The following is a 57,671-nucleotide window of genomic DNA, read 5'->3' as shown; positions in this document are numbered from 1 at the left end:
CTCTGATGAAATGATATTTGTTTCTGAGGAATTGGGTAATGGGATCATTCATTATGACAAAGATTTGGATAAAATTAAAGTTGTATTTACTATAAATGAACATACGACATGGACAATTTCAAAATGATTTATTCGATTCCATTTCTGTTTTTTACTTTTGTATCTTGTAGTAACTCGTCAACAGAAATGGTTGCTAAAAGTAAGTATGATGCTCAAATTGCTGAGTATAAAGAGTTAAATGAACAGCAAGCTGCTGTTATAGAAGATAACTTAGAGAAAAGTAAGATCATCAATAATGTAGTGACAGAGTTGAACCAAATAGCCGGGAATACGCAATCTTTACGTGTGAATGTAGAACATGGGGTCGGAGAACTAAGCCAGGCTGAAGAGATTAACCGGAAACTCCAGATTTTGAAGAAACGATTGACCGCTGTCGAGGGGAAGCGTAGTGACAGCAGTAAGAATCTGTTGGCAACGATGGATAACCTGAAGAGTATTATAGAACAAAAAGAAATTGAAATAAATAATCTCAAACAAGAGATTGCGAATCAACAACAGACCATTGCTAATCAGAAAAACACAATAGCTAATCAGCAGGTAACGATTGATGCCCAAAGTCAGGAACTGATGGCTAAGCAACAGGAAATGTGGTACAAATTAGGTGTTGAACTGCATTCAGTTGTAGAAGAATTGCCAAAAGTGAAAGGCAGGAAGGATAAGCGAAACATTAAAAACACCAGATATTATATTCTTAACAAAGCAAAAGAGTGCTTTGAGCATGCTGCACAATTGGGACATTCGCTCGCAAGTTCGAAAGCCCGGCAGATAGAAGGTGAGATGAGCAGGTTATAATACGTGATTTTATTGTTTTTCTGTTTTTAATTAGTAGAAAACATTAATTTTGCATTCGATTTAAATCCGATTCGAATGTCACAACTTCCAACGTTAATAGCCGACCTCGCTCTGATTTTGATTTGTGCCGGTGTTATGACTTTGTTATTCAAGAAACTGAAGCAACCACTTGTGCTGGGTTATGTCGTTGCCGGTTTTCTTGCCAGTCCACACATGCCTTATACGCCTTCGGTGATGGATACAGCCAATATTAAAACCTGGGCGGATATTGGAGTCATCTTTTTGCTTTTTGCCCTTGGACTGGAATTCAGTTTTAAAAAGATAGTGAAGGTTGGAGGTACGGCTGTCATTGCTGCCTGTACCATTATCTTCTGTATGATTCTGTTGGGGGTTGCTGTCGGGATGGGCTTTGGTTGGCAGCGTATGGACAGTCTGTTTCTGGGCGGGATGATTGCTATGTCTTCTACTACCATCATCTACAAAGCGTTTGATGATTTGGGGTTGCGGAAGAAACAATTTACCGGTTTGGTGCTCAGTATTCTGATTCTTGAAGATATACTTGCCATTGTGTTGATGGTGATGCTTTCAACGATGGCTGTCAGCAATAATTTTGAAGGAACAGAGATGTTGAGTAGTATCGGTAAACTACTTTTTTTCCTTATTCTTTGGTTTGTGGTAGGTATTTATGCCATACCCGAATTTCTGAAACGTTGTCGGAAATTGATGAGTGAAGAAACATTGCTGATTGTTTCTCTGGCTCTCTGTTTCGGTATGGTGGCTATCGCTGCCAATACGGGCTTTTCTGCTGCATTCGGTGCCTTTATTATGGGGTCTATTCTTGCCGAAACAATTGAGGCCGAATCTATTGACCGATTGGTGAAACCTGTGAAGGATTTGTTTGGAGCTATCTTCTTCGTATCAGTGGGAATGATGGTAGATCCTGCAATGATTGTTGAATATGCAGTTCCAATTATAGCTATTACATTGGCAGTAATCTTGGGTCAGGCTTTTTTCGGCACAATGGGCGTTATGCTGGCGGGACAACCTTTAAAGACAGCCATGCAGTGTGGTTTTAGCTTGACACAGATAGGGGAGTTTGCTTTTATTATCGCTTCTCTCGGTTTGTCCTTGCATGTGACAAGTGATTTTTTATATCCGATCGTAGTTGCTGTTTCTGTTATCACCACATTTCTGACTCCTTATATGATCCGTGTTGCCGAGCCGGCTTCAAATTTTGTAGACCGTAAGTTGCCCGAGTCGTGGCGACGTTTCCTGATGCGGTATACTAACGGTTCCCGGACCGTCAATCATGAAAGCCTTTGGCGGAAATTACTATTTGCCTTGGCACGGATTCTGGTGGTTTACTCCATTGTCAGTATTTCTGTGATTACCCTTTCATTTCGTTTTGTGGTGCCCTTGTTTCGTGAACATCTTCCGGGTATCTGGGGACCACTGGCGGGAGCTGTTTTTACTATTTTGTGTATATCTCCTTTCCTGCGGGCCATTATGGTGAAGAAAAACCATTCGGCAGAATTCATGACTTTGTGGAATGACAACCGTGTCAACCGGGGACCTTTGGTTTCTACGATTGTGTTTCGTGTAGCTGTTTCCGTTCTGTTTGTCATGTTCGTGATTACCCGTCTCTTTAAAGCGTCTGTCGGATTGATGTTCGGAGTTGCCTTGTTGCTGGTAATCCTGATGGTTCTTTCACGGCAGCTGAAGAAACAATCTATTTTGATAGAACGTAAATTTTTTCAAAATCTCCGTTCCCGTGATATGCGTGCCGAATACTTGGGGGAGAAAAAGCCGGCTTATGCCGGGCGTTTGTTGTCGAGAGATTTACACCTGACCGATTTTGAAATTCCCGGAGAATCGGCTTGGGCCGGAAAAACATTGCTTGAGCTGAATTTGGGCAAAAAGTATGGAGTGCATGTTGTTTCTATTCTACGGGGAAAGCGTCGGATTAACATTCCGGGAGGTTCTGTCCGTTTATTCCCGATGGATAAGATACAGGTTATTGGTACTGATGATCAGTTAAATACATTTGCAGAGGAAATGTCTCATGTTTCTGTTATCGATTGGGATGTGTTTGAGAAAAGTGAAATGACATTGAAACAATTGTTGATTGATACTGATTCTGCTTTTCTGGGCAAAACGTTGCGTGAATCAGGTATCCGGGATAAGTACCATTGCCTGATAGCCGGTGTGGAGCGGGGAGGAGAGGCTTTGATGACTCCTGACGTAAATATTCCTTTTGAAGAAGGAGATGTGGTATGGGTGGTAGGTGAGAATGAAGATGTATACCGGTTAATAGGGCAAAATTGTGATAGAAAACGTTAACAGGATACTGGCATATCATAAAAAAATGCGATATTTGCGAAATGATTCAGATAGAGACTATACTTGATATACTTGTTAAAGGATTCGTGATTGGCATTGTGGTTTCTGCACCGCTGGGGCCTGTAGGTGTCCTTTGTATTCAGCGTACTTTGAATAAAGGACGCTGGTACGGATTCGTTACCGGTCTGGGTGCTTCGTTGAGTGATATTGCTTATGCCCTTCTAACGGGATATGGCATGAGTTTCGTGTTCGATTATATCAATAAGAATATTTTTTATCTACAGCTTCTCGGAAGCATTATGCTATTGGTTTTTGGTATATATACATTCCGTAGCAACCCGGTACAATCCATCCGTCCGGTATCAGCCAATAAAGGTTCTTATTTCCACAATTTCATCACTGCTTTTGCGGTTACACTTTCAAACCCTCTTATAATTTTCCTTTTCATCGGTTTGTTTGCCCGTTTTGCATTTGTGCAACCCGGTGTGTTGGTTTTTGAAGAGATAACCGGTTATCTGGCCATAGCTCTCGGAGCATTGGCATGGTGGTTCGGAATTACTTTCTTTGTCAATAAAGTGCGGACACGATTCAATTTGCGTGGCATCTGGATTCTGAACCGGGTGATCGGAAGTATTGTGATGGCTGTGTCTGTGTTTGGATTGATATTCACTCTGTTGGGGGAATCTATCTATTAATGTAGGAGAAAAGAAAGAAGATGAAAATAGCGCAACAACTGAAAGAAAAGAATATTGCCGAGTACCTTATATATATGTGGCAGGTAGAAGATCTGATCCGTGCCAATGATTGTGATATCGACCGGATTAAGGAGAACATTATATCCCGTTACAAGATTGGCGATGAAGAACGCCGTGAGTTGACGGAATGGTATTCTAATCTGGCTTCAATGATGCGGGAAGAAGGAGTCCGTGAGAAAGGACATCTCCAGATAAACCGAAATGTAATCATTAACTTGACCGAACTGCATGCAGCTTTGCTGGCGTCGTCTAAGTTTCCTTTCTATAGTTCGTCTTACTTCAAAGCACTGCCTTTCATTGTAGAGTTACGAAATAAAAACGGTCAAAAGGAAGAACCGGAACTTGAAACCTGTTTCGAGGCTTTGTATGGGATGATGTTATTGCGTTTGCAGAAGAAGCCTATCAGCCCGGAGACTACAAAGGCGATGGAGGCTATCAGCAGTTTCCTGTCTATGCTGGCTAACTATTACGACAAGGACAAAAAAGGAGAGTTAAAATTGGAATAGAAATGAATACGATTCACCACAGAGTACACGGAGGACACAGAGTTTTAATCTCTTGTTTATTAAGATGTTTAAGAAAAAGATATTCTCTGTGTTCTCTGTGTCCTCCGTGGTGAATTAAACTCAAAAAAAGATAGAAATGAATATATTAGTCACCGGAGCCAACGGGCAACTTGGCAATGAAATGCAGGTGCTTGCCAAAGAAAACCTGCAGCATACGTACTTTTTTACGGATGTGCAGGAGTTGGATATTTGTGATGAACAAGCTGTTTATGCCTATGTGAGTGAACACAAAATTGATGCCATTGTGAATTGTGCGGCTTATACAGCGGTGGATAAGGCGGAAGACGATGCTGAATTTTGCGACAAACTGAACAATGTCGCACCAGGATATTTAGCTCGGGCGGCACAAGCCAACGGAGCTGCGATGATTCAGGTTTCTACCGACTACGTGTTTGATGGCACAGCCCATATCCCTTACACAGAAGATCAACCCACTTGTCCGGCCTCAGTTTATGGCTCTACCAAATTGACCGGTGAGCAGAACGTGATGAACCATTGTGAAAAAGCTATGGTAATCCGTACGGCATGGTTGTATTCTATCTATGGCAACAATTTTGTGAAAACAATGATTCGTTTAGGACGTGAGCGTGAGTCTTTGGGGGTTATATTTGATCAGATCGGTACGCCGACTTATGCCAATGACTTGGCTCTGGCTATTTTTGCAGCCCTTAATAAAGGTATTGTCCGTGGTATCTATCACTTTAGCGATGAGGGAGTTTGTTCTTGGTACGACTTTACAATAGCCATTCATCGTTTAGCGGGAATCACTTCATGTAAGGTGAAACCATTGCATACTGCTGATTATCCGGCAAAGGCACCTCGTCCGCATTATTCCGTACTCGATAAGACGAAAATAAAAGAGACATTTGGCATTGAAATCCCGCATTGGGAAGAAAGCCTGAAACGTTGCATTAATCAATTAAGAGTGGAGAATCTGTGATTCTTCATCCTCAATTCTTGAAATATGGCAGATAATACAGAAATATTAAGAAGGCGCACTTTCGCCATTATTGCACACCCGGATGCCGGTAAGACCTCACTGACTGAGAAATTGTTGTTGTTTGGCGGACAGATACAGGTGGCAGGAGCAGTAAAAAGTAACAAGATTAAAAAGACGGCGACTTCCGACTGGATGGAGATCGAAAAACAACGTGGTATCTCAGTCACTACTTCGGTGATGGAATTCGATTACCGGGACTATAAGATTAATATTCTGGACACTCCGGGACACCAGGATTTTGCCGAGGACACATACCGTACCCTGACGGCAGTGGATAGCGTTATCATTGTGGTAGATGGCGCGAAGGGTGTGGAAACCCAGACTCGTAAGTTGATGGAGGTTTGCCGGATGCGGAATACACCGGTGATTATCTTTGTCAACAAGATGGACCGTGAAGGGAAAGATCCGTTTGACCTGCTGGATGAACTGGAAGAAGAACTGATGATTCAGGTGCGCCCATTGTCGTGGCCTATCGAACAGGGTGCCCGTTTCAAAGGAGTTTATAATATTTACGAACAGAAACTCGATCTTTATCAACCCTCTAAACAGGTGGTAACGGAAAAAGTGGAAGTGGATATTCATTCCGAGGAATTGAACAAGCAGATTGGTGATACGCTGGCTGATAAATTACGTGGTGATCTGGAGCTGATTGAAGGTGTGTATCCTGAATTTGATGTAGAAACTTATTTGCAGGGAGAGTGTGCTCCTGTATTTTTCGGTTCGGCTTTGAATAACTTTGGTGTGCAGGAATTGCTCAATTGCTTTGTTGAGATTGCTCCCGCTCCCCGTCCGGTACATGCTGAAGAACGTGAGGTGATTCCCGAAGAACCTAAATTTACCGGTTTTATTTTCAAGATAACAGCTAACATCGACCCTAACCATCGTTCATGTGTGGCATTCTGCAAGATTTGTTCTGGCAAATTTGTAAGAAATGCGCCTTATTTGCATGTGCGCCATGGCAAGACGATGCGTTTCTCTTCGCCCACCCAATTTATGGCACAGCGTAAGACAACTATCGATGAGGCTTGGGCGGGAGATATTATCGGTTTACCGGATAACGGAACGTTTAAAATTGGCGATACGCTTACCGAAGGCGAACAGCTTCATTTCCGTGGTTTACCGAGTTTTTCACCGGAGATGTTCAAGTATATTGAGAATGCCGATCCGATGAAGCAGAAACAGCTTGCCAAGGGCATCGACCAGTTGATGGACGAAGGTGTGGCCCAGTTGTTTGTCAACCAGTTCAATGGCCGCAAGATTATCGGTACAGTGGGGCAATTGCAGTTTGAGGTCATTCAGTATCGTTTGTTGAACGAATACAATGCTTCTTGTCGCTGGGAGCCATTAAGTCTGTACAAAGCATGCTGGATTGAAAGTGATGATCTGGAAGAACTGGAAGCATTCAAAAAGCGTAAATATCAGTATATGGCCAAAGACCGCGAAGGGCGTGATGTCTTTCTGGCCGATTCGAATTATGTGCTTCAGATGGCACAGATGGATTTCAAAAATATTAGGTTCCACTTTACGAGCGAGTTCTGATTCGCTTTACGAAATAAATTGGATTAAGACGGTGGGCGGGTTGCAGAACAGTGCAATTTGTCCACCGTTTGTTCTCTTTCTGACAATATAAAAACACCTTGTTAACGCATTCTTATGGTATAATTTTCCCTAAATAAGGGGCGATGTTGCCTTAAAAATTTTACCTTTGTAATCTAAACAAAAACTCGAAGTCATGAAGTATAAATTGTTAGTCCTTGATGTAGACGGGACATTGCTTAATGATGAAAAGGAGATTACTCCACGTACCCTCGCTACCTTATTGAAAGTGCAGCAGATGGGTGTACATCTTGTTTTAGCATCGGGCAGGCCTACCTATGGGATTTTGCCATTGGCTAAAAAACTGGAATTGGGTAACTATGGCGGATATATCGTGTCTTATAACGGTGCGCAGGTTATTAATGCAAAAAATGGAGAAGTATTGCTTGAGCGGCGTATTAATCCGGAAATGTTGCCCTATTTGGAGAAAAAGGCACGTAAAAACGGATTTTCTATCTTTACATACACCGAAGATCGGATGATTGCCGATTATGCTAATAATGAACATATTCTTTGGGAAGCACGTCTCAATGGGATGGAGCTGATTGAGGAACCCGAATTTTCGGCAGCTGTAGATTTTGCTCCTTCCAAATGTATGTTGGTCAGTGATGATGAAGAAGCATTGGTAGCTTTGGAAGAACATTGGAAGAAACGTTTGAACGGTGCACTCGATGTATTCCGTTCGGAACCTTATTTTCTTGAAGTGTTGCCTTGCGGTATCGATAAGTCTACCTCTTTGGGAGCACTGTTGTCCCACCTTGATATTACACCCGAAGAAACGATTGTGATAGGCGACGGTGTCTGCGATGTTTCGATGATACAGTTTGCCGGATTGGGTATTGCCATGGGGAATGCCCAGGATTCTGTGAAAGTTTGTGCCGATGTGGTGACTGCATCGAACGAAGAAGACGGAGTTGCCCTTGCCGTAGAAAAGGCGATTCTTGCAGAGATCCGTCCTGCCGAGATTCCACTTGATCAGTTAAACGAGCGTGCCCGTCACGCATTGATGGGGAATCTGGGTATTCAATATACTTATGCGTCCGAGGACCGGGTTGAGGCTACCATGCCGGTGGACGAACGAACCCGACAGCCTTTTGGCATTCTGCATGGAGGGGCTACTCTGGCATTGGCCGAAACTGTAGCCGGATTGGGGTCGATGATTCTTTGCCAGCCTGACGAGATTGTCGTTGGTATGCAAGTCAGCGGTAATCACATGTCATCTGCCCACGAAGGAGACACAGTGCGGGCTATCGGCACCATCATCCATAAAGGTCGTTCATCTCATGTCTGGAATGTGGACGTATTTACGTCGACCGACAAGTTGGTGTCTTCTATTCGGGTGGTGAATAGTATATTAAAGAAGAGATGACGTCAGAAGAAACAAATAATTGTGAAATTATAGATGAGTTGATCCGGCAGGGAAGAAGTTTTGCGATGTATCGCAATCCGGGGGAAGAAGAACCTCACTTTCTGATGCAGACTTACGGAGAAGTACGTTTGGTTCGGGAAATGGAAGAACTAAACGGACAGACAGGTTTTGTTATCGCTCCTTTCCGGGTTACTCCGCAATGTCCTATCATACTGATTCAACCGGACTGTCAAGAAATTCCTTCCTGTGCAGGCAGCCCGCGCAGGAGTGTGCAGCCTGTCTGCACAGAGGTGTGCAGCCTGTCTGCACAAAACGAACGGCCTGTGAGAGCAAAGGAAGCTTATGCAGCCTGTTTTGATATTTTTATCCGGGCTTTACGGGCACATACTTTCGATAAGCTGGTGCTGTCCCGCAAAGTGACGGTGAAGAAAGAACCGGGGTTCTCTCCTGCAAGCGCTTTCTATAAAGCTTGCAGGCGTTATATTTACTCCTATGTCTATCTTTGCTATACTCCGCAAACGGGAGTGTGGATGGGCAGTACACCGGAAATCATTTTATCGGGTGAGAAGGGAGAGTGGAATACTGTGGCATTGGCCGGAACCCAGTCTTTACAAAATGGTGAACTTCCTCAGCATTGGGATGAGAAGAACCGGGAGGAACAGGAATATGTAGCCGCATATATCCGTAATCAACTCCGATCGTTAGGTATTTCTCCGGTGGAGAAGGGACCTTATCCGGCTTTTGCCGGAGCTTTATCGCATCTGAAAACCGATTTCCGTTTCTCACTGAACGATAGTCGTAAATTGGGGGATTTGTTGAAGCTATTGCATCCTACTCCGGCTGTGTGCGGATTACCCAAGGAGGAAGCCTATCGGTTTATTCTCGATAATGAAGGCTATGACCGCAGTTATTATTCCGGATTTATCGGCTGGCTCAAACCGGAGGGGAAGACAGACCTGTATGTCAACCTACGCTGTATGAATGTGAAAGAGGATACTCTGACACTTTATGCCGGAGGTGGGTTACTGGCATCTTCCGAATTGGATGATGAATTTCAAGAGACTGAAAAGAAGATGCAGACGATGAAGAACTTGAACTCTTTATAAATAACTTAATAGAGCGATGTATTCAGATAAGGAAAACATATTGCAGTTGGTAGCGTTGCTTCGGGCACACGGAGTGACGAAAGTGGTCTTATGCCCCGGAAGCCGGAATGCTCCGATTGTACACACACTTGCCGGACATCCTGATTTCACCTGTTATTCGGTAACAGACGAGCGGAGTGCCGGTTTTTTTGCTATCGGGCTTGCCTTACATGGCGGAAAACCTGCGGCAGTCTGTTGCACATCCGGTACGGCTCTGCTGAATTTGCATCCTGCCGTGGCGGAAGCCTATTATCAGAAAGTACCTTTAGTAGTTATTTCTGCCGATCGTCCCGCAGCCTGGATTAACCAGATGGATGGGCAGACTTTACCGCAACCGGGTGTCTTTCAGTCGTTGGTGAAGATGTCTGCGAACTTGCCTGAGATACATACCGACGAAGACAAATGGTATTGTAACCGTTTGCTGAACGAAGCATTACTTGAACTGAATCACCATGGCAAAGGACCTGTGCATATTAATGTACCGGTTTCGGAGCCTTTGTTCCAGTTTACGGCAGATGTTCTTCCCGAAGAGCGTGTTATAACACGTTATCAGGGACTGAATGTTTATGATCGCGATTACGACGGTCTGATTGATCGGCTTAATAAATACAACCGGCGCATGATAATTGTCGGACAGATGAATCTGATTTACCTGTTTGAGAAGAAATATTCAAAGATGCTGTATAAGCAGTTTGCTTGGTTTACCGAACATTTGGGTAACCAGACTGTTCCCGGTATTCCGATCCGGAATTTTGATGCTGCTTTATATGCCATGTCTCCGGAAATGCAGGAAAAGATGATGCCCGAACTGGTAATCACTTATGGAGGACATATCGTCTCCAAGCGGATGAAAAAATTCCTTCGTCAACATCCGCCCAAGGAGCATTGGCATGTGTCGACGGATGGTGAAGTGATTGATCTGTTCCAAGGTTCACTCACGACGGTCATTGAAATGGACCCGTTTGAGTTCCTTGAGAAAATAGCTTTCTTGCTGGACAACCGTACACCAGAGTATCCTCGGCAATGGGAAAATTTTTGCAAAGAACTTCCCCAACCAGAGTTGCCCTATTCGGAGATGTCTGCCATAGGAGCGTTGATAAAGGCTTTGCCTGCTTCATGTGCTTTACACCTGGCCAATAGTTCGGTTGTACGCTATGCTCAACTATACCCTTTACCCGATACAATAGAGGTTTGCTGTAACCGTGGAACAAGTGGTATCGAAGGTTCCTTATCGACAGCAGTCGGTTATGCCGCTGCCTCCGGAAAGTTGAATTTTGTGGTCATTGGGGACCTGAGTTTTTTCTATGACATGAATGCGTTGTGGAATAATCATTTCGGAAGTAATCTCCGCATACTTCTCTTAAATAATGGGGGAGGAGAAATCTTTCATACTCTGCCCGGCTTGGAAATGTCCGGCACTTCGCATCGTTTTGTGACTGCCGTACACAAGACGTCTGCTAAAGGGTGGGCTGAAGAACGTGGCTTCCTTTACCAGGAAGTGCAGGATGAAAATCAGCTGGACGAAGCAATGAAGGTTTTCACCCAAGCCGAGTTATTGACTCAGCCTGTGTTAATGGAAGTTTTCACAAACAAGAATAAAGATGCACGTATTTTGAAAGACTATTATCATCAACTAAAAAAATAAGATTATGATTAAGCAAGGGGTGATGTTGATTGGTGGCTTATTGCTGTTTGTTATAAGCCCACTTGTGGAGAAGGTTGGGGCCATGTCTCCCGGGAATACCGTATTACAGGAGGTGACGGCTCATGTAGATACAATCGATTTTAGGTTGGCCTCTGCCGAAGAAGCTAAACGCCTGATAGTGGTTGAGGATCATTATACGCGTAACTGGACTCCGTTTGATATTGCAGCCCGTCTTGAGAATCCCGAAGGAAAAAGAGAAGATCTTGTCAGTCTGGCTATTGGTGAAGTTCGTGAATGGACTCCCCGGGAGGCGCAACAGATTGAACGGATCAGAAAAAGCCTGAATGACACGATTCGTAAGTATGGTTACCGGATTCCTTTCCCGAAAGAAATAGTATTGGTAAAAACAGCAATGAAAGATGAAGGAGGAGCCGGAGGGTATACTCGCAGTAACTGGATAGCACTGACTGACGTTACTTTTCAGCGGGGAAACGAGCAGTCGCATACTCGTCTGTTGGTGCATGAAATTTTTCATATCCTGACACGTTTCAATCCCGGATTCAAAAAGAAAATGTACGAGGCTATTGAATTTAATATTCTGCCAAAAGAGATTGAATTGCCCGAAGATATTCGGGAATACCGGATTTCCAATCCCGATGTCAGCCGTTGGGACAGCTATGCCACTTTTACAATCGATGGTAAACCTCAGAATTGTACCATGGTTATATATGCCAACAGGCCCTATACCGTTGGTAAGTTCTATCAGTATATCAATGTCGGTTTGATTCCTTTGGATAAAGCATTCAAACCAGTTCGGGAAAATGGCAAGACAGTTATTTATCCGTTGCAGAAAGCTGCCGACTTTTTTGATAAGGTTGGGCGGAATACCGGATACGTTATCGATCCGGAAGAGGTGATGGCAGATAATTTCGCTATCGCAATGTTGAACAACCCCAATGTAAAGACACCCGGACTCCAGAAGAAAGTACAGGAATTATTAAAGAAATAACCATTAAAATGAATAAAGATGGAAACGAAAAGAGAGTGGACTCCTATTAAAGAATATGAAGATATTCTATTTGATTACTATAATGGCATTGCTCGTATTACAATTAACCGCGAGCGTTATCGCAACGCTTTCACACCGACCACAACCGGTGAGATGAGTGATGCTTTGCGTATTTGTCGTGAAGAGCCTGACATTAATGTCGTGGTACTGACCGGTGCCGGTGACAAAGCTTTCTGCTCGGGAGGTGACCAGAATGTAAAAGGACGAGGCGGATACATCGGTAAAGACGGGGTGCCCCGTCTGAGTGTGTTGGACGTACAGAAACAAATCCGTTCGATACCTAAACCGGTTATTGCCGCTGTCAACGGATTTGCTATCGGTGGCGGACATGTACTGCACGTAGTATGTGATCTTTCCATTGCCTCCGAGAATGCAATCTTCGGCCAGACCGGACCGCGTGTAGGTAGCTTCGATGCAGGATTCGGCTCTTCTTATCTTGCCCGTGTGGTGGGACAAAAAAAAGCTCGTGAAATTTGGTTCCTTTGCCGCAAGTATAATGCTCAGGAAGCTTTGGATATGGGACTTGTCAACAAGGTAGTGCCTTTGGAAAAACTGGAAGACGAGTATGTCCAATGGGCCGAAGAGATGATGCAGCTCAGTCCATTGGCGCTCCGCATGATTAAAGCCGGCTTGAATGCCGAACTTGACGGGCAGGCAGGTATTCAAGAGTTAGCCGGTGACGCGACTCTGCTTTATTATCTTACCGATGAAGCACAGGAGGGCAAGAATGCATTCCTTGAAAAGCGCAAACCAGATTTTAAGCAATATCCTAAGTTCCCATAAGTAAAAAAGGCCTTCTTGATGGGAGGCCTTTGCTTTATAGTATTCCTATGTATACAATAAATATTATTCCCCGTATCCTCCATTTCAAGCAGCCAGCAGGAACTTCCCGCGGTACCTATACTACCCGGAAGGTTTGGTATATCTATCTTTCTACGACAGAGTATCCGGAACGTGTCGGAGTGGGAGAGTGTGCTCCGTTGCCTAAACTGAGTTGTGACGACCTGCCGGATTATGAACAAATACTCTGCAATGCTTGCCGGTGTTTGGAGCAGACAGGCAAATTGGATACGGAAGCTTTGCGTGATTATCCTTCGATTCTGTTTGGACTTGAAACAGCTCTTCGTCATTATGAAACTCAGAGTTGGGCATTATGGGATACTCCTTTTTCCCGGGGAGAAACCGGTATACCCATCAACGGACTTATCTGGATGGGCGATTTTGATAGGATGTTGCAACAGATCGAAGTAAAGATGCAGTCAGGATACCGTTGCATCAAACTGAAAATAGGTGCGATAAACTTCGAAGAAGAATTGGCACTGCTGAAGCATATCCGTGCTCATTATTCGGCGAGGGAAATAGAGTTGAGAGTGGATGCCAATGGTGCTTTTTCACCCATTGACGCTATGGAAAAACTGAATAGGTTGGCTGAATTGGAACTACACTCCATCGAACAGCCCATCCGTGCCGGGCAGTGGGAGGAAATGGCCCGCCTGACGGCAGACACTCCGCTTCCCATTGCATTGGACGAAGAACTGATTGGCTGTAATACTCCCGAAGGAAAACAAGATCTGTTGACGTCTGTCCGTCCTCAATACATTATATTGAAACCATCTTTACATGGTGGAATCAGTGGTGGTAATGAATGGATTGCAGAAGCGGAAAAGCAGCATATCGGTTGGTGGATTACTTCTGCACTGGAATCGAATATCGGACTGAATGCTATTGCACAATGGTGTGCTACTTTCCGTAGTCCGCTGCCTCAGGGATTGGGAACCGGACTGTTGTTTACAGACAATATCGAAATGCCCCTTGAGATTCGAAAAGATTGTTTATGGTTTTGTAAATAAAAGAAATACTTATGATATTTAATCGGGAAGAACAACAGCTGATGCTGGAAGGCAATTTGCTTTCCCGGGAAGATGTAAAAAGACTTGTTGCCAATTGTACAGACGCAACGCCGGTATTTCTGTGTGAACTCTACCGTTTTCTGGACGATTGGTTCAACGATTCTCCTTATCTTACTGTAAAGACGTCCGGTTCTACCGGAACACCCAAACAAATGAAGGTCCTTAAAGACCGGATGATGCAGAGTGCCCGGTTGACTTGTGAGTATCTGGGGCTTCGGCGGGGGGATAGTGCGCTATTGTGTATGCCTTTGCAATACATTGCCGGAAAGATGGTTGTGGTGCGGGCTTTGGTTGCCGGGCTGAATCTGGTTGTCCGCACTCCTTCCGGTCATCCGATGGCGGATTTGGATCAGCCGTTACGTTTCTCGGCAATGGTTCCGCTGCAGGTTTACAATACTTTGCAGATAGCCGCGGAAAGAGAAAGGCTCTGCCGGACCGATATTCTTATAATTGGCGGTGGTGCGATAGATGCCGGTCTGGAAGCTGAGATACGCCAATTACCGGGTAAGGTGTATTCTACGTACGGCATGACGGAAACCCTGTCGCATATTGCTTTAAGACGGCTGAACGGACCGGATGCGAGTACTCTTTATTATCCTTTTCCTTCGGTACGACTTTCTTTGTCACCCGAGCATACATTGATTATTGATGCTCCGCTGGTTTGCGATACGATTTTAGTGACAAATGATGTGGCGGAAATAAATTCGGACGGTAGCTTTTCTATCCTGGGCAGAAAAGACAATACCATCAACACCGGAGGTATCAAAGTGCAGGCGGAGCAGGTGGAAGATATACTGCGTCCTTGGATACATGTTCCCTTTGCCATCACTTCCGTTTCCGATGCCGCATTAGGGGAGGCCATTGTTCTTTTGATAGAAAATGGAGGGTATACGGAACGGTTGGAGGAGAAGATGAAAGAGCTTCTTACCAAGTACCAGTTGCCTAAAATGGTTTTTTCAGTGGGCACTATACCCTTGACGGAAACAGGGAAAATAAATCGTGCCGGTTGCCGGCAATTAGCTGCTACTTATCAGGTGGGGCGTTAAGTGTTTTTTCTTTTTCAGTTGTATCATATACGGAATGGCTTTAAATTTAATAACCAACACATATAAACTAATGAATAAGATTTGCTTTTTTATCGGAGCTTTTATTACCCTGCTTCTGGCGGGTTGCAGTTCCAGTCCGATTTCACATGTCCGTTTGGCTACCTTCAACATCCGTTACGATAATCCGGGCGATAGCTTGAATTCCTGGAAATACCGTAAAGACCGGGTTTGTGAGTTTATCCGTGAAAAACAACCGGATGTACTGGGTATGCAGGAGGTGTTACATCATCAGTTAGAAGACTTGTTGGCCGGACTGCCCGATTATGCCTATGTAGGCGTGGGACGTGAGGATGGAAAAACTCAAGGTGAATATGCTCCGGTTTTCTATCGGAAAGATAAATATGACTTACTGGACAGCAATACATTCTGGTTGTCCGAACATCCGGATAGTGTCGGTAAACTTGGTTGGGATGCTGCCTGTACCCGTGTTGCCACCTGGGCTAAACTGAAGGAGAAATCCACCGGAAAAGAATTCCTGATGGTAAATACTCATTTTGATCACGTAGGGACAGAAGCCCGGAGGAACAGTGCATTGCTTATTATTGATAAGATAAAAGAGATAGCCGGTACACACCCCTCTATGATGACCGGAGACTTTAATGTTTCTGAGGAATGGGAAGCTTATAAAACAATTACATCCAATGAGTTCGTATTGAAAGATGCGTGGAAGATAGCTGCGAAACAGACAGGAGAAAGCTATACTTTCCATGATTTTGGAAGGGTACCGGTGGCTGAGCGGGAGAAGATTGATTTTATTTTCGTAACTCCGCAAATAAAGGTGGCGGATGCGGAAATTATTTCTTCCGCGATTACAGACTCTACCTATTTGTCTGATCACAACGCACATTTGGCCGACCTGGAATTCTAAACCACATAAACAGATTACATGACCATGAAACAAAACTTGCATTTGTTATTTGTCGCTTTTATACTGATGAGTTTTTATAGTTGTACTCCGAAGACTGAGTTATCCTCTCCGGACGGACACATCAAGGTGGCTTTTGCAACAGAACCTGACGGAAAGATGGTTTATCGGGTGGCGGTCAATGATACTCTTTTGTTGGACAACTCATCGCTTGGTTTCGAGGCGAAAGACGGGATCGACCTTAATCAAGGATTTCGTGTCGTGAAAACTACGTTTACAGATAAAGATGAAACCTGGACCCAACCGTGGGGAGAGAATAAAACGAACAGGAATCATTATAATGAAATGGCGGTTTTCTTGAAGAACGATGCCAATATAGAGTTAACTCTTCGTTTTCGTGCATTTGATGACGGTATAGCTTTTCGTTATGAATATGAAGTGCCCGGCGTTGACTCTTTGCTCGTCACCGACGAATTGACTGCTTTCCGCTTTCACGAAGATGGAATTTCCTGGTCAATTCCGGCCAGCTTCGAAACCTATGAATTGTTGTATTCGGAACAGAAGATCAGTGAAGTGAAGAATGCCAATACTCCTTTCACTTTCAAAACTCCCGGTGGGATATATGGCAGCATTCATGAAGCTGCTCTTTATGATTTTCCGGAGATGACACTAAAGCAGGATGGAGGCCATGCTCTAAAGTCGGAACTTGCTTCCTGGCCCGATGGTATCAAGGCTCGTAAAGGGAATAATTTCATGACATCATGGCGTACCATTCAGATTGCTCCGGCAGCTGTCGGCCTGATTAATTCATCCTTGATTCTGAATTTGAATGAACCTTGTAAACTGGAAACTACCGACTGGATTAAACCGATTAAATATGTTGGCGTTTGGTGGGGAATGCATCTGGGGGTAGAAACCTGGAAGATGGATGACCGTCACGGAGCCACAACCGCTAATGCGAAAAAGCATATCGATTTTGCTCATGACAATAATATCGAAGGAGTATTATTCGAGGGGTGGAACGAAGGCTGGGAGAGCTGGGGTGGTATGCAGAATTTTGATTTTACCAAACCGTACGCTGATTTTGATATTGATGAAATAGTCCGTTATGCACGTGAGAAAAATGTTCAGATCATCGGACATCATGAAACCGGAGGAAATATTCCCAACTACGAACGCCAGATGGAAAAAGCGATCAAGTGGTATACCGAAAAAGGTATTCATATACTGAAAACCGGTTATGCGGGTGCTTTTCCCGACGGACATTCGCATCACGGACAATACGGAGTCAATCATTACCAAAAGGTAGTTGAAACGGCTGCTCGTTACCATATGACTTTGGATGCGCACGAGCCTATCAAAGATACGGGAATACGCCGTACCTGGCCCAATATGATGACTCGTGAAGGTGCCCGTGGGATGGAGTGGAATGCCTGGAGTGAGGGAAATCCTCCTTCCCATCACGAGATGTTACCGTTTACCCGTTTACTGGGTGGCCCGATGGATTATACTCCGGGTATTTTCGACATATTGTTTACACAGACGAAAGATTCTCCTAAACGCCAGAAGTGGAATGACCAGGATAAAGGCAATAGCCGTGTCAATACGACACTGGCCAAACAGTTGGCAAATTGGGTTATCTTATATTCCCCGTTACAGATGGCTTCTGATATGATTGAGCATTATGAAGGACATCCCGCTTTCCAGTTCTTTCGTGATTTCGATCCGGACTGTGATGAATCAAAAGCATTGGCCGGTGAGCCGGGAGAATTTGTAGTGATAGTGCGCAAGGCTAAACAGAATTATTTCTTGGGAGCCTCTACGAATGAGGAACCACGGACTTTACCGGTCAGCCTTGATTTTCTGGAAAAGGGGAAGACTTATAAAGCAATAGTCTATGCTGATGGCGAGCAGGCTGACTGGAAAACCAATCCGACCGAATATCAGATTACGGAACAGGAGGTGACGGCAAGAGACACAATAAATATCCGCATGGCCGCCGGTGGTGGGCAAGCCATCTCATTTATGCCCTTGCAGAAATAGAAACAGCATGATAAGAGGGAGGTAGTCCTTCAATTCCGAACGCAATATTTTCAGGGCTTGCCCTATGCGATAATTGACAGTTTGCGGAGAGACGTTTAGTTTCTCCGCAATTTCTTTATGAGTCAGTTGTTGATTTCGGTTCATTTCATATGCCTGACGAAATTCTGCCGGTAGCTTTCTTAAAGCCTCTTCATACAACCTGAAAAGTTCGTTTTCCAGATAAAAGTCAGGTGAAGAAAATTCGCTTTCATATTTTTCGGCAATTTCCAGATGTACCTTACGCTTTATTTCGAAATGGGAGATTTTATTAAGTGCCTTGTTCTTGACAATAGTAAAAAGAAGAGTTTTTAAGGTTAGTTCCGGAATGAGGGTTTTTCTGTTTTCCCATAACCACATCATGGTGTCCTGCACGATTTCTTCCGATTCACTCAGTGTGACGTACTGAGAACAAAAGACGCATAGTCCGCGAAAGTAATGGCGGTAAACATTGTCAAATACTTCTTCGCACCCTTCTCTCAAGGCTGATATAACGGCATTATTATCATTTATGTTTAGGTTAGTCAGAGTCTGTGCCATTCTTTTTTTCATTGTTATTAGCGAACAAACGTAGCTAAATTTTCGGTACTGACAAAATGATTCTTCGAAGAAAAAAAGTTTGTGTTTTTATTTAGTAACTTTGCTTTCTGAAATGTATTATACATAACAACGTATGATATAGGTATAAAAGATTTGGTTAATACAATGGATGAAACAAAACTACTGAACTACTTGAAAGGAGAATCAGATGCTGAAGAGTGTCTGGAAGTAGAGACATGGTACCATGACTCTGCGGAACATAAAAAACAACTTGAACAACTATATTATATGCTTTTTGTCGGTGAGCGCAAAGCGGTGATGGATGCGGTGGACACCGAAAGTTCACTGAGCGCTTTGAAGGATCGGATGAAGCAGAAAGAGCCGGATAGAAAATCGGTGGGTAAAATGCGTGTTTCAAAATGGAAGCGTTATGCAGTACCTTTGGCTGCCTTTTTGTGCGGTTTACTGATTTCTACCGGAGCTTTGTATTGGATGTCTTCCGGCAAGTCTGACGGATATGTTTTTGCTACGGAAGCCGGTCAACGGGCACGTGCTGTTTTGCCGGATGGCACGAAGGTGTGGTTGAATGCTTCAACGCAGCTTGTTTATAAACCTTCTTTCTGGAAGCGGGAAAGATTGGTTGATTTGAATGGTGAGGCTTATTTTGAGGTCTCTCATAATAAGCATAAACCCTTTGTTGTTAATAGTAAAGATGTCAGGACTTGTGTGCTCGGTACAAAATTCAATGTCCGGGCACGCTCGTCCGAAGCAAAGGTTGTGACGACTTTATTGAAAGGATTGGTGCAAGTGCAGCTGCCGGGACAGTCCGAAGAAGAAGGGATCTTACTGAAACCGGGACAAACGTTGAGTGTGGATACCCGTACGATGCAGTTGATGCTTACCGAAGCTGATCGTCCGGGTGATGTGTTGCTTTGGATTAACGGAAAACTGAAATTCGAACAAGCTACACTCGTGGAGATTGTGCAATGTCTGGAAAAGCATTTTGATGTACATTTCATTATTTCTGATGCACAGTTGAAAAAAGAACGTTTCACCTGTACTTTTAGTACGGATGATGATATCAGACAAATTCTTTCTATACTTGCTCTTACCAAACGTTTTGATTATAAATGTGAGGATAATAACATAATATTGACTCCCAAGGCGGGTAGATAGCGATTTATTATTATAACCTAAATCAGTAAAAGGGACTGTTTCCAATGTGGAATGGTTCCTTTTTTTTATTTCTCAATCTGTATTCTTATTCTTTTTTTATTCTTTTTTTGAAAAAAGTCGCTTCTTGATTTAGTATGCTTATAGGTTGAAATGTATTATTAGCAGAAAAGTGAATATAGTTAACCCTAAAATCTGTAACGATGAACAAGGACCCTTAATTAAAAACCAACCTTAATATGAATTAGCAGTTTTCTTTTGCTAAACCTTTCAATTTTTACCTAAAACATTTTCTAATTAAAAAAGAACAAGATGAAGAAATCAGTGAAACACAAGTTTCAGTACTTGCTATTTTTTCTATTGTCGATGCCTGCTTTTATTTTTGCTTCAGCGCAAGATATCCGGGTAAATATCGACTTCACTAAAGCCCCTTTAGGTAATGTCCTGGATGAAATCGGACATCAAACCTCATTATCTATCGTGTATAACACCAGGGATGTTAACCCCAATCAACCCGTTTCCGTTAAAGCTACTAATGAAAATATTACGTCTGTGATGAATCGTTTGCTTCGGGGGACGGGGATTTCCTATTCTATTATGAACAAACACCTCATTCTTTCAGCTAATGATAAGGATAAAGCTATTCAGCAGGAGAAAATTACGGTTACGGGAAATGTCTCGGACGCTAAAGGCGAACCATTGATCGGAGTAAGTATACTGGTGAAAGGAACATCCAACGGGACAATCACCGATATGAACGGACACTTTTCAATATCGGCTGCCAAAGGAGATGTCATCGAGATATCCTATATCGGCTATGCTTCGCAGGTCATTACAGTGACAGACTCTAAGCCACTGAAAATTGTGATGCAAGAAGACACGGAAGTGCTTGACGAGGTTGTTGTGACGGCTTTAGGTATCAAGCGGGCACAAAAGGCATTGAGCTACAATGTGCAACAAGTGGGTGGCGATGCCATCAATACAGTGAAAGATGCCAATTTCATTAACTCTTTGCAGGGCAAAGTTGCCGGAGTAACGATTAACAATTCCGCCGGTGGTGTCGGTTCGGCCTCCAGGGTAGTGATGCGAGGTACTAAGTCTATAACAAAGGATAACAATGCCCTTTATGTAATCGACGGTATTCCAATGTTCAATGTCAGTTTTGGCAAGAGCGAAGGTTCCTTTGCTACCCAGAGTGGTTCGGACGGTGTGGCCGACCTTAATCCGGATGATATTGAAAGTATTAATATGCTGACCGGTCCTTCCGCAGCTGCTTTATACGGCAATGCGGCTGCCAATGGAGTTGTATTGATTAACACGAAAAAGGGATCTGCCGAGAAGACAACTCTGACAGTCAGCAATAATACCATGTTCTCTGATGCGTATATTATGCCGGAGATGCAAAACCGGTATGGAAATAATCCGGGAGAATTTGCAAGCTGGGGCAATAAAACCAGACAGAGTTATGATCCTGCCCGTTTCTTTAATACCGGAGTGAATGTAATTAATGCCATCTCTTTCTCGACCGGAACAAAGAAAAACCAGACTTATGCATCGGCTTCAACAACGAATGCAACCGGTATCCTGCCTAATAACAGTTATAGCCGTTACAACTTCTCAATCCGGAATACGGCTACTTTCCTGAAAGATAAACTGACTCTGGACATCGGTGCCAGTTACATCATCCAGAATGATAAAAATATAACGGCACAGGGACAATATTTCAATCCGTTGCCGGCATTATATCTGTTTCCTCGTAATGATAATTTTGAGGAGATCCGTATGTTCGAACGTTATAGCGAGAGCCGTGGGGTGAATGCGCAGTTCTGGCCTTACGGGCATCAGGGGCTGAGTTTGCAAAACCCGTACTGGATTATGAAACGCATGAACCGTAAAACAGAAAAGAAACGTTACATGATCAATGCAAGCCTGACTTATAAACTTACGGATTGGCTGAACGTTGCGGGCCGTGTTAAAGTAGATAATTCGGATATTCGTTTGACTCAGGAGCGTTATGCATCTACCCTGACTACTTTTGCGGGAGCCAATGGTTTCTACTCGGACCAGAACCGTACAGACCGTAATACATATGCTGATATTATGGTAAATATCGATAAGAGGATAGGGGATTTCTCGCTGAATGCCAATATCGGTGCATCTATTAAAGATTTGGTTTACGAACAAATGGGTAATGAAGGCGATCTGGCCGGTATACCCAATTTCTTTACAGTGAGAAATATTAATTATGAAAGTAATTATAAGCCCAAACAGTTCGGATATCATGACCAGTCCCAGGGGGTATTTGCGAATATAGAATTAGGTTGGCGCAGCATGGCATATCTGACCTTGACTGGACGGAACGACTGGGAGTCGCAGCTTGCCTTTACTAAACACTCCTCTTTCTTCTATCCTTCCATCGGCGGATCTGTCGTTCTGTCGGAGATGTTCCGGTTGCCCGAGTTCATCTCTTATGCGAAACTGCGTGGTTCATACAGTTCGGTGGCTTCGTCTTTCGAACGTTATTTATCGAATCCGGGCTTTGAGTTCAATGAACAGTCCCATCAGTGGGGCTCTTCAACAACTTTGCCTGCCACTAATCTGAAGCCGGAAGACACACGTTCGTGGGAGGTGGGTTTAAATGCCAGATTATGGAACCACTTCAGTATAGATGCCACTTACTATCATTCGAATACGTATAACCAAACCTTTAACATCACCCTGGCGTCGTCGAGCGGTTATTCTTCGGCTATTGTACAGACAGGTAATATCCAGAATTATGGTTTGGAACTGGCATTGGGATATAATAATACATGGAGGGATTTCAGCTGGAACAGCAGCCTGACTTATACCATGAATCGTAATAAGGTGAAACGTCTGGCCAGTGGCGCGACGAATCCGATAACCGGTGAAATCATCGATATGCCGGAGTTGCGTATGGCTGTGTTGGGAGCCGACGGTTATGGTCCCAGAGTCATCCTGAGAGAAGGTGGAACGATGGGGGATCTGTATGTAGATAAAGGGCTTCGTACAGATGGTAACGGAAATATCTGGGTAGATCCCCAGACAGGTAAAGTCGGAGTGCAGGACTATGCCGAACCTAAAAAAATAGGTACGATGAATCCTGATTTCAATATGGGATTCAGCAATACCTTCTCTTATAAAGGCGTCAGCCTGGGCGTGGTTCTGACCGCGCGTGTCGGTGGATTATGCGTGTCGAACACTCAGGGTATACTCGATTATTACGGTGTGTCCAAAGCTACAGCCGATGCACGTGATGCCGGCGGAGTGTGGATCAATAACGGATTCGTAGATGCCAAGTCTTATTTTCAAACCATCGGAGGCTCTACCGGAGGATTGGGACAATACTACACTTATAGTGCGACGAACGTACGCCTTTCCGAGTTGAACCTGAGTTATACATTACCTCGTAAGTGGTTTAACAATAAAGTGGGCATAACGGCAGGTATCGTAGGAAAGAATCTTTGGATGATTTATTGTAAAGCACCGTTCGATCCGGAAATGACCCCTTCTACTACCAGCAATTTCTATCAGGGGGTAGATTACTTTATGCAGCCGAGCACACGTAATATTGGCTTCAATGTTAAGTTTCAATTTTAAAACAAGTCGATTATGAAAAATAAAATATTAAATATGGCTTTGGCCGCAACTATCACGCCACTCTTGTGTTGCTGTACCAGTAATTTTGAGGAATACAACACTAATCCGTACGAACCCCATTCACTTAATCCGCCCATGCTGTTTGCAACAATGATTACTACCGGAATCAATGTACAGCAGAATGACAATCAGATGATTGACCAGATGGTAGCGGGACCTTTTAGCGGCTATCTGACAATGGCTAACTCATGGGGTGGTTCTAACTTCAATACATTCAACCAGACGGAATCCTGGAATCAGATTCCTTTCAATACGCCTTTTGAGAAATTCTATTCCAACTACTTTAAATTGGAAACGGCAACCGGCGGAAAAGGTCACTATTGGGCAATGGCGAAGCTGCTTCGCGTAAATACAATGTTGCGTGTGACCGATTGTTACGGCCCCATTCCCTACAGTCAAGTGGCCAATGGCAAAACGGCTGTTGCATACGACAGTCAGGAAGATGTATATAAACACATGTTTGAAGATTTGGATTATGCAGTACAGATATTGGGCGAATTTGTAGACGAGGTCGGCGGATTGAAGCCGTTGGAGGGCTATGATCCGGTCTATAATGGAGATTATAATAAGTGGATGCGTTTTGCTAATTCGCTTAAATTGCGTCTGGCTGTCCGTATCAGTAATGTGGCGCCCGAACTTGCCCGTGCGAAAGCTGAGGAAGCGGTAAAAAGTGCCCGCGGACTGATAGATACGAATGATAATAATGCATATGTCGGTGTAGGTGCCGAACCCAATCCGCTGTGGCTGGTAGCCTCCAGTTGGGGCGAAATCCGTATCAATGCCACTATTGCCAGTTATATGAAAGGGTATTCCGATCCTCGTAGCGCAGTCTATTTCACGACATCCAAGTTGGGAGGCAATAGCCCGTATATGGGTATGCGTTCGGGATTGGAAGGAGTGAAGCCGGCCACTTATGCAGGATACTCTATGCCCAATTACGATCAGAAAGACGATATGTTGATGTTCTGTGCGGCTGAAACAGCCTTTTTGCGTGCTGAAGGTGCTCTGCGTGGTTGGGATATGGGAGGTAGTGCCCGTGACTTCTACGAACAAGGCGTTAAACTTTCATTCGACCAGCGGAAAGTGGGTGGAGCAGAAGAATATCTGGCAAATGCAGTGGCAGTGCCTGAACCTTTTGTCGACCCGATTAACCCGGTTAAATGCAATTATACACCGAAAACCAAGATAACGATTGCGTGGAATGAAGGTGCTCCTACGGAAGAAAAACTGGAGCGTATCATTACTCAGAAATGGATAGCCAATTTCCCTCTGGGCTTTGAAGGTTGGGCCGATTATCGGCGTACAGGTTATCCGGAAGTGTTTCCATCTGTCAGCAATCTGAGTAACGGAGTAATTGACACCAACCGGCAATTGCGGCGTTTGCCTTTCCCATTGTCCGAGAAGCAGGGAAATGCTGCCAATGTTTCGGTAGCCGTCTCAATGTTGGGGGGCCCGGATACTGGGGCTACCGACCTTTGGTGGGCTAAAAAGAATTGATGTTTAAGCTAAAAAGAGAAAAGAAAATGAAAAAGAGATATTTAAATATAGTGGTTTTTGCGTTGTTCGTCAGTATGCTTCTGGGTTGTAGTGACTGGACCAAACCCGAAGCAGAGGATTTTTTTGAAATGCCGGGAAATGACTACTACGAGAATCTGAGAGCTTATAAACGTTCGGAGCATTCGGTTGCGTTTGGCTGGTTTGGAGGCTGGACAGGTGTGGGAGCTTCGATGGTGGGGAGTCTGATGGGACTTCCCGATAGTGTGGACTTCGTTTCCATCTGGGGAAACTGGAAGAATCTGGATGAAGCCCGGATGCTGGATAAGAAAAAAGTGAAAGAACTGAAAGGTACGCGTGCATTGATGTGCTTTATCGTAGCTAATGTAGGCGATCAGTTGACCCCCGAAGAGTATAAAGAGAATTATAAAGAATATTGGGGTTGGAAAGATGGCGATCAGGAAGCTATCGACGGCGCGATCAGAAAATATGCAAATGCCATTTGTGACTCCATCGATAAGTATGGATATGATGGTTTCGATATCGATTATGAACCTAATTATGGATCTCCCGGAAATCTGGCCAGCTATCCCGAAAATATGCTCACTTTCGTAAAGGCGTTAGGAGAGAGAATAGGACCCAAATCGGGCACGGGGCGACTGCTTGTGATCGATGGTGAGCCACAAAGCATTCATCCGGAAACCGGACCTTATTTTGATTACTTCATCGTGCAGGCATACTCCAACCTTGCGGGTAACTCCGATACTAATCTTGACAGGCGGCTGGCCGGTACAATTGCCAATTTTAAAGAGGTACTCACTCCCGAGAAAGTGGCTAATATGTACATCGTCACAGAAAATTTCGAATCCTATGCTCCGACAGGAGGAGGCGATTATGTAGATCGTTACGGAAATAAAATGCGGGCACTTGCCGGAATGGCACGCTGGACTCCGGTCATTGATGGTAAACAAGTTCGAAAGGGCGGAGTAGGGACGTATCATATGGAATATGATTATCCGGGCGACGTTGAATACAAATATTTGCGTGAGGCAATCAGAATTATGAATCCCGCTGTAAAATGACTTAAATGAATTTGATTATGAAAAGAATAACAATAAAATCTTATTTGCTTGCTTGTGTTGTTCTGCCGATGATTCTGGCTGGATGCGAAGATGCCGATTACCGTGTGATTGACAATGCTATTTATCTGAATGAAGCATCCGAGAATGGTTCGGCAAAGGTTACGGTTGATCCTGAAAATGTTACCACAACTACTTTGACCGTACGCATGGGGCAGCCTGTTGCCGGAGATGTAACTGCTGTTTTGACGATTGACCCCTCTATTCTTAAAGAGTACAATGAAGCCAATGAAACTTCGTACGAGGTTCTTCCTGAACAATATTTTTCTTATGATAAAGAGATAAAGATTCAGGCGGGTGATGTAAGTGCGGTACCATCAGAATTTAAGGTGAAACCTTATTCGAATGAAAACGGAGAACTCTATGCCATTCCGGTATCCCTCACCGAAATTCAAGGACCGGTGTCTACGATCGGGCTTTCGTCGAAGTTTATTATTTTACTGGACAAGCCGCTGATACAGTCCGTACCGTTTATGAATACGGCCAATGCTGTAAAACCGTCCAAAGAAGGTTTGTGGGGAGTGACAACCAACGAATGGTCGCTTGAAGCCTGGGTACAAATGGATGGCTTTGACATTAATAATCAGGCTATCTTCAATTCGGGGAGCAAAGACCATGAGGTATATATCCGTTTTGGTGACGCTATGATTCCTTATAATTCATTGCAGGTGAAAACGCTGGGAAGTCAGGTTAATACGGTGACTTTGTTTGAGAAAGACAAATGGTATCATCTGGCGTTCGTCTATAATTCTTCCGGATTGTTATCGATTTATATTAACGGGGTGCTTGATGTGACTTTACAAACGAAAGGAGGCCCGGTACGGTTCGACACGATGAACATGGTTTCAAGCGGCAGCTACTTCCGGAACAATTGCCAGATGGCTCAGGTACGTCTTTGGAAGACAGCGATCAGCCAGACACAAATTCAGTCTAACATGTATTTTGCCGTGAAACCCGCTGATCCGAATCTGATAGGCTACTGGAAAATGGACGAGGGCAAAGGAAATGCTTTTGCCGATTGTACCGGACACGGATACGACCTCACGGCAGGAGGGACTCTTGTATGGAAAGAGCATGTTCGTTTTGATAAACAATAACTATGTAAAAGAAGAATAAGATATGAATAGACATTTGAATTTTGTGACCTTAATCTGTTTGATAACAGGGTTTGTATCATTGGCTTCGTGTAGTAACGATGATGATGAAATGAACAAATATCAAAAAATATATATCAGAACGGGAGTAGCACCGGGGGCTGAAATGAGTGCTGTAGTAGTGGTAGATCGCGTAAGTAATTCATCTACCGCTGACCGTTCTGATTTTGAAATACAACTGTGTGCCGTACAACCGGTTTCACGGGAGGTCATCGCTACTTTAGGTATCGATACCCTGAAAGTAAATGCTTATAATTCGGCTAAAAAGACGAAATGTGAGTTATTGCCCGGAGATAATTATGACATTGAGAAAAAAGAGTCCACTCTGAAAACCGGACAGACTGTGGCCGAGTCTTCTTTCCGTGTGGTTTTGAAGAACATAGAGAAATTGAGTAACCCTGACGGATACGTACTCCCGGTGATGCTTAAAGAAGTTACCGGTATGGACGGACAGGCTGTAAGTACATCTATGAATACGGTCTATATCCGGATTTATGCCAGCATACTCTATACCGGCTATACGAAGCCTGCAGACTGGGCGGCAGTGGACCGCAGTGCATGGGATGTAAGTTGCAGTAATGCATACGCAAACGATGATGCCAGATATGGTGCACATCTGGCTATCGATGGTGAAGCAAATACATCTTGGTTTTCGTGGGGAGTAGCCAATGCTGAAGAGTGCTGGTGGAATACAGTATTGCCCTGGCCTGTTACTTTGGCAGGATTTTCGGTTACTAAACAGAGTGCTTACGGATCGTCATACAATCTGAAAAGTGCGGAGATCAAAGTCAGGAAAGACGGAGCGACAGAATGGGTGACTTATCAGAGGACTTTGACTTTCAGGAGCTTTAAAGGAAACGAGCCGCAGTATGCAGTCATCGAACCACCTATCGGGGATGTTAAAGAGTTCAGGATTAATTGTCTGAGCCCGGATAGCTATACCGGATTTGCGGAAATAAATTTATTTGTGAAGCAATAGAGGTGTTTAGATTGTAGATAAGGGGGAGAAGCATCGGGGCCATGGGGTTTCGGTGCTTCTTTTGTGTACTTCATCCCGACAGAGCAAAAAAAAGAACCGGTAAGGATTAGTGATTTTGTGAAGTCAGTTGTATTATTATATAGTGAATGCAACTTCTTGTCGTAATTTTGGGCTATGTTTTTAATATCCCCTATCTTTGCTTACTGGAATTGTTAACCGATGGAATTATTATAAAAAACTAACTGATGAATAAAAAGCCGATAAGCCCTGTATGTTGGGTGCCTACTGTTTACTTTGCGATGGGATTGCCGTTTGTGGCCCTTTCGATGGTTTCTGTCCTTATGTTTTCCGATATGGAGGTGTCGAATGCACAGATTGCTTTCTGGACTTCTCTCATTATGCTTCCCTGGACATTGAAGCCTTTATGGAGTCCGTTTCTGGAGATGTTTAAGACGAAGAAGTACTTTGTTGTCGCTACAGAAATCATTACCGGACTGGCATTTGCGTTGGTGGCACTTTCGCTGCCGTTGCCCGATTTTTTTCGTTATGCCATCGCTCTGATGGGGATCATTGCTCTCAGTGGTGCGACTCATGACATTGCGGGTGACGGAGTATACCTGACGGAGCTGACTGCTACCCAGCAAGCCAAGTATATCGGTTGGCAGGGAGCTTTTTATAATCTGGCCAAGATACTTGCCAACGGAGGCTTGGTTTGGCTGGCAGGTATGCTGAAGGATGAATTTGGAGTGGTACATGCCTGGATGATTGTGATGTTGATGTGTGCGGGTATTATGATTTTGATCGGGCTTTACCACATTCGGATTCTGCCTTCGGGAGGAGGTGCTTCCGGTGAAGTAAATACGGTGAGAGATACATTGAACGTGCTTTGGGAAGTTATTCGTTCTTTTTTCCAAAAAAAACATATTGCTTTCTACATTGTCTTTATCATTTTGTACCGATTTGCCGAAGGATACGCCCTGAAGATTGTACCGTTGTTCCTGAAAGCACCGGTTGCAGATGGCGGATTGGGGCTTAGTACTCAGGACATCGGATTGGTATACGGTACGTTCGGAGCAGGAGCATTTATCCTCGGTTCGCTCTTGGCGGGTTATTACATTTCGGCTTACGGACTTCGGAAGACCTTGTTTTCTTTGTGTTGCGCTTTTAATATTCCGTTTTTGGTATACTTACTGTTGGCACTTTACCAACCCTCTAACCTGTTGATTATCGGTACGACCATTGTATTTGAATATTTGGGGTACGGATTTGGTTTCGTCGGATTAATGCTCTTTATGATGCAGCAAGTAGCCCCCGGCAAACACCAGATGGCACATTATGCTTTTGCCACCGGTATCATGAATTTAGGAGTAATGCTTCCGGGGATGATGAGTGGATATCTGAGCGACTGGCTGGGTTATCGTGATTTCTTTGTCTGGGTGCTGATCGCTACCATACCGGCTTTTGTCGTCACTTGGCTGGTGCCTTTTACGTATCCGGACGGAAAGAAGAAATAAAAGAGAATTTCAATATAAACGATATATATACATAATATTAATTTAATCGAATCATGGAAGAATTTAAAATTGCAGGTGCTGCTTTGCCGGCCATGCCTTGGGAAGAACGTCCGGCAGGATGCAAAGATGTAGTGTGGCGTTGTTCGGCAAATCCGATTATTCCGCGCGACTTGCTCCCTACTTCAAACAGTATATTCAACAGTGCCGTAGTCCCGTTTAAGGATGGCTATGCAGGAGTGTTCCGTTGTGATGATACCAACCGTCGCATGCGTCTGCATGTGGGGTTCAGTAAAGATGCCGTTCGTTGGGACATCAATGAAGAGCCGTTGAAGTTTCAATGTGATGATGCGGAGATCGGGAACTGGGTTTATGGATATGATCCCAGGGTTTGCTTCATTGAGGACCGCTATTATGTGACTTGGTGCAACGGTTATCATGGTCCTACTATTGGTGTTGCTTATACCTATGACTTTGTAACGTTCCATCAGCTGGAAAACGCCTTTATTCCTTTTAACCGGAATGGAGTTTTGTTTCCTCGTAAGATAAACGGCCGTTTTGCCATGTTGAGTCGTCCGAGCGACAATGGACATACTCCTTTCGGAGATATTTTTTATAGTGAATCTCCCGATATGGAATTTTGGGGACGCCATCGTCATGTAATGTCTCCGGCTCCGTTTGAAGACAGTGCCTGGCAGTGCACCAAGATCGGTGCAGGACCTATTCCGATTGAAACATCAGAAGGCTGGTTGCTGATCTATCACGGTGTATTAGCTTCATGCAATGGTTTTGTGTATAGTTTCGGTTCCGCATTGCTTGACCTTGATGAACCCTGGAAAGTGAAATTCCGTTCGGGGCCTTACTTGATTTCACCCCAGAAAGAGTACGAATGCATGGGCGATGTGCCTAATGTCTGCTTCCCGTGCGCAGCGCTTCATGATTCGGAGACCGGACGAATTGCTATCTATTACGGATGTGCAGATACGGTGACGGGACTTGCATTCGGATATATTCCGGAAATTATAGAATTTACAAAACGTACAAGTATCATCTGAATCGGATAAAAGAGAAAGGGTGTAGCTATCCCGCCGGGATGGCTACACCCTTTTGTCTGTATGGCTACACCCTTTAGATAAAAGGGCGTAACCCTGTTTGGAGTTATCCGTTGTATGCTGTCAGCATCCAAACCATTTTCTCCTGTTCCTTCAGGTAGTCGCTCATCATAGCCACTGTTACCTCATCGTTGTGTGAAGAGGCGAGAGACAGGACTTTACGCTCTTCTGCTATCAGATACCCGTAAGTTTCAAGAATATGATTCAACGCGTCATCGGCTTTGCTCACTCCGTCCACTTCCTTGATTTGTGCCATCTTCAGGTAGTCACTGTACTTATTGGCAGGAGTTCCTCCCAGCATCAATATGCGTTCGGCAATTTCGTCCACCTTTTCGGCAGCTCCGTTATAGAGGTCTTCGAATTTACCGTGCAGTACGAAGAAACCGTGTCCTTTGATATTCCAATGAAATCCTCTTAAGTTTGCATAGTGAATTTGAAAATCGGCAAGTAATTGCTGCAATGATACTACGATGTTGTTAGCTCCCTTTTCATCCAAATGTGTATAATTTAAAGTTTTCATAATGCTATTGTTTTTTTGAGTTAATACTATATATCTTCTTTTTATCTGGAACAAAGATACGGCACAAAATGATTCGTGTCAAACTGAAAATTTCTATCTTTGCATTGATAGATTCTATATCTTTAATAAATCAGAGAACGATGACTATACAACAATTGGAATATATTCTGGCCGTCGATCAGTTCCGGCACTTTGCAAAAGCTGCCGAGTATTGCCGGGTGACGCAACCTACTTTGAGTGCGATGATCCAGAAACTGGAAGACGAATTGGGAGTGAAGCTGTTCGACCGCAGTATGACTCCGGTCTGTCCCACTGCCATCGGTAAGAAGGTGCTGGAACAGGCACGCAAAATCCTTTCGGAAACTACCTGCGTCAAGGAGATTATCAATGAGGAACAGCATTCTTTGTCCGGTACGTTCCGGCTGGCCGTATTGCCTACGATTGCACCTTATCTTTTGCCCCGTTTTTTTCCGCAACTGATGGAGAAATACCCCGATCTTGATATACGGGTCATGGAAATGAAAACACCGGATATCCGCAAGGCTTTGCTGACCGGTGAAGCAGATGCCGCTATCATTGCCAGCCTGCTGGATGATGCTGCATTAACAGAGGAGACTTTGTTTTATGAGCAGTTCTTCGGTTACGTTTCGAAAAAGGAACCATTGTTCAAACACGATGTGATTCGTACGTCCGACGTGACCGGAGAGCGGCTTTGGCTTCTTGACGAAGGACATTGCTTTCGCGATCAGTTGGTCCGTTTCTGCCAGATGGAAGCGGTAAAGGTCAGCCAAATGGCCTATCGCTTGGGCAGTATGGAGACTTTTATGCATATGGTGGAGAGCGGTAAGGGCATTACATTTATTCCGGAGCTGGCAGTGATGCAACTGAGCGAAGAACAGAAGGAACTGGTCCGTCCGTTTGCCATCCCAAGGCCCACTCGCCAGATTGTCCTGGTTACACGAAAAGACTTTATCCGTACCAGCCTGCTGCAAGTATTGAAAGAAGAGATCCAGGCAGCAGTCCCCAAAGAGATGCTTACTTTACAGGCTGTTCAGTGCCTGGTATAAAAAAAACAGCGGCGATATTTTCACAAACATCGCCGCTTTATTTCTTTTATATATCAGAATTATTCTTAGTTTTGTCAAATTTGTGCAGGTGTCTTCTGTTGTTTTATTGAGAATGAAATGATTTTATTTTTAAGTTCTTATCTTCATTGATATCTATTGTGATATACTGTATGTTGTCATAAATCGTGTTTACACGGAGCTTTATTCCTTTTGCTGTCGGCAACAGATCGACTATATTGGCCAGTTTGAAGGAGACGAGGCTTGAACCCAGTTTACTGGGAGAGTCGTCAAAGGCGTTATGCCTGAATTCCAGACAGATATATCCGTCGTCTTCAACAGGACCTGTAATTTCGTTTTGTACCAGATTCAGCATGTGCTTTTTATTCTCGTCCATACTGCCCAGATACTGGTATTCGATGGTGAGATAATCCTTTGTAAGTGCATGCGCCGTGACGTTGATGCGGTCGTCTCCAATGCTGTCCGCCGTTGCTTCCGTCAGCGGGATGATATCCTTTGTCAGTATATCTTCTATCGTGAATATCTTACCGTTTTCATATCCGGGTTTTTCTTCTCCTTCCATCTTCACGTAACCCACAAAAACCCTCTGTCCTTCTGCGACGGTGTATTTCCAGTTGCGAATATCGGCCGTATCTGCGGGGAATACGTTATTTCCGTTGTCCAAGGCAATAAAAAAATCCCTCGGGGTGTCCGCATTGGGAATTTTCATTGTACCGATGGCCAGTACCCCACCCGGAGGACAAGTGACCCAATAATCATTGTCTTCATTGTCCAGACAAGACTGCAGGATGGGCAGTAGTGCCAGAATGAGGGTAAAAGTTACTAATTTAAATTTTCTCATAAGTTCCTGTTGGTTTTAGTATCCTATTTATTCATTGAGATTTATTCTTCGCTGTATTGAAGAAATGCGGGGAGCCGTGAAATATTGCATCGTAAAATGTTAAAGAAACAAAAGTGATAAAAGAGTTGTTCTCTCAGTGCAGTATTTCTATCTTTGCTGCATTTATAAGGTAAACACGTGTTTAGGAGAATGAATGAATTAGAGCTGTCGGAACGTTGCAGGCAGGGAGATAATCGTGCCCGCAAAGAACTTTATGAGCAGTACGCAGGGCGCATGCTTGGTGTCTGTCTTCGTTATGCCGGAGACAGAGACATGGCACAGGACTTGGTACACGACGGTTTCCTGAAAATTTTCGACTCCTTCGACAAGTTTACCTGGCGGGGTGAAGGCTCTCTTAGAGCATGGATGGAGCGTGTAATGGTGAATACGGCTTTACAGTTCTTAAGAAAGAACGATGTGATGAACCAAACCATGGCACTGGATGAAGTTCCCGAAACTTATGACGAACCCGATGCTTCGGCTGTCGAAGCGATTCCTCAGAAAGTGCTGATGCAATTTATTAACGAACTCCCCGCCGGATATCGTACCGTATTCAACTTATACACCTTTGAAGATAAGTCGCACAAGGAAATCGCACAGATGTTGGGGATTAATGAAAAATCTTCGGCTTCACAACTTTTTCGGGCAAAGAGTGTATTAGCCAAGAAAGTAAAGGAATGGTTGATGATCAACGGTTGACGTATGTCTTCGGACACCAAGTGAACCCGGGATTTCTAAAATAGAATAGAATGATGAAAGAAAACGAAAAATGGATAAAGGCATTCAAAGAGAAGCTCGAGGATTATTCCGAGCCGATACCTGCTTCCGGTTGGGAACGACTGGAAAAGGAGCTGATGCCCGTAACCGAAAGACGAATATATCCGTACCGCCGATGGGCCGTTGCCGCGGCTGCCGTAGTGTTGGTGGTGACGACTGCTGTAAGTTTGTATTTCCTGAATAGTCCGGTCGCAGATGAAATTCGCTATGCGACGGCTCCTTCATTGGCTGTCAATCCGGATATATTGCCGGAACCGGCTTTACCGGATGTACAGGTCGCCGTGTCCGAGCCAATGAAGCCGGCGGGAGGGACAGACGTGAGTTCCGCTTCTGGATATTTGGCGAAAGGGAATGATCCAAAGATCACTCCGGAAGCCTTTCCGGGGGCAGAGAAACATCCGGAGGCTGTGGTGGCGGAGAAGCCTGCCGAATCACAGTCTGAAGCAACTGCTGTAACGGAGAAAAAAGAGAGTACTGCCTCACAAATAGAGAAAAGGAAAGAGGCCCGGAGGCCATCCGGTAAAGACAAATACCAGTTGCCTATTGAGAGTTCTTCTGCAAAGCGGAATGGAAAATGGTCGATGGGAGTAGGGGTAGGCAATGGGGGAGGACTTCCGACGAATGGTTCGGAAAGTTTTGCACCCCGTCCAATGAGCAACAGGGTAGACCTGATGACAATTATGAATGGGGCCGTGAATATTCCCGCAGATCAGGAAGTTGTATTTGAAGGGGGAGTTCCTTATCTGAAGTCCAGTACGACTACCGTGATGGATTATGAACATCATCAGCCGGTAAGTTTCGGATTGTCCGTACGTAAATCCCTTCCGAAAGGTTTCTCCGTAGAAACCGGATTGACTTATACGTTGTTGTCTTCCGATGTCAAGCGACAGGGAGATAACAAGATGCAGACTCAGAAACTGCATTATATCGGTATCCCGGTACGCGGAAACTGGAATTTCCTGGAAAAGAAATACTTTACGCTTTATGTATCTGCCGGTGGAATGGTTGAGAAATGCGTATATGGAAAACTGGCGGGCGATAAGGTGAATGTGAAACCTTTGCAATTTTCTGTAGCAGGTGCAGTAGGAGCTCAGTTCAATGCAACGGAGCATGTGGAATTTTATGTGGAACCGGGAGTTTCGTATTTCTTTGACGATGGTTCGAAAATACAGACTATCCGAAAAGAAACACCTTGTAACTTTAATTTGCAGGCAGGATTGCGATTCACTTATTAAAGTAAGGCAGATGTAAGTCGGAGTGGCGGTGGTGTTTGAACAGAGTGGCGGTGGCATTTAATCGGAATGCCGGTGGCACTTCATTAGAATGGCGGTGGCTCTCTGGAGTGATAAAAAAATAAAGGGGATGGGGCTGTGTCCTCTGTGTTGAAAAGACTCTTGATACACTCTCATCCCCTTCTTAATGATAAGCTAATTTACTTGTACTGTCCGGAAGTATTGCCTGAATAATTTTTCGGCCTTTTCTATTTGCTCCGGAGTGTTTTCTTTCACTCCTTTCAAGAGATATTCTTTGTCCATCGCTTCGTATTTATGAACTCCTAAAGTATGATAAGGCAATATCTCTACACGCTGAATCATCCGGTACGTTCCAAGATGTTCTCCCAACTGCCGGATATCGTCTTCGAAGTCGCTGTAGCCGGGCACTAATACATAGCGCAGCCAGAATGGCTTTTGATTGGTTTCGAGCCAGGCGGCGGTTTTCAGTGTTTGTTCGTTACTTCTTCCGGTCAGAGACTGGTGGTGTTCCGGATTGAACTCTTTGATATCCAATAAAACCAAATCAGTTAACCCCAAGAGTTCTTCAACATCATTGTTCCACAGTCCGCCGTTAGTGTCGAGGCAGATGTGGATTCCAGCTTCCTTCAGTCTTTTAAAAAGTGGGATAAGAGCTTTCGCCTGAAAAGTGGGTTCTCCACCGGAGAAAGTTATTCCTCCTTTCTTACCGAAAAAAGCTTTTTGGCTGACAGCCATGCGGACAATTTCATCCGGATGGGTTGGCGCACCTCCTTTGGCTTCGATTGTGTCCGGATTGGCACAATACAGGCACCGGAAGTTACACCCCTGAAGGAAAACGACGAGCCGGAGACCCGGCCCGTCGAATGTTCCCATTGACTCGTATGAGTGTACGTTTATCATTCAATTACATTCTTTCGTGGAAACTTCGGCTGATAACTTCCAGCTGGTGTTCGCGGCTCAGCTTCACGAAGTTGACGGCATATCCTGAAACGCGGATAGTCAGTTGTGGATACTTTTCGGGATGTTCCATTGCATCCTGTAGCATTTCACGGTTCAGTACGTTCACGTTCAGGTGGTGTGCGCCTTTGGTGAAATATCCGTCCATCATGGTCACCAGGTTGTCGATACGATCCTCTTGAGTTGCGCCTAATGATTTCGGAACGATAGAGAATGTGTTACTGATGCCATCCTGTGAATCACGGTAGCGCAACTTAGCTACTGAACTGAGCGAAGCAATCGCACCATTCTTGTCACGTCCGTGCATGGGGTTGGCACCCGGTGCAAAGGCGATGCCTTTGGCACGTCCGTCGGGAGTGGCACCTGTTTTCTTACCATACATCACGTTCGAAGTGATGGTCAGCAACGAGAGGGTAGGACGGGCATTTTTGTATACCGGGAGTTTCTTCAGTTCTTCGCTGAAGAAGTATACCAGGTCTACACCCAAGTGGTCTACACGGTCATCATCGTTACCGAAGCAGGGGAAAGCACCTTCGATATCGAATCCTTCAGTCAGGCCGATGTCATTGCGGCGCGCTTTCACATGCGCATATTTGATGGCAGACAGTGAATCGATAGCGATTGAAAGTCCGGCTACACCATAAGCAAGGTTAATGCGCGGATCAGTATCTACGAAAGCCATCTGAGCCTTTTCGTAATAATACTTATCGTGCATATAGTGGATGATGTTCATGGCCTCGTTATATACACGGGCGATCTGTACCAATACCTTTTTATAGTTGGCCATTACTTCTTCGAACTTCAGCGTTTCGCCTGTCAATACAGGGATGTCTTTTACCATGACAGTGCCTGTGTTTTCGCAACGTCCTCCGTTGATTGCCAGCAACAATGCTTTTGCAAGGTTGGCACGGGCGCCGAAGAACTGAATTTGCTTTCCGATTTCCTGGTAAGAAACACAACAAGCGATACCGTAATCGTCCGATTGGCGGACCTCACGCATCAGGTCATCGTTTTCGTACTGTACGGATGAAGTATCGATGGATACTTGTGCACAGAATGCCTTGAAACCTTCCGGCAGTTCAGGACTCCATAGTACAGTCATGTTAGGTTCCGGTGACGGACCTAAGTTGTAGAGTGTCTGTAAGAAACGGAAAGATGTTTTAGTGACCTTTGTACGTCCGTCGTTGAAACGTCCTCCGATGGATTCGGTTACCCATGTCGGGTCACCTGCAAAAATATCGTTGTACGACTGCATACGCAAGTGACGTACCATACGGAGTTTGATAACGAACTGGTCGATCAACTCCTGAGCGAATGTTTCCGTAATAGTTCCCTGGCTTAGTTCATATTCCAGATAGATATCGAGGAATGAAGACACGTTACCCAATGACATAGCAGCACCGTCCTGCTCTTTTACAGCAGCCAGATAAGCCATGTACACCCATTGTACGGCTTCTTGTGCGGTATATGCCGGGCGGCTGAGATCCAGACCGTAGTATTCACCCAACACCTTGATTTCTTTCAGTGCCTTGATCTGTTCGGCCACCTCTTCGCGGAGGCGAATGCGGGCTTCTGTCATCGGACCTGTAAGATTATGGAGGTCCTCTTTCTTGGCTTCGATCAGACGGTCGAGACCATAAAGGGCAAGGCGGCGATAGTCACCGATGATACGTCCGCGTGCATAATTATCAGGAAGCCCGGTCAGGAATCCCAAAGAACGGAATGAACGGATTTCATCAGTGTATACATCGAATACTCCGTCGTTGTGCGTCTTGCGGTAATGAGTGAAGATATCCTTTACTCTATCATCCACCTCTACTCCGTTTTCACGGCAAGCCTTCATTACTACATTAATTCCGCCGAACGGTTTGATGGCACGTTTCAGTACCTGATCGGTTTGTAATCCGACGATCAGTTCGTTCTCTTTATCGATATAGCCGGCAGGGTGGGAGGTTATAGTAGATACTGTAGTGTAATCAAGTGCGCGAATTCCATTGTTGTTTCTCTCTTCTTCGAGAGCTTTGAGACAGTTGTTCCAGACAGCCTTAGTGCGTTCAGTAGGTCCTTGCAGGAAAGAAGCATCCCCTTCGTAAGGAGTAATGTTGTTACTGACGAAATCTCTGACGTTGATTTCTTTGCTCCAAAGTCCATCTTTAAAGGTCTTATTCAATTCCATAAAATTAATCAGTTAGTGGTTAGTTATCCTTTAGAGCGTGCAAATTTACGATCTTTTTTCGGTTTAGGGATATAAAAGGTTCCTATTTTATGTTGAATAGCATAAAAATACCTACTTATAGGGAGGTTGTGTTCCTCTCTGTTGAAGTACTCTTTCCAAATATTTTTTGCGGAAAAATTTGCAGATTTGAAAATGATTCGTACCTTTGCAGCGCTTTAAGAGAAAAGCACTATTGAAGAGTAGTTTTGGAGAGGTGGCAGAGTGGTCGATTGCGGCGGTCTTGAAAACCGTTGTACTGCGAGGTACCCGGGGTTCGAATCCCTGTCTCTCCGCAATAAATGCTGAAAATCAGTGATTTACAAGAAAAACACCCAATTTTACACCCTAAAAAGTAAAATTGGGTGTTTTTGCTTTATTTAATACTTTGTTCTTTTATTACTTATTTGGCTTTGCACTGTCTTTGGTTGCTTAACTATTATTTATTGTATAATTTGAAAAGGGGATATTGTGTTGTTGGTGATATTGTTACACTAATATTTATTTGAATCATTTTCTTTCTTTAACTTTTTTAGAGTAGGGAATCTCCCGAATAATTCTGTCTTTTATAATAGTAATACATTCCTTTAGAGCTTGATTTTGTGTTATTCTGTTTGTATCTTGGTGCTAAACGCATTATTTTTATATTGGATAGGCATTTAGGTTATGAATTGAATATAACTTTGGGCTTTTAAAGTACATTTCATTTTGTCAATGAAATACTAATTAATGGGTATTTTACTGATAAAGAAATTTGTATGATTTTGCATAAATGCATATCGCAAAGATGCAAAAACGATTTATTTTATTGTTTTGATAGTGGATTTGTTTACAGCTCTTGTATGTTATACTTTTATTTTCATGCTTTGGGCATAATAATGAAATTGAATGGTTATTTGTGATAAAATACCAATTAATTGGTATTTTATTGTACAGGAAAAATCCTTTAATTTGCAAAAACTAAATAGTATTAATATGAAAAAAATATTCATTCTTCTGTTCGTTTCCTTAGCATTATTTTCCTGTGAAAAAGAAGAAGATAATAAAATTTTTGAATATCAGTTGCTGCCAAGTGAGAATGTATCTAAACCATTTAGTTGTTTGGGGGAGAAACGTACTATTACTTTTACAATTATTCAAAAAACATTGATAGATGATATTTTAGATTCAGAGGTTCCGATTATTCCCAAGGATGTTTCGATAGAATTTGATAAAACTCTTTTTTCTGATATAGAGACAAAAATAAAGGGTGATCAGGTTGTATTAAATATAACCTCAAATATTAATAAGGAAGATAAAATTTTGAATGTTGATCTACAGATTTCTTACTCTACTATTAATGGTATAAAAGTAGAAAAAATTCCCCTAATTATAGATAAAGGGAAGTTGACATTTGTGTATAAAATCCATTCGGAACAGAATCCTTTTGTTCTACCAGTTGAAGGTGGGAAATTTGAATTGCCTTTTATTTGTAAAAAGCAAACATATTTGAATGATCAGTTTATAGAGGAAACTTATTCATCATTAAATGGATTGAGATTTAAAACGATAAGTACTGGTAATGTCTGGTTTCTTACGGTCAGAAAAGACGGGGAAAAAATCGGTTTTTACAAATTCACTTTTGTGGGAGAAGGACCATATAACCAAAAAACAGATCCAGAGTGCTATTTTAACATATATACCCATGATGCAAATTTAATTACAGATAATCCTACGGAAATATTCAGACAGGATTTCATACAACCCCAGACCCCGGGTGAGGATTATTATAAACCTTCTCGGTCCTCTTATAAACATGGTACTTTTGATTTTTAACATATTCGGTATTAACTTAATTATATTAATAATGAAACAGTATGTGTATTTATTGATTTTGCCAATTATGTTTTTAATTTCATGTTCCGATGATACTAATCCCACTGCTTGTTGATTTATTTCAAAAATATGCTGAATTCAAGAATGCCCATAAAAATTCAATAACATGAAAATATCCCTTTTATTTTTAATAGTTTTATTCTGTGGCTCTTGTGCCGGATATAGGGTTAGTCGTTTCACCACTGATCCTGTGAAAATTGGCTCTCCAAAAGAATTGGTTTTAAAGAAATATGGTCCTCCTTTTAAAATTAATTCATATAATAATGGAAACAAAACATTAGAAGTTCTTTATTATAAAGAACCTATGGTTGTAGCTCGATACGAATATATCTTAACAACAAGTCTTACATTCGATGATTCTATTTTAGTTAAAATAGAACAAGAGGAAGAACCTACACCAGATAATATTAGAATTATAAAAGAATAATAATTGTGTTTTTTAGTACATGTTTAATCAAAAAGAAAAGCCTTATGAAGATTTTACAGTATGTTTTTTCTTTTTTCTTGCTGTTGATTGTTGTTGGTTGCAGTAATGATCCAGAAGAAGTGATAAATGATTTCAAAAAGGAATTGGATGAAGTTAACGAAATCTCTCAAATAAAAAGTGCCTTTGAAAGTAAGGGGTTTAAATCAGTAGAAGAAGCTGCTGCTTATGCAAATAGTTTGATACAGGATATTAAACCTATCTCCAGAGCTATCAATGAAGACGATTATGTTGAGAGGATATCCCCTGAAGTAATGGAAGTAATAGAGAGTATGAAAAACATAAAAGTTGATACAGAGGCTTCCCCTGAAACTCTAAGGCTTCAGCTCAAAAAAATTGTGCAAAATAGTACTCTATCTCCAAACTCCCAAGAATACAATATTCTAATGAATTCTGTAGATATAGCTGTTGAAGCTATTTATTATGTTATGGAGTTAGAAGCTCCTAAAGCTACAACGAGAGGATTTTGGGGGACGGCATGGAAAGTAGTGAAATGTGTTGCAGGAACTGCAGGATCCGCGGGATTAGGTGCGGTTGGTGGTGCAGGAGTTGGTACTGTCACACTACCTGTTATCGGTACAGTATCGGGAACCGCTTTAGGTGGGTGGAGCGGCGCCTTAGTAGGAGTTGCTACTTTTTGCTAAAACATGAAAAAAAGCACTCTGATAATGATCTTTTGTCTATCAACATTCATTATAATCCCACTGCTTGTTGATTTATTCGAACAGGAATATTATACAAAATGCTTCGTAATAGTTTTTCTGTTTATACTATCTGTTAAAGGATTATGTAAGAAAATCGTGCAAAAATCCTGATTGTTCATTTAAATAAATATCGCAGAAATGTAAATTGACAGTGGATTTATTTACAGCCCTTGTGTGTGATGCTTTTATTTTCATGCTTTGGGCATAATGATGAAAATCAATATGTATAGAAAGGTGACTACATTAATTAGTTTTGCAGCATTTGTTTTGTTTTGGATCATCATGTGTCCTCTTGGGATGTATGGTCAAGAATCGAAGTGGGTTGGTATGAATCCTGTGAGAAAACGGTATTTGCGTTTTCACAAAGATTTTGCAGTTGATTCGGTTAAATATCCTATTTGGGAATATCAAAATTCTGTTATTTTTGCAAATTCCGGTGTTACTCTTCAATTCAAGAAGGGTGGACCGTTTTTTTACACAGACCAAAGTCCTTTACATAAAGGGGAATATAATGTGTCGGGGGTAATAGCCCCATTGTGGAATGGTCACGTTTACGGCATGGGACGCCAAATGAATTTAATTGGTATTGGTGTTTTTAACTATGCTGCTATTGGATATAACAAATCATTGTCAGATAATTTATTTGCTGATGTTGCATTGCATGCAATGAAGTTGAGTACCCCTCGCCATGTGGATGAAACATTTGGTATATCGGGTAAACTTTCTTATTCCTTTAATTCCCGAATGAGTTTGCATGTATTTGGCGGTTTTTTATTTACTCCTGTTACTTCATTCAGCCGTAATGACTACGGAGGCAGTGTTGCTTTCGATATAACGGATTCTTTTGGAACGGAATTAGGTATAAGGGGTTATCGTGAATATCCTTTTGAACGTGGGGGAGTTACTCCTATCTTAATGCCTTACTATAAATTTAAAAAGCATAAAGTGGAAATGGATTTTGGTGGATTTTTACAAGAAATAATATATGGATTGTTTAAATAAAAAGTATCATTTATGAAGAAAATAGTATTTGTATTGTTCGGATGTTTGATCATCTTTCAAAGTTGTAGTAATGTGTTTTATAACCATGCTAATAAAACGGAAAAGGTTACTGTTAAGGTAAAGCCTTTTAAATAAAATAATTGTTTAATACAAAATCATACACTATGAAAATTGAAAAGATTTTTGGTTGTATTTTGAGTGCATGCATGATTGTAAGCTTGTTATCTTGCAATAGCGAAAATGAATTTATCGGTTCTGCACAAGAAACCATACCGGATGTTGAGGTTTCGACAATGGATATGTGGGTAAAAGAAACGAGAAGTGTTAGTGAGTACTTGAATATGCCAGTTCTTCATTTTAAAGATGAACAGGTGTATAGCGAGACACTCCGGCAGCTTAAAAACATGACAGAAAATGAAAGATTTACTTATTTTCAGCAGTTGGGCTTTGAAGGGGCGTATATTTTATGGGAGCAGGCAGATAGGGAGCTCGATAAAATATTTGATATGGAAAGTGATGATTCTCACTTAATACAAGAGATGATAAATACGTACAAGGATAAATATTCAGATATTTTTTCTTTTAATACAGTTGACTTATTCGACGTTACCCCTTATTTTACATTCACTGATAATGATTTGTCCTTACTCGGTAATATAAAAGGTTACGTTGTAATCGGTAATAGTCTAAGAGGGCCTAAATATGATTATCCTACTTATGATTTGGATGAAGTTGTTTCAGCTACACAGGCAGCAGAGCCAACTCCGATTGAGCCAGGTTTTAAGGGATTTAAAGATGCTTCATTAACAATCAAGAATGGAAAATATAAAAGCACAATGACTATTGGGCGTATCGTTAATGGTAATTCTTTTGCTGTGGAATTTAAAACTAAAAAGAAACAACTTTTTTGGAAAAAGAGTGTTAAGGCCGGTTATTCGGCTATGTTAACAATGAAAAGCTCAAAGTTTAATTATAAGAATACAGTCTTTTGTCCTTATGGAAAAGAGGTTTCGATTTTAAACCTACCCATAGAACGAGTTGGAAATGTCTTTGATGCAGTTGTGGAAAACTTTAAATCTTCAAGGGGAGATGCAAAAGGAAACCAATCATTTCATAACATACGTGTAATATAGTCAACAGTAAAGATAGCAATATAATGAGCGTATATAAATCAAAGTTTCAGCCGATAATGGAGCGCTGGTCTCTGGTGTTAAAGATTGTCTTATTAACTACTGGACTTATGTTTCTATTAAGAACTTTTATGCTACAATCTTTGCAGGATCAAATCGCAAGCCTGTTATTGGGTACCATTCTTGTATCTATATACATATACATGCTGATAGTGATTCCTTCATTTATTTGTTTGGAAAAGGATCAACTCGTTATAAAAAGAGTGTTTGGTAAGAAATGTATTCCGTATTCTTGTATTAAGAACGTTTTTGTTTATGACGGTGTTCAAAATGATGTCCGTTATTTCGGAAGTAATGGCTTTTTGGGGTATATAGGTGTAATGGGCAGTACCCATTATGGGAAATATTATTCCTATGTAAAGAATCCCAATCAACAAATTTTTATATTAACAGAAAAAAAGAATTACCTCTTAAGCTGTGAGAACAGAGATATGTTTATAAAAGATTTGTTGATTCACTTATAATATGCTGAATATTAATATGGTCTGTTGGAAAATATAGTTATGATATTACTTGACGGGAAGAATATGTTTTTTATTCTTCCCGTTAGTTTTTTAGAGCACTAATAATTAATAGCCCCTCTCTGCTATTAAGTGATTATATTTTCAATCCTTTTCGTTGCTTGTTTTCAACAGGTGTGTTTAGCCCTAACTTTTCTTTAATTTCCTGATATTTCTTCCTGAACCAATCGAGTATGGGTATTCCGTCAATGCACAGCCTGAATTTTCCTTTCTCCTGCGGGTTCCTCTCCACTGTTGCCGTTGAGTGCTCCGTCCTGAACTTCTCCTTGTACTCCTTTGAATAGAGCCTTCCCTTGAATTCCACGGGTTGCAGGCTGACAATTCGTCTTGTCAGTTCTTCGGTGAAGCCCACTTCCCGGCATTGTTCTGCTATGGGTATCAGTTCCTTTACAATAGGAAAGTAGGTGTCTATCAGTTCCAGCCGATTGTCGTATTCTGCGATTTTCTGCCGGTAGCTCCGGTCAACTTTGTTTATCTCGCTGCTGTGACGGTTTTCCATTTTTGTCTGCTCCCTCTGTTCGGCTTGCACCTGCTTTTGCAGATTCACAATGTTCCGTTTCAAATTTTCATTCTCCGCTTCCAGCTTCTTAACTTTGCTGCCGCCGAAAAGTGAGCTCACCCCGTCCGCTATGGCTGTGGTGGCGTTCACCGCCGCCCCCTTCATTTTCTGCACGTTGATTTCCCCCTTTACCTGCTTCAGCTTTTTCATTGCTTCCTCTTCCAGCCCCAGCAGGTTTTCTATGTTCTCTTGCAGGCTGTCCTGCTGCTCCACCAACTGCTTGTAGTATTGCATGGTGGAAATATGCTTTGCCAATGAGCCGTCCACGCCTCTCTGCAAGCCGTACTTGTTCATGGCTTGGGCATAAGTGTCCTGATAGTGTTTTAGCCTGTGCCTCGCCATTACATCATCTGCGCAGAGTCTCACGTCCTGCGGGTTCTTCTTTCTGTACTTTTTCTTCCCGTTCTGTTCTTCCTGTCCGGCTTTCCTTCGCTCTCCGGTCACTATCGGTATGACTGTGGCGTGTATGTGTGGTGTCTTCTCGTCCATGTGCAGTACTGCCGATACGAGGTTCTGCTCCCCGTATGTTTCCCGGATCCATTTCAGACTGTCGTTACACCAGTCTTCAATCCGTCCTTCCGCTTCCATTTGCTTCATGTCCTTGTTGCTTCCGGTAAGGAGTATCCGGATTGCCTTCACCTGATTGGCGCTCACCTTGCGTCTGATGCCTGCCGTTTCTATCCGTTGGGCTATCGCCTGCGTGCGGTTCCTCACCCCTTCGGGAAACTGTACGAGCTCCCGGTTCAGGTGTGTGCGCGTTCTGTCCGCATTCTTCGGGTGAACGGTGCGCTCTATGTGTGCGGACATCCTGCTGTCCGTCCCTTTTGCCTTTTCCAGATGCAAAACTGCATATCCCATAACTGTCAATAATTTCAGGTTAATACTTCCCCTGCCTTGCTTTTATGCCGCATGGCAGACGGGGTTTCCAAAGGGGCGGCGCCCCTATGGCTCGTTGGGGCTTTTTTAGCAATGTGTGCATTGCGTTAAGAAAAAGCCCTAATGAGCTATGGCTTTTTTCAAAGCCTTCCGGTGGCTGTGCGGCTACATCCTGATCCCTTTGCCTTTCTTCTTCGGCTGCTCTGTCTGCCGTTGCCTTTTTTCCGCTTCCGGTTTCTCTTGCTGCCGTTGCGCCTGTCCTGACCTTTTATCCCGCAGGAAGTCGTTCAGATCGTTGTACCCTTCGTATATGTGCGATGCGTCCCGTATGCGTAGCCCGTACTCTTTTTGCAACTCCTGAACGGCCTCGATTCCCGCCTTGTCGTTGTCAAGGAAACAATGGATGCTTTCATAACCGCCCAACGGTCGGATTGCTTTGGAAAGGTCGGAAGTCGAGTTCAGTACGATGTAGTCCTGTCCGTCAAGTTCGGGACGGTCGGGACACCTTTCCAGCCGCAGGGTGAGGAAAGAGAGGTAGTCCATGAATCCCTCGAAGATGTAGCATGCCTCCTTCGACTCCGATTGTCGTATATGGGTGATGTCCTTCGGTGCTATGCATCCCTTGAAATGCTTGTTGCGTATCTCGTATCCTCCCGAACGGTTGGGGAAGCCTATAGCATAGTATGGGGTTTCCCCGGTCAGATAGCGGACCTCCCTGCATTCTCTTTTTGCCAGTTCCGTATTTATTCCCCTTTGCCGCAGGTAGGTATACAGGGCGGGAGAGGAGAGCGGTACTACCTCCAACTGCCGGAAACTCGGCTTTGATAAGGGTTGCTTGCCAAAAGAGAAAGAGACCGGGCGCACGTTTTGTGCCTGCTCCCTTATCCTTTCCAAGAGGTAGGGCAGACTGTCGGATGCGTATAGCTCCTGTGCCAGTGCGATGATATTACCACCTTTGCCTGCGCCAAAATCATACCATAGGTTGCGTTCGGTGTTCACCTTGAAGGAGGGTTCCTGTTCGTCCCTGAACGGTGAGTTGTACCATAGACTACCACCCTGTTGCCTTACCGGACTGTATCCAAGACTGTGCAGATATTCCTCTATGCGTATCTGCTTCGCTTCATTCATATTCATCATATTTCTGTTTTAAGTAGATATTGTTTTTGGGTTTTTCGCCCGTACCCTTTCATGTGTTACGGGCTGCATCCGCTTTACTTTACTTTGCTATATATATGCCCCCAGACTAAAGTAAAGCGGTTTCCGGTCTGTGCCGTCATGGTGGAGGCCTGGTATGAGACCATACCCTTTTCCGTACTGTCATACCGTTGTTCTTGTCAAGTGTGAATATTATTTTTTCTTTTCGCCCGTATCTTTTTGTATATTACGGGCTATATCCACTTTACTTTACTTCCGTATATATATGGTACGGGACTAAAGTAAAGTGGTTCCCATACAATACCGCTAATAGTGAAAATCGGGTTTGAAGGTGTATTTCCTGCCGTTCTCCTGTACTATCATCCGTTTGTTTTTCAGTACTGTAATGAGGTCTGTCAGCCTGTTTCCCCCAAGCATGACACCGACAGAGGCGTAGGTTTTCCTCAATTCTTCCGCAAGCTCCTTGTAGCCGTATTCATCTTTGAGTGTGAATGCCGCTTCCAGTGCGATGCGGTGCTGCTTCTCTGTGATGTCCTTGTAGGGGTCGAACTTCTCCTTTTTCCCTTTTCCCGGATCCTTGTGTTTGAACAGGTATTCGTCCAGCAGTTCGGGCAATGCTTCCCCGTTGATGCGGAATGCGAACGGTTCGAAGTTCATCGCCCTGATATGTGCTGCCTTGACCGTACTGATGTCGGGGTCCTTCTCGTCCTTCTCCACTTGCAGCACTGTTTCGGCCTTGTTGCTAAGCTCCGTTCCGATGTGTCCCCTTGCGTTCTCGTCCCCCTTGTTCTGATGCAGTATGGTGTGTATGTGTATGTGTCTTTCCCCCGTCCATGTCATCAGCAGGGAGATTACCTTCGTGGACTCGCTGGGGCTGTTGATGTCGTACACCATATCCCGTATTCCGTCAATGACTACCAGCCCTACATTTTCGGTGCGGTAAATGGCCTCCCTCACGATTGCTATTCGTTCCTCGGGCGTGTACTTCCTTAGGACAAGGAATTCAAGGTCTTTATGGTTCCTGCCTGTCGGCAGTCCCGCCATGCGCAATATTCTTTTTGCCACTTTCGCACAGTGGTAGGAACTTTGTTCGGTATCCACATAGAGTATTTTCCTCCTGTTTTCGGGCAGTTCCGCCGTGTAGCTTAGCACTGTCCCGTTTTTCAGTGCAGCCGCCACGATTGCGGAAACATTGAACGTTTTCTTGCTCTTTGCTTTTCCGATTGATGCGCTGAAGTTCCCCAGCGTGCCTATGACGGAACCGTGTACTTTCAGTATTTCGGGTGCCCTCTCGTAGTCTTCCGAAAGGTCGAGCCGTGAGGCTTGCCACAGTATCACCGCCGCTTCGGGCGTGACTTCTTTTCTTTCTCTGTACTCCATGTCCGTACCTCCTTATCTGCGTCCCCCGCTTTTGTGTCCTGCCAGTTCGAGTGCCATGTCCGCATCTACGATGATTTTGCGTCCTATCTGCGTAATGGCTCTGTCTATCTTCCCACTTTTCTTGATGCGGTTTGCTGTGGGCATACTGCACCCGAACAGGCGTGCTATGCCGCCTATCCCGTACACGTATTTCTTTTCCGTATCGGCTGCGGGCTGTGCTGCTCTCGCTTCCCTTTCCTGCAGGGCGTCGGTTCAGTAATATAAATTCCTCTCCCGTCATCTGCCATACGGGCTTTGATAAAAGTTCTCTGATTTCCATGTTGGAATGAATTTAACGTTTGTACTGTAAGCCCTGCGCACGGGCTTTTTTGTTTCGTTCGAACAGTGCAAAGTTAATCCCGAATACGGGTGGTAAGGATGTGGATAGCGTGAATGGGGTATCACGCTATCTCACTAAATATCAGAAGATAATAAAGAGTGGTGAAAAATATTTCGGGTGGTAAAAGTGGTTGTTTCGTGGAATGTCGTGGCGTATCGCTGACTATCGGAATATTGACTGCATTTCCTTCGCAAATATCTGATTGCTGTCACTGGGAAAATCGGAAACGGGTTCTTTGTATTTTGATTTATAGTATGTGTCGTCTATTCCCAGCAGGTTCATGATGTCCTTTCTCCATTTTTCTCTGTCTGGTTTGTGCAGTGTTTCACCCATAAGGAAAATAAGATAACATACACGAGCCTTTTCCCTCGGTCTTATTATCAGTTTGCCTTCGCACGGTTGCAGGTTCATGCTGGCGTAAAAGTCCAGTTCGGAAATGGCTTCGAACTGTTCACCGTTACATTTTTCGTAAACGGCTGACAAGAGTTTCATGGGAAAATAGGTGGGTGAGGGTGTCGGTGTGGCGGCCTCTTTTTCTTCCCCTTCCTTTTTCTTTTGGCCGGTCATGTATTTTTCGAGGATTGCCAGCAGCGATCCGTCCAGCCTGTATATGTCTCCGCAGCGGTTTTTCAGGTATTGTAGGGCTTCCCGCCTTGCCTGTTCCTTCTGTGCATATAGTTCATCCAGCTTGGCTTTCTCCCTGTCGTATTCCCGTTTGCACTGCCCGTATCTTTTTTCCAACCTTTCCTCTTCCTGACGATCATGTTCCCTGAAACCGACTGCCTCCAAAGATCCGTTAGCTTCCATAAGTTCCCGGTAATATTCGTTTGTGATTTGCATTTGTCTTTCGATGTCCCGGTCATGACATCTTTCATGCTGCCGGCAGATATGTTCAATATCGAGACGGTCGAAAAACTCCTTGCAGGTATTATACATTGAGATATTGTTTTCAATCTCCCGTTTCAGGCTGTTCAGCAATATGGAAAAGTGCGTACCCTCCGTTTCAAGCATGAGGCTGATAAGTGCCTTTTCAAAGGTCTGTGTGTCTTCATACTCTTTGTAAAAGTCATGAATGAACTTCTGCTTCTCAAAAGAGAGGCCGTCACCGGATGTTATTTCCGTATATGTCTTGTTGAGTTTCCCGTAGCGGGGTATCATTGAGGTTATTCTTTCTTCCATGCTATTGTTGTGTTTACAGTTGGTTGAATTTGTTCATCGCATTGGCCTTGATGTCATCGGCAACGTCTATGTATGGTTTCATCGCCTTGTAGTCGCTGTGTCCCGTCCACTTCATCACCACTTGTGCGGGAATACCCAATGCCAAAGCGTTGCAGATGAATGTCCGTCTTCCGGCATGGGTTCCCAGCAGGGCGTATTTGGGTGTGACGGTGTCTATACGTTCATTTCCCTTGTAGTAAGTTTCCCTTACCGGGTCGTTGATTTCCGCAAGTTCCCCCAGTTCTTTCAAATAATCGTTCATCTTTTGGTTGCTGATGACCGGAAGTGCCTTGTGATCTTCAAAGTGTACGCTTTTGTATTTTTCCAGTATCGCCTTGCTGTGGTTGTTTAACTCTATGATAAGGCTGTCCGCTGTCTTTACGGTGGTCACTTCTATATGGTCGGGCTTGATGTCGCTCCGTTTGAGGTTGTACACGTCCGAATAGCGCAGCCCGCTGAAACAGCAGAACAGAAAAACGTCCCTTACCCGTTCGAGATACTGCTTGGTTTGGGGTATCTTGTAGTCTTTCAGTCTGTTCAGTTCCTCCCATGTGAGGAATATCACTTTTTTGGGTGTGTTTTTCAGCTTGGGCTTGAAGCTGTCATAAGCCATGTTCTGATTGTACCCTTTCTTGAAACTCCACCGCAGGAACCATTTCAGGAAGGCTATCTGCTTGCCTATGGTGCTGTTACGCATATCTTTCTTGTTACGCAGGAAGTCCACATAGTCATTCAGACCGTTCTCGGTGAACGTATCAAAGGAAAGTTCATCCCTGAACTCTTTCAGGTGGTTCTTTACCGCAGCGAATTTTTCGTAGGTTGCGTCTGTCCAGTCGTTCTGTTTCCCGCATTCCCTTACAAACTCCTCGAACGCCTCCCAAAAGCTGATTTTAGGTCCTTCGGCTGTTTCCTGCTCTGTGACTGGTGCATCCTTCATCCTTGCATTGAAGCTGTCCTTTATCTGTGCGGGTGTGGGTAGTACGTTCTGTACTTCAAACTCTTTGAAGATGTTCTGTATCTCCGTATACTGTCTTAGCAGGTCTGCATTGATTTCGGATGCGCTTAGCTTCAGTTTGTTTGTGCATCCGTTCTTTACCCTTTGTTTGTCCGTATCCCATTTGGTAGCGTCAATGCGGTAGCCCGTTGTAAACTCTATACGCTGGCTTGCGAATATCACACGCATACGGATAGGCACATTCTCTGTGATTGGCACACCGTTTTTCTTCCGGCTTTCCAGTGCGAAAATGATGTTTCTTTTGATATTCATAATTGGGTGTGTTTGAAAATTGACACCCAAAAATACACCCAAAAAGTGAGATATGCAAAGATATTAAGAGATATTTTATTTTCTGTTTGCTTTGTAATAACTTGGTAATTAACAAGATATTACGAGTTTGTGATATTGTTTGAAATGATAGGTGATAGAACCTGTCTCTCCGCAGAACCCCAAAGACAAAAAGGGGTCAAAGTATGACAAATCCCGTAAAATCAAGGTTTTACGGGATTTTTTATTTCTCTTCTCGGACATCCGAAATACACAGAAAAGCCCTGTTTAGACAGAGTACCGTTACTAAATCGTTACTGAAAATTGACGGTTGATTTTAGTGACGATTTTTAGGGTAGTCTCTGATTTGTTGTCTGTTGTCTTTAATATGTCTGCTCGTAACTCAATTATTAATCATTTCTTTGCCACTAAAAGTTTTTACCCTCGGCAAAAAGGCAGAAAAAGGAGGTATTATGAGCAAGAGTGCATTCAAGATTCTTTTCTACATTCGAAAGGATCAAGTAAACAAAGAAGGCAAGTCGGGAATCATGATCCGTTTGACTGTCAATGGCGAAATCGTACAATTCAGCTCCAACTTGGATGTAGTGCCGGAGTTGTGGGATGTCAATACGTAAAGAATGGCGGGCAATTCCTTGAAAGCATGCTAACTCAATTTCCTGTTGGACGATGTGCGGGCGACATTTCGGGTCTGTCAAACGTGATGCTAAAATTTGGGAGGATTTCTTGAAAGGCATGGGGATTCCTTTTGAAATGCCCCATCTGAAAAATGGCCGGACGAAAGTCGATGATACAGAGTTTTGTAGGATATTCGGAGTATATACAGGTTTGAGGATAGACATTCTCTCTATCTACGCTTATCGTTATTCAGTTGTTCTCTTATTTTATTAATACCAGGTGTGCCCGTAATTTCATATCCTAAATTTCGATAGAATTTTAAACGTAATTCATACTCTTCATTTTCCGATTGTTTTACGTCTTCCTGAATGATTTCTGCTCCAAGTTTTTTGCAATGTCTTCTATGTAATAAATAATTTCACTTCCTAAACCTCGGTTACGGTAATCAAATACTGCAAGAAGGGAATCAAGATAAAATATGTTTTCTCAGTGAATATACTTTTGTAACAGATACGGCATTCAGCGATTGTTGCTTTCCATTTAAAATCAGGTAGTACCAGATGCAATACAAAGTCTATATTTTTTATATAAAGGCCTTTGTCTGTTATCGTAAAGGAGACTACGTATGCTATCTTGTTCCTTTGTCTGTAAACTCCTTCGCTGATTTTCTTCAACTCAGCCATGATAGCTTCACACTTAGATATATGGGTTTGTAAAACCGTGATTTGCAACATTTGCTTATGGGATACCTTACTCAACTGTTCATATTTCTCTTTGTAATATCGAGTATTATACATTCTTTTATACCTCCATCGCTCCCGAAGTTCTTGTAACTTGTAACAGGCTTCACTGCACAAATCCAGGAAACTACATGAATCTCCCTGTTAGTCCTTCATATAAAAACGGTAGTTCGCCAGTTTAAGAGTTCTTATTTCTCTTAAATTATATCAAAAATAAGTGTTTGATAACAGCAGGTTCTTCTTTAAATTTGGTGGTAAGTTTTCTTTTACTCATGGAATCTAATTCCGTTTTCGGAAGTGTAAGCTCTCGTTTATAGTTGACAAAAAAGCAAGTATCCCGGCTTTCCCCCGAAGAGTCCATCCATGAGGTGAAGAAGCAAATTTAAAAATAAACCATCTGAAAATCAATATCTTTAAAAAGTAAGATTTCTATCCTCAAAAGCTTTGTTTTAACACAGAGTTAAAGCTTGTTCTTTGGATGTGAATAACAAGTTCTTTAAATGCAAAAGCCTTATTATTTGCGCATAAGAACCTGACAACCTGCAAAAGGCGTTAACAATGTTAATTGAAGAAAGGGATAAGGATGAAGATACCGGTTCAGACGGCGCAAATTCACTTCCGAAACTTGAGTTATCTTATTCAGCCGGTGTCTATTTTTTCTTATTAAAGCAAGCAAAAAGGATAATTATCAACTTGAAAATAAAGAAATAAAGAATTTACCACCAAATTTGAAGAAGAACTTAACAGCAGTTGTATCAATATGAAGATACAGCCGCTGTATATTTGTATGAAAATATGTAATTTCTCAGATAAGTTCATATTTTTTGCCTATTTCATGGAAGGCGTTTATCAGCCTGTCACAGTCTTCAAGCGTATGTGACGACATCACGCCAATTCTAATTCGGCACATATTAGGAGGTACAACCGGTGGAAATATTGCATTTGTGAAGATATCTCTGTCGTAGAGTTCCTTTGTCATCCGGGTCAATATGTATTCGTTTCCTACAATAACAGGAATAATAGGTGTGATCGAGTTCAAAGTATTAAAGCCAATTGCTTTCAATCCGTTTCTTACATATTCAGCATTCTGTTTCAGTGCATTCTGAATATCCGTATTACGCATCTCTTTGATTACTTCAAGGGATGCCGCACATATACTCTGGGGTAAAGAGGTGGAATACATGTTACTACGAGCATAAACTCTCAGGTAATCAATAATGTTTTGTTTGGCAGTTATAAAGCCTCCTATCGCCCCTATTGCTTTACTGAGCGTTCCTGTAACGATTATATTTTCGCGCTCTTTTATGCCGTAATAGCTTAGCGTTCCGGCTCCGTCTTTCCCAATTACTCCCGTGGCATGGGCATCATCTATTAAAAGCAATGCATTATATTTCTTCACAATCTCTAGGATAGCCGGAATATCGGCAATATCTCCATCCATACTAAATACTCCGTCGGTTACCACCATCATGCCATCTTTGTATTGCCCGACATTTTCTTTTAATATTTTTTCGAGTGCTTTAGGGTCATTATGCTTATATCTTACCATTTTGGCGCCAGACATAAGAGCTCCGTCAATTAAACTGGCATGGTTGAGTCTGTCATATACCAGCAAGTTGTTAGGGCGTATCAATCCTACTATCACACCTATATTGGCAGTGAAGCCGGAAGAGAATAATATAGTGTCATCAAAACCGGTCAGCTTGGCTATCTCTTTTTCCAATTCATTTTGGAATATTGTCGTTCCACTCAATAGTGGAACCCCGCCACTTCCTATTCCATAGTCAGTTGTTACATGAACCGCTTTTTCTACTACTGACGGCATGCCGGTAGCATCCAAATAACTATTGGAACCGAACATTAGCATTTTCTTTACTTTATTAGTTTTTCTATCAACAACCTCGACCTCCCTGCCGCAACCGGAAACCATCGGGGATTTGACGTAGATGTGTAGCGAGTTCTCTTCGTGTAGTTGGAGTTCTTTTTGGAAATTGGAAACTTTCTCCATAATACTGCCACCGGGGCTATTCTTACATATCGAATAGTCAATTTTGAACCCAGATATGTTCTCTTTCATTTTAGTATTTATACGTTATAAATTTGTTTGCAAAGATAATGACAAAAATAAAATAAGCAAATTAAATAGTCTATAATTAAATTGCTAAAACAACTACTTGCTAATATTTGAATTACTTGTTTGTTGCTTGTAAGGCGTAAAATACCTATATTTGCAACATATCTCTTGTTTATACAAAACAAACATGTGGGGGAGAATCAAACTGTTGGATAAACAAACATAAGCCTTCTTTGAACTACCCAACCGATTCTTTAGGGATGAAATGTTATTGGAGGGAACAAAAAATACCTCCCGACTTTTGGTGATTAAATTTTTTATTATTTAATAAGTACTATATAATAATGATGGGACAGGGGGATAAAAAAACTCGCATAAGGAGAACCAATGAGCAATTGGACAAGGAGGTGATATCTGAATTTGAAAAGCTTGTAGGTGAACTTGGTTTTGGAAACGTCAATTTGAGTGCCTTAATGAAAGCTGCTGACTTAGAGGCTAATGTATTTTATAGAAGATACGGTTCGATGGATAATCTTTATGATAGACTGGCCAAACAATACGACTTCTGGATCAATAATACTATTGATATTTCTACGCTTAATACGTTGGGACCTAAAAAGTTTTTTGCAGAAACGTTCAAAACATTGTTCAGGAATCTGTCAGAGAACAGTGTGATGCAAAAGCTGCTGCTTTACGAAATGACGACTATTAATAGTACTACAAAGAGATCTGCGGAAACACGGGATGTTATGAACTTAAGCTTAATAACATTTTACGAAAATCTTTTTGCGTCTGCGAAAATCAATATTAAAAGTATTGCGTCAATCCTAATAGGAGGAATTTATTATCTGATATTACATAGAGAGTGTGCTAAAATCTGCACGATAGACTATAAGACTAAGGAAGGAGAAAATGCTTTTTCAGAAGGAATCGACTTTTTAGCTGATATTATTTTTGATAGGTTGGAGATGTATGACAGAGATAAAAAGGCAATCCGGCAAATGATATCGGATGGTATAAGTGAATCCAAAATATGTAAGTATATGGGTATCAATAAAAATGACCTGAAAACATTGCTTTCGGAATAATCGCAGGAGACTATATGGGCAGGTGCTTAAGGAAATTCTGAAATTTTACGGCCTTCCTAATTTAGCAATATACTTAATGGCAATATCCATACGTAAAGACGAAGGTATTGCCATTATTCTTTTCATATAATGCAATCTCAATAATCGCCTTCATGTTTTCAATAAGATTCTAAATAGGTGTATATACGTCTTTTTATCAATCAGTTATACTTCTTTAATTATAATTTCTCTCAATAATAGATTTCATTATTTGTTTATGAATATATAATTATTAGAAAATATATTTCATTTTTTAAGCAAACTATTTTTCGTATATTGTTTTTGTTATATATTTGCATGCTGAGGACTATATAGAAGCCATGCACTTTTATAATGAAATGAAATCGTAGTTTTCTTGTAGTCTGTATTAAACAAATTATTAACATTTAAACTCCTAAAACATGGCATTTAGAGCAACCTTAAGCTTTGCAGGAAAAGAGTTTGACGTGCTGGATTGCACGTACAGTCTCAAGAGAGATGTGGATTCCAAAGGACGCCCATCTTCAAACATTTATGGCGGACAAATTCGTCTGCATGTGGAATCGACTGATGATACTTCGATTCTGGAGAACATGACCAATCAGTTTAAACCTCATTCCGGCAGCATCGTCTTCAAAAAAGGAGATGAAGAAGCCAAGATGAAGGAACTTACCTGGGAAAACGGATACATTACCGAATTTACCGAAAACATCGACATTGTCGGCTCACAGCCGATGACTATCACTTTTGTCGTATCGGCTCAGGTAATCAAGATTGGTGGCGCACAATTTGAACAGAATTGGCCGAAGTAATCATTTAGTATTCATGTAGGTAACAGAAGCCATCTGCTGTTTTTTTTAATATGTGGATGGCTTCTGTAGCTTAAAAACAAAAAAGACAAATGGCAATACTTGAATATGGAATTGGTGGTAATGAAGTGAAAGTTGATACTTCCGAAGCCATCGCAAACATTCCGGAGAATCGCTCCCTCATAGTTGAACAGTTAACTGCTGACGAACCTGTAACTCCTGAAGCGGTCAAAGGCTTAAGCACTATCGAAGAGGTGTTTGCGCACTTCTTACCCAACATTGATGTTGAATTTGAAAATGAAGAAGGGCAACCGGTAAAAGAAAACTTTAGATTTAGCTCAGTGGCGGACTTCAGTGTGAAGAATATGACACAGAATAGTCCATTCCTCCATAAGTTGGATACGGAGAAAACATTCTACGAGGGGATGGTGACGCAATTGCGCTCTAATAAAGTTCTACAACGGGTGTTGGAGAATCCAGAATCCAAAAAGGCGTTTATCAGCGCACTGGAAGCATTGAGTAACGAATTAAAGACCGAATAAAAGACAATAAGAACTATGGAAGATAATAAAAATAAGTCTGAAGTTCAGGCGCAAGAAACCGTTCAAGTTTCCTATAAAGAGAAAAACGGGGAATCCTCTCTGGCTTCGGCACTGGATGTGTTGTCCAGATTCGGCGGCTTCAATTTTCTGGAATCAACAGTGGATGGTGTTCAAAACCTGAACCCCGAGCGTAAGGCACGCAAAAAGATATTCTTAACCGATGAACAGAAGCAAGAAGAACGGGAAGCGCTGAAGAATAAGATAGATATGTGGATCGACCTGCTGAACTCATCATCGGCAGTGACGGAAATGATTGCCACTTCTAAAGCTAAATCGGAAGCTGCCGCATCGCATCTTGCCAAAAGCCAATTGGTGGCAGTGCAGAGTGTGAGGAAT

Annotated in this window: 50 protein-coding genes, 1 tRNA gene and 2 pseudogenes (2 of these 53 only partly in view); 40 read left to right on the top strand and 13 right to left on the bottom strand. The window is 42.8% G+C overall.

The window, feature by feature from the left end; all coding sequences use genetic code 11:
• The 16 genes from ISX59_RS04010 to ISX59_RS03935 form a co-directional block, all read left to right on the top strand.
• On the top strand, positions 1–127 hold the final stretch of the coding sequence (locus tag ISX59_RS04010; RefSeq protein ID WP_165016057.1) for a hypothetical protein. The gene continues 1,613 nt to the left of window position 1, outside the view; the window shows 127 of its 1,740 coding nt (coding positions 1,614–1,740); its start codon lies beyond the left edge, outside the window; it ends in the stop codon at positions 125–127.
• Positions 109–852 carry a hypothetical protein gene (locus ISX59_RS04005; RefSeq protein WP_005809702.1) on the top strand — a complete coding sequence of 248 codons (744 nt, stop codon included), beginning with the start codon at positions 109–111 and terminating at the stop codon, positions 850–852. The genes ISX59_RS04010 and ISX59_RS04005 overlap by 19 nt, the downstream gene beginning before the upstream one ends.
• Positions 853–927: 75 nt before the next feature.
• Positions 928–3,192 (top strand): cation:proton antiporter, encoded by a 2,265-nt coding sequence (locus tag ISX59_RS04000; protein ID WP_005809701.1) that lies wholly within the window; start codon positions 928–930, stop codon positions 3,190–3,192.
• A gap of 41 nt (positions 3,193–3,233) precedes the next feature.
• The gene (locus ISX59_RS03995; protein ID WP_005776017.1) at positions 3,234–3,887 is read left to right on the top strand and encodes a LysE family translocator; all 654 of its coding nucleotides are present in this window, start codon (positions 3,234–3,236) and stop codon (positions 3,885–3,887) included.
• Between the two features lie 20 nt (positions 3,888–3,907).
• Positions 3,908–4,453: a DUF4924 family protein gene (locus ISX59_RS03990; protein WP_005809700.1), complete on the top strand. Its 546-nt coding sequence runs from the start codon at positions 3,908–3,910 to the stop codon at positions 4,451–4,453.
• Between the two features lie 136 nt (positions 4,454–4,589).
• Complete coding sequence (gene rfbD, locus ISX59_RS03985; protein WP_005818903.1) at positions 4,590–5,453, top strand: dTDP-4-dehydrorhamnose reductase; 864 nt, start codon at positions 4,590–4,592, stop codon at positions 5,451–5,453.
• A 24-nt stretch (positions 5,454–5,477) separates the two neighbouring features.
• Positions 5,478–7,052 (top strand): peptide chain release factor 3, encoded by a 1,575-nt coding sequence (locus ISX59_RS03980; protein ID WP_005809698.1) that lies wholly within the window; start codon positions 5,478–5,480, stop codon positions 7,050–7,052.
• Positions 7,053–7,245: 193 nt separating this feature from the next.
• Positions 7,246–8,478 carry a Cof-type HAD-IIB family hydrolase gene (locus ISX59_RS03975; RefSeq protein ID WP_005818905.1) on the top strand — a complete coding sequence of 411 codons (1,233 nt, stop codon included), beginning with the start codon at positions 7,246–7,248 and terminating at the stop codon, positions 8,476–8,478.
• Entirely contained in the window at positions 8,475–9,584 is a 1,110-nt protein-coding gene (locus ISX59_RS03970; RefSeq protein ID WP_032540687.1) for an isochorismate synthase, read from the top strand. The genes ISX59_RS03975 and ISX59_RS03970 overlap by 4 nt, the downstream gene beginning before the upstream one ends.
• Positions 9,585–9,600: 16 nt before the next feature.
• The gene (gene menD / locus ISX59_RS03965; RefSeq protein ID WP_005776024.1) at positions 9,601–11,268 is read left to right on the top strand and encodes a 2-succinyl-5-enolpyruvyl-6-hydroxy-3-cyclohexene-1-carboxylic-acid synthase; all 1,668 of its coding nucleotides are present in this window, start codon (positions 9,601–9,603) and stop codon (positions 11,266–11,268) included.
• Between the two features lie 4 nt (positions 11,269–11,272).
• Positions 11,273–12,277: a hypothetical protein gene (locus tag ISX59_RS03960; protein WP_005809696.1), complete on the top strand. Its 1,005-nt coding sequence runs from the start codon at positions 11,273–11,275 to the stop codon at positions 12,275–12,277.
• A gap of 18 nt (positions 12,278–12,295) precedes the next feature.
• Complete coding sequence (menB, locus tag ISX59_RS03955) at positions 12,296–13,120, top strand: 1,4-dihydroxy-2-naphthoyl-CoA synthase (RefSeq protein ID WP_005776026.1); 825 nt, start codon at positions 12,296–12,298, stop codon at positions 13,118–13,120.
• Between the two features lie 47 nt (positions 13,121–13,167).
• Positions 13,168–14,187: an o-succinylbenzoate synthase gene (locus tag ISX59_RS03950; RefSeq protein ID WP_220575685.1), complete on the top strand. Its 1,020-nt coding sequence runs from the start codon at positions 13,168–13,170 to the stop codon at positions 14,185–14,187.
• A gap of 11 nt (positions 14,188–14,198) precedes the next feature.
• Positions 14,199–15,293 (top strand): AMP-binding protein, encoded by a 1,095-nt coding sequence (locus ISX59_RS03945; RefSeq protein ID WP_005809694.1) that lies wholly within the window; start codon positions 14,199–14,201, stop codon positions 15,291–15,293.
• Between the two features lie 70 nt (positions 15,294–15,363).
• Positions 15,364–16,221: an endonuclease/exonuclease/phosphatase family protein gene (locus tag ISX59_RS03940; protein ID WP_005809693.1), complete on the top strand. Its 858-nt coding sequence runs from the start codon at positions 15,364–15,366 to the stop codon at positions 16,219–16,221.
• Between the two features lie 24 nt (positions 16,222–16,245).
• Positions 16,246–18,261 (top strand): glycoside hydrolase family 97 protein, encoded by a 2,016-nt coding sequence (locus ISX59_RS03935; protein WP_005809692.1) that lies wholly within the window; start codon positions 16,246–16,248, stop codon positions 18,259–18,261.
• On the opposite strand, the gene ISX59_RS03930 is transcribed toward ISX59_RS03935, so the two are convergent.
• On the bottom strand, positions 18,238–18,837 hold the full coding sequence (locus ISX59_RS03930) for an RNA polymerase sigma-70 factor (RefSeq protein ID WP_005776032.1): 600 nt from the start codon (positions 18,835–18,837) through the stop codon (positions 18,238–18,240). The two genes, ISX59_RS03935 and ISX59_RS03930, sit on opposite strands and share 24 nt — an antisense overlap.
• Before the next feature lie 165 nt (positions 18,838–19,002).
• Between ISX59_RS03930 and ISX59_RS03925 the strand changes: the two genes are divergently transcribed.
• The 8 genes from ISX59_RS03925 to ISX59_RS03890 all read left to right on the top strand — a co-directional run bounded on the left by ISX59_RS03925 (position 19,003) and on the right by ISX59_RS03890 (position 31,020).
• Complete coding sequence (locus ISX59_RS03925; protein ID WP_005809688.1) at positions 19,003–20,013, top strand: FecR family protein; 1,011 nt, start codon at positions 19,003–19,005, stop codon at positions 20,011–20,013.
• A gap of 309 nt (positions 20,014–20,322) precedes the next feature.
• A complete protein-coding gene (locus tag ISX59_RS03920) occupies positions 20,323–23,628 on the top strand; it encodes a SusC/RagA family TonB-linked outer membrane protein (RefSeq protein ID WP_005809686.1) in 3,306 nt (1,101 codons plus the stop codon).
• 12 nt (positions 23,629–23,640) lie between these two features.
• Positions 23,641–25,185, top strand: a complete 1,545-nt coding sequence (locus ISX59_RS03915) for a SusD/RagB family nutrient-binding outer membrane lipoprotein (protein WP_220575684.1) — start codon at positions 23,641–23,643, stop codon at positions 25,183–25,185.
• 26 nt (positions 25,186–25,211) lie between these two features.
• Complete coding sequence (locus ISX59_RS03910; protein ID WP_005818929.1) at positions 25,212–26,264, top strand: glycoside hydrolase family 18; 1,053 nt, start codon at positions 25,212–25,214, stop codon at positions 26,262–26,264.
• A 17-nt stretch (positions 26,265–26,281) separates the two neighbouring features.
• Positions 26,282–27,418, top strand: a complete 1,137-nt coding sequence (locus tag ISX59_RS03905; RefSeq protein WP_032540729.1) for a DUF1735 and LamG domain-containing protein — start codon at positions 26,282–26,284, stop codon at positions 27,416–27,418.
• A 22-nt stretch (positions 27,419–27,440) separates the two neighbouring features.
• Positions 27,441–28,454: a BT_3987 domain-containing protein gene (locus ISX59_RS03900; protein WP_032540679.1), complete on the top strand. Its 1,014-nt coding sequence runs from the start codon at positions 27,441–27,443 to the stop codon at positions 28,452–28,454.
• Positions 28,455–28,699: 245 nt separating this feature from the next.
• Entirely contained in the window at positions 28,700–29,968 is a 1,269-nt protein-coding gene (locus ISX59_RS03895; protein WP_032540677.1) for an MFS transporter, read from the top strand.
• Positions 29,969–30,021: 53 nt separating this feature from the next.
• Positions 30,022–31,020, top strand: coding sequence for a glycoside hydrolase family 130 protein (locus ISX59_RS03890; protein WP_005776041.1), 999 nt, complete (start codon positions 30,022–30,024; stop codon positions 31,018–31,020).
• 103 nt (positions 31,021–31,123) lie between these two features.
• Here the strand turns inward: ISX59_RS03890 and ISX59_RS03885 are convergent, their stop codons facing one another.
• Positions 31,124–31,597 (bottom strand): Dps family protein, encoded by a 474-nt coding sequence (locus tag ISX59_RS03885; protein ID WP_032540676.1) that lies wholly within the window; start codon positions 31,595–31,597, stop codon positions 31,124–31,126.
• Between the two features lie 140 nt (positions 31,598–31,737).
• On the opposite strand from ISX59_RS03885, the gene ISX59_RS03880 reads away from it, so the two are divergent.
• A complete protein-coding gene (locus tag ISX59_RS03880) occupies positions 31,738–32,664 on the top strand; it encodes a hydrogen peroxide-inducible genes activator (protein ID WP_165016072.1) in 927 nt (308 codons plus the stop codon).
• A 103-nt stretch (positions 32,665–32,767) separates the two neighbouring features.
• On the opposite strand, the gene ISX59_RS03875 is transcribed toward ISX59_RS03880, so the two are convergent.
• Positions 32,768–33,523, bottom strand: a complete 756-nt coding sequence (locus ISX59_RS03875; protein WP_220575683.1) for a NigD-like protein — start codon at positions 33,521–33,523, stop codon at positions 32,768–32,770.
• Between the two features lie 189 nt (positions 33,524–33,712).
• On the opposite strand from ISX59_RS03875, the gene ISX59_RS03870 reads away from it, so the two are divergent.
• On the top strand, positions 33,713–34,261 hold the full coding sequence (locus tag ISX59_RS03870) for an RNA polymerase sigma factor (RefSeq protein ID WP_005776045.1): 549 nt from the start codon (positions 33,713–33,715) through the stop codon (positions 34,259–34,261).
• 53 nt (positions 34,262–34,314) lie between these two features.
• Entirely contained in the window at positions 34,315–35,574 is a 1,260-nt protein-coding gene (locus tag ISX59_RS03865; RefSeq protein ID WP_220575722.1) for an outer membrane beta-barrel protein, read from the top strand.
• A 192-nt stretch (positions 35,575–35,766) separates the two neighbouring features.
• On the opposite strand, the gene pflA is transcribed toward ISX59_RS03865, so the two are convergent.
• A complete protein-coding gene (gene pflA, locus ISX59_RS03860) occupies positions 35,767–36,492 on the bottom strand; it encodes a pyruvate formate-lyase-activating protein (protein ID WP_032540673.1) in 726 nt (241 codons plus the stop codon).
• A 4-nt stretch (positions 36,493–36,496) separates the two neighbouring features.
• Positions 36,497–38,725 carry a formate C-acetyltransferase gene (gene pflB, locus ISX59_RS03855; protein WP_005776049.1) on the bottom strand — a complete coding sequence of 743 codons (2,229 nt, stop codon included), beginning with the start codon at positions 38,723–38,725 and terminating at the stop codon, positions 36,497–36,499.
• A gap of 247 nt (positions 38,726–38,972) precedes the next feature.
• Here pflB and ISX59_RS03850 point away from each other — a divergent pair.
• From ISX59_RS03850 to ISX59_RS03820, 7 genes are all read left to right on the top strand, one after another.
• Positions 38,973–39,057: transfer RNA gene (locus tag ISX59_RS03850), tRNA-Ser, on the top strand.
• Between the two features lie 679 nt (positions 39,058–39,736).
• Entirely contained in the window at positions 39,737–40,576 is an 840-nt protein-coding gene (locus ISX59_RS03845) for a hypothetical protein (protein WP_011965612.1), read from the top strand.
• A gap of 166 nt (positions 40,577–40,742) precedes the next feature.
• Entirely contained in the window at positions 40,743–41,063 is a 321-nt protein-coding gene (locus ISX59_RS03840; protein WP_005677631.1) for a hypothetical protein, read from the top strand.
• 44 nt (positions 41,064–41,107) lie between these two features.
• Complete coding sequence (locus ISX59_RS03835; protein WP_005677632.1) at positions 41,108–41,764, top strand: hypothetical protein; 657 nt, start codon at positions 41,108–41,110, stop codon at positions 41,762–41,764.
• Between the two features lie 267 nt (positions 41,765–42,031).
• On the top strand, positions 42,032–42,826 hold the full coding sequence (locus ISX59_RS03830; protein WP_005677633.1) for a hypothetical protein: 795 nt from the start codon (positions 42,032–42,034) through the stop codon (positions 42,824–42,826).
• 164 nt (positions 42,827–42,990) lie between these two features.
• Positions 42,991–43,959, top strand: coding sequence for a DUF4848 domain-containing protein (locus tag ISX59_RS03825; RefSeq protein WP_005677634.1), 969 nt, complete (start codon positions 42,991–42,993; stop codon positions 43,957–43,959).
• 23 nt (positions 43,960–43,982) lie between these two features.
• On the top strand, positions 43,983–44,480 hold the full coding sequence (locus ISX59_RS03820) for a PH domain-containing protein (protein WP_005677635.1): 498 nt from the start codon (positions 43,983–43,985) through the stop codon (positions 44,478–44,480).
• A gap of 133 nt (positions 44,481–44,613) precedes the next feature.
• Here ISX59_RS03820 and mobV read toward each other — a convergent pair whose 3' ends face one another.
• The 6 genes and pseudogenes from mobV to ISX59_RS03790 all read right to left on the bottom strand — a co-directional run bounded on the left by mobV (position 44,614) and on the right by ISX59_RS03790 (position 51,371).
• A complete protein-coding gene (gene mobV, locus ISX59_RS03815) occupies positions 44,614–45,954 on the bottom strand; it encodes a MobV family relaxase (RefSeq protein WP_005677636.1) in 1,341 nt (446 codons plus the stop codon).
• A 183-nt stretch (positions 45,955–46,137) separates the two neighbouring features.
• Positions 46,138–47,106 (bottom strand): toprim domain-containing protein, encoded by a 969-nt coding sequence (locus tag ISX59_RS03810; protein ID WP_005816488.1) that lies wholly within the window; start codon positions 47,104–47,106, stop codon positions 46,138–46,140.
• A gap of 327 nt (positions 47,107–47,433) precedes the next feature.
• Entirely contained in the window at positions 47,434–48,507 is a 1,074-nt protein-coding gene (locus ISX59_RS03805) for an AAA family ATPase (protein WP_005677638.1), read from the bottom strand.
• 12 nt (positions 48,508–48,519) lie between these two features.
• Positions 48,520–48,826: pseudogene (locus tag ISX59_RS03800) on the bottom strand (DUF3853 family protein).
• 222 nt (positions 48,827–49,048) lie between these two features.
• Positions 49,049–50,065, bottom strand: coding sequence for a hypothetical protein (locus ISX59_RS03795; protein WP_005677641.1), 1,017 nt, complete (start codon positions 50,063–50,065; stop codon positions 49,049–49,051).
• Between the two features lie 13 nt (positions 50,066–50,078).
• Complete coding sequence (locus ISX59_RS03790; protein ID WP_005677642.1) at positions 50,079–51,371, bottom strand: site-specific integrase; 1,293 nt, start codon at positions 51,369–51,371, stop codon at positions 50,079–50,081.
• Positions 51,372–51,841: 470 nt separating this feature from the next.
• Here ISX59_RS03790 and ISX59_RS03785 point away from each other — a divergent pair.
• A pseudogene (locus ISX59_RS03785) lies at positions 51,842–52,033 on the top strand (Arm DNA-binding domain-containing protein); the annotation flags it as partial.
• Positions 52,034–52,429: 396 nt separating this feature from the next.
• Here ISX59_RS03785 and ISX59_RS03780 read toward each other — a convergent pair.
• Positions 52,430–52,801, bottom strand: coding sequence for a hypothetical protein (locus ISX59_RS03780; protein ID WP_032540961.1), 372 nt, complete (start codon positions 52,799–52,801; stop codon positions 52,430–52,432).
• 501 nt (positions 52,802–53,302) lie between these two features.
• On the opposite strand from ISX59_RS03780, the gene ISX59_RS03775 reads away from it, so the two are divergent.
• Positions 53,303–53,455, top strand: coding sequence for a hypothetical protein (locus ISX59_RS03775; protein ID WP_080720311.1), 153 nt, complete (start codon positions 53,303–53,305; stop codon positions 53,453–53,455).
• A 94-nt stretch (positions 53,456–53,549) separates the two neighbouring features.
• On the opposite strand, the gene ISX59_RS03770 is transcribed toward ISX59_RS03775, so the two are convergent.
• A complete protein-coding gene (locus ISX59_RS03770) occupies positions 53,550–54,821 on the bottom strand; it encodes a pyridoxal phosphate-dependent aminotransferase family protein (protein WP_032540963.1) in 1,272 nt (423 codons plus the stop codon).
• Positions 54,822–55,165: 344 nt separating this feature from the next.
• On the opposite strand from ISX59_RS03770, the gene ISX59_RS03765 reads away from it, so the two are divergent.
• From ISX59_RS03765 to ISX59_RS03750, 4 genes are all read left to right on the top strand, one after another.
• Positions 55,166–55,906 carry a TetR/AcrR family transcriptional regulator gene (locus tag ISX59_RS03765; protein ID WP_032540999.1) on the top strand — a complete coding sequence of 247 codons (741 nt, stop codon included), beginning with the start codon at positions 55,166–55,168 and terminating at the stop codon, positions 55,904–55,906.
• Positions 55,907–56,346: 440 nt separating this feature from the next.
• Complete coding sequence (gene tssD / locus ISX59_RS03760; RefSeq protein WP_005787106.1) at positions 56,347–56,736, top strand: type VI secretion system tube protein TssD; 390 nt, start codon at positions 56,347–56,349, stop codon at positions 56,734–56,736.
• Between the two features lie 89 nt (positions 56,737–56,825).
• On the top strand, positions 56,826–57,275 hold the full coding sequence (locus tag ISX59_RS03755) for a hypothetical protein (protein WP_005787103.1): 450 nt from the start codon (positions 56,826–56,828) through the stop codon (positions 57,273–57,275).
• Positions 57,276–57,290: 15 nt separating this feature from the next.
• A protein-coding gene (locus tag ISX59_RS03750) for a DUF5458 family protein (protein WP_220575682.1) crosses the window boundary here: on the top strand, positions 57,291–57,671 show its beginning. It continues 999 nt past the right edge of the window; 381 of the gene's 1,380 nt are visible here — the first part of the coding sequence; the start codon lies at positions 57,291–57,293; the stop codon falls past the right edge of the window.

Origin of the sequence: Bacteroides sp. FSHCM14E1 (genome assembly GCF_019633785.1) — a bacterium.
GTDB classification, from domain to species: Bacteria; Bacteroidota; Bacteroidia; order Bacteroidales; family Bacteroidaceae; genus Bacteroides; species Bacteroides hominis.
Note: the sequence above shows the minus strand (reverse complement) of the source record. Positions and strands in the feature narration are given on the sequence as shown.

What these genes read in the sequence shown, in the direction of transcription:
- ISX59_RS03960 (WP_005809696.1), top strand. Translation starts at nt 11,273, where the DNA reads ATGATTAAGCAAGGGGTGATGTTGATTGGTGGCTTATTGCTGTTTGTT.
- ISX59_RS03920 (WP_005809686.1), top strand. Translation starts at nt 20,323, where the DNA reads ATGAAGAAATCAGTGAAACACAAGTTTCAGTACTTGCTATTTTTTCTA.
- ISX59_RS03865 (WP_220575722.1), top strand. Translation starts at nt 34,315, where the DNA reads ATGAAAGAAAACGAAAAATGGATAAAGGCATTCAAAGAGAAGCTCGAG.
- ISX59_RS03905 (WP_032540729.1), top strand. Translation starts at nt 26,282, where the DNA reads ATGAAAAGAATAACAATAAAATCTTATTTGCTTGCTTGTGTTGTTCTG.
- ISX59_RS03780 (WP_032540961.1), bottom strand. Translation starts at nt 52,801, where the DNA reads ATGTATAATACTCGATATTACAAAGAGAAATATGAACAGTTGAGTAAG.
- tssD (WP_005787106.1), top strand. Translation starts at nt 56,347, where the DNA reads ATGGCATTTAGAGCAACCTTAAGCTTTGCAGGAAAAGAGTTTGACGTG.
- ISX59_RS03915 (WP_220575684.1), top strand. Translation starts at nt 23,641, where the DNA reads ATGAAAAATAAAATATTAAATATGGCTTTGGCCGCAACTATCACGCCA.
- ISX59_RS03765 (WP_032540999.1), top strand. Translation starts at nt 55,166, where the DNA reads ATGGGACAGGGGGATAAAAAAACTCGCATAAGGAGAACCAATGAGCAA.
- ISX59_RS03775 (WP_080720311.1), top strand. Translation starts at nt 53,303, where the DNA reads ATGTTAATTGAAGAAAGGGATAAGGATGAAGATACCGGTTCAGACGGC.
- ISX59_RS03810 (WP_005816488.1), bottom strand. Translation starts at nt 47,106, where the DNA reads ATGAATATGAATGAAGCGAAGCAGATACGCATAGAGGAATATCTGCAC.
- ISX59_RS03890 (WP_005776041.1), top strand. Translation starts at nt 30,022, where the DNA reads ATGGAAGAATTTAAAATTGCAGGTGCTGCTTTGCCGGCCATGCCTTGG.
- ISX59_RS03950 (WP_220575685.1), top strand. Translation starts at nt 13,168, where the DNA reads ATGTATACAATAAATATTATTCCCCGTATCCTCCATTTCAAGCAGCCA.
- menD (WP_005776024.1), top strand. Translation starts at nt 9,601, where the DNA reads ATGTATTCAGATAAGGAAAACATATTGCAGTTGGTAGCGTTGCTTCGG.
- ISX59_RS03940 (WP_005809693.1), top strand. Translation starts at nt 15,364, where the DNA reads ATGAATAAGATTTGCTTTTTTATCGGAGCTTTTATTACCCTGCTTCTG.
- ISX59_RS03910 (WP_005818929.1), top strand. Translation starts at nt 25,212, where the DNA reads ATGAAAAAGAGATATTTAAATATAGTGGTTTTTGCGTTGTTCGTCAGT.
- ISX59_RS03925 (WP_005809688.1), top strand. Translation starts at nt 19,003, where the DNA reads ATGGATGAAACAAAACTACTGAACTACTTGAAAGGAGAATCAGATGCT.
- ISX59_RS03830 (WP_005677633.1), top strand. Translation starts at nt 42,032, where the DNA reads ATGATGAAAATCAATATGTATAGAAAGGTGACTACATTAATTAGTTTT.
- menB (WP_005776026.1), top strand. Translation starts at nt 12,296, where the DNA reads ATGGAAACGAAAAGAGAGTGGACTCCTATTAAAGAATATGAAGATATT.
- pflA (WP_032540673.1), bottom strand. Translation starts at nt 36,492, where the DNA reads ATGATAAACGTACACTCATACGAGTCAATGGGAACATTCGACGGGCCG.
- ISX59_RS03895 (WP_032540677.1), top strand. Translation starts at nt 28,700, where the DNA reads ATGAATAAAAAGCCGATAAGCCCTGTATGTTGGGTGCCTACTGTTTAC.
- ISX59_RS03935 (WP_005809692.1), top strand. Translation starts at nt 16,246, where the DNA reads ATGAAACAAAACTTGCATTTGTTATTTGTCGCTTTTATACTGATGAGT.
- ISX59_RS03845 (WP_011965612.1), top strand. Translation starts at nt 39,737, where the DNA reads ATGAAAAAAATATTCATTCTTCTGTTCGTTTCCTTAGCATTATTTTCC.
- ISX59_RS04000 (WP_005809701.1), top strand. Translation starts at nt 928, where the DNA reads ATGTCACAACTTCCAACGTTAATAGCCGACCTCGCTCTGATTTTGATT.
- pflB (WP_005776049.1), bottom strand. Translation starts at nt 38,725, where the DNA reads ATGGAATTGAATAAGACCTTTAAAGATGGACTTTGGAGCAAAGAAATC.
- ISX59_RS03875 (WP_220575683.1), bottom strand. Translation starts at nt 33,523, where the DNA reads ATGAGAAAATTTAAATTAGTAACTTTTACCCTCATTCTGGCACTACTG.
- ISX59_RS03975 (WP_005818905.1), top strand. Translation starts at nt 7,246, where the DNA reads ATGAAGTATAAATTGTTAGTCCTTGATGTAGACGGGACATTGCTTAAT.
- ISX59_RS03880 (WP_165016072.1), top strand. Translation starts at nt 31,738, where the DNA reads ATGACTATACAACAATTGGAATATATTCTGGCCGTCGATCAGTTCCGG.
- ISX59_RS03795 (WP_005677641.1), bottom strand. Translation starts at nt 50,065, where the DNA reads ATGGAAGAAAGAATAACCTCAATGATACCCCGCTACGGGAAACTCAAC.
- ISX59_RS03790 (WP_005677642.1), bottom strand. Translation starts at nt 51,371, where the DNA reads ATGAATATCAAAAGAAACATCATTTTCGCACTGGAAAGCCGGAAGAAA.
- ISX59_RS03990 (WP_005809700.1), top strand. Translation starts at nt 3,908, where the DNA reads ATGAAAATAGCGCAACAACTGAAAGAAAAGAATATTGCCGAGTACCTT.
- ISX59_RS03840 (WP_005677631.1), top strand. Translation starts at nt 40,743, where the DNA reads ATGAAAATATCCCTTTTATTTTTAATAGTTTTATTCTGTGGCTCTTGT.
- ISX59_RS03755 (WP_005787103.1), top strand. Translation starts at nt 56,826, where the DNA reads ATGGCAATACTTGAATATGGAATTGGTGGTAATGAAGTGAAAGTTGAT.
- ISX59_RS03885 (WP_032540676.1), bottom strand. Translation starts at nt 31,597, where the DNA reads ATGAAAACTTTAAATTATACACATTTGGATGAAAAGGGAGCTAACAAC.
- mobV (WP_005677636.1), bottom strand. Translation starts at nt 45,954, where the DNA reads ATGGGATATGCAGTTTTGCATCTGGAAAAGGCAAAAGGGACGGACAGC.
- ISX59_RS03945 (WP_005809694.1), top strand. Translation starts at nt 14,199, where the DNA reads ATGATATTTAATCGGGAAGAACAACAGCTGATGCTGGAAGGCAATTTG.
- ISX59_RS03995 (WP_005776017.1), top strand. Translation starts at nt 3,234, where the DNA reads ATGATTCAGATAGAGACTATACTTGATATACTTGTTAAAGGATTCGTG.
- ISX59_RS03835 (WP_005677632.1), top strand. Translation starts at nt 41,108, where the DNA reads ATGAAGATTTTACAGTATGTTTTTTCTTTTTTCTTGCTGTTGATTGTT.
- ISX59_RS03980 (WP_005809698.1), top strand. Translation starts at nt 5,478, where the DNA reads ATGGCAGATAATACAGAAATATTAAGAAGGCGCACTTTCGCCATTATT.
- ISX59_RS03825 (WP_005677634.1), top strand. Translation starts at nt 42,991, where the DNA reads ATGAAAATTGAAAAGATTTTTGGTTGTATTTTGAGTGCATGCATGATT.
- ISX59_RS04005 (WP_005809702.1), top strand. Translation starts at nt 109, where the DNA reads ATGGACAATTTCAAAATGATTTATTCGATTCCATTTCTGTTTTTTACT.
- ISX59_RS03770 (WP_032540963.1), bottom strand. Translation starts at nt 54,821, where the DNA reads ATGAAAGAGAACATATCTGGGTTCAAAATTGACTATTCGATATGTAAG.
- ISX59_RS03820 (WP_005677635.1), top strand. Translation starts at nt 43,983, where the DNA reads ATGAGCGTATATAAATCAAAGTTTCAGCCGATAATGGAGCGCTGGTCT.
- ISX59_RS03970 (WP_032540687.1), top strand. Translation starts at nt 8,475, where the DNA reads ATGACGTCAGAAGAAACAAATAATTGTGAAATTATAGATGAGTTGATC.
- rfbD (WP_005818903.1), top strand. Translation starts at nt 4,590, where the DNA reads ATGAATATATTAGTCACCGGAGCCAACGGGCAACTTGGCAATGAAATG.
- ISX59_RS03870 (WP_005776045.1), top strand. Translation starts at nt 33,713, where the DNA reads ATGAATGAATTAGAGCTGTCGGAACGTTGCAGGCAGGGAGATAATCGT.
- ISX59_RS03805 (WP_005677638.1), bottom strand. Translation starts at nt 48,507, where the DNA reads ATGGAGTACAGAGAAAGAAAAGAAGTCACGCCCGAAGCGGCGGTGATA.
- ISX59_RS03900 (WP_032540679.1), top strand. Translation starts at nt 27,441, where the DNA reads ATGAATAGACATTTGAATTTTGTGACCTTAATCTGTTTGATAACAGGG.
- ISX59_RS03930 (WP_005776032.1), bottom strand. Translation starts at nt 18,837, where the DNA reads ATGGCACAGACTCTGACTAACCTAAACATAAATGATAATAATGCCGTT.